Origin of the sequence: Acinetobacter sp. 742879 (assembly GCF_000588535.1) — a bacterium.
Classification (GTDB): Bacteria; Pseudomonadota; Gammaproteobacteria; order Pseudomonadales; family Moraxellaceae; genus Acinetobacter; species Acinetobacter pittii.
Genome location: NZ_JFYC01000004.1, coordinates 171,718 through 229,388, shown reverse-complemented (window position 1 = coordinate 229,388; position 57,671 = coordinate 171,718). Strand labels below are relative to the sequence as shown.

The following is a 57,671-nucleotide window of genomic DNA, read 5'->3' as shown; positions in this document are numbered from 1 at the left end:
TCCTACTGACGATTTTAAGTTAAAACGACAACCTAGACCTTTGCCCGGCATGATCGACATAGAAACGGTTAATCAAATTTTAGATCAACCTATGCCTGAAAAACCAATTGATCAGCAGCTTTGGTTAAGAGATAAAGCGATGCTCGAGTTACTTTACTCAAGTGGTTTACGTCTGGCTGAATTGCAGGGATTAACTGTTAAAGATGTAGATTTTAATCGCCAACTTGTTCGTATTACAGGTAAAGGAAATAAAACACGTATAGTACCATTTGGGAAAAAAGCAAAAGAAAGCCTATTGAACTGGTTGAAAGTTTATAAAATTTGGAAAGGACATTTTGATCAAAATGATTCTGTCTTTATTTCCTTACGAGGAGGGGCGCTCACTCCAAGGCAAATTGAAAAACGTGTGAAGCTTCAAGCACAAAGGGCAGGTGTAAATGTCGATTTACATCCGCATTTACTCAGACATTGTTTTGCTAGCCATATGCTATCGAGTAGCGGTGATTTGCGTTCAGTACAAGAAATGCTAGGCCATAGTAATTTATCTACGACACAAATTTATACGCATATTGATTTTGATCATTTAGCACAAGTATATGATCAAGCTCATCCAAGGGCACATAAAAACTAAAATTTAAAAATAGACTCAATAAATAGATAATTAAATTGATAAGTTTTAGCTGAATGTTGAGATCATTTGTATTTTTTTACAAATTTGTTTAAGAGAAATAAGGGAAACTACCCAATTGACAATTTTGATCTTTGAGTATTTTGTGGACGACAGGGTCTAAAAAACGTCGGATTTATGGTTTTTAAAAGTAATCTTATGTTTCTAGCTAATATGCTAAATAAGATAAAAAGATAATAAAAATCAATGTATAAAATAGAGTTTAAAAAGAATAAAATAGGCCCTCATAGCAGTCTAAAATTTTTTTATGAACTGATGATTTCATTTTTTTTGTGCTGTTCCAGAAAATTGTGACTTGACCGAAATGCCAAACACATTGCAAGATAGGGTACCTAAAAAATTTTAATTGAAGAGTTAATATACTTTTCTCAACATTTACTTTTGCTAGAACAGCCGAGGATTACATGAAGGCTCTTGTTGCTGTAAAACGCGTGGTTGATGCCAACGTTAAAGTTCGTGTTAAGCCGGACAATAGTGGGGTTGACCTTACCAACGTAAAAATGTCAATTAACCCATTTTGTGAAATCGCAGTGGAAGAAGCGGTTCGCTTAAAAGAAAAAGGAACAGTATCAGAAATCGTTGTTGTTTCTGTAGGTCCTAAAGAAGCTCAAGAACAAATCCGTTCTGCAATGGCTCTAGGCGCAGACCGTGGTATTTTGGTTGAAACTACTGATGAAATTGGCGCTTTAGAAGTTGCTAAAATTTTAAAAGGTGTTGTTGAAGCTGAAAAACCAGAACTTATCCTTCTTGGTAAACAAGCAATTGATGATGACTCTAACCAAGTAGGTCAAATGCTTGGTGCATTATTAGGTGCTGGTCAAGGTACATTCGCTTCTGAAGTGAAAGTTGATGGCGGTAAAGTACAAGTGACTCGTGAAGTTGACGGTGGTTTACAAACTGTTGAACTTACACTTCCTGCAATCATCACGACTGACTTGCGTTTGAACGAGCCACGTTATGCAGCATTGCCTAACATCATGAAAGCTCGTAAGAAGCCACTTGATACAAAATCTCCTGCGGATTATGGCGTTACAGCTGGTACTAAGCTTAAAACTGTTAAAGTTGAAGCTCCAGCAGAACGTAAAGCTGGCGTACAAGTGAAATCTGTAGATGAGCTTGTTGAAAAATTGAAAAATGAAGCGAAAGTGATCTAATACGGAAGGATAAAATCATGAGTATTTTAGTTATCGCTGACCACAACAACCAAGTACTTAACGGTGCTACTTTAAACGTTGTTGCTGCAGCACAAAAAATCGGTGGTGATATTACTGTATTAGTTGCTGGTTCTGGTGCTCAAGCAGTTGCTGATGCTGCTGCTAAAGTTGCTGGTGTAAGCAAAGTTTTACTTGCTGACAACGCTGCTTATGCAAACCAATTAGCTGAAAACGTAGCTGGCTTAGTTGCTGACTTGGCTAAAGGTTACAAATACGTTTTAGCTGCTTCTACAACGACTGGTAAGAACATTCTTCCACGTGTTGCTGCTCTTCTTGATGTAAGCATGATCACAGATATTATTTCTGTTGAATCTGCGAACACATTCAAGCGTCCTATCTACGCTGGTAACGCGATTGCAACTGTTCAATCTGACGAAGCAATCATTGTGGGTACCGTTCGTGGTACAGCATTTGATCCAGTTGCTGCGGAAGGTGGTTCAGCTGCTGTTGAAACAGTTGGCGAAGTAAAAGATGCGGGTATTTCTCACTTCGTATCTGAAGAAATCGTTAAGCTTGATCGTCCAGAATTAACTGCGGCTCGTATTGTAGTTTCTGGTGGTCGTGGTGTAGGTTCTGGTGAGAACTACCATAGAGTACTTGATCCATTAGCTGACAAGCTTGGTGCAGCACAAGGTGCTTCACGTGCAGCAGTTGATGCGGGCTTTGTACCTAACGATTTCCAAGTTGGTCAAACTGGTAAAATCGTTGCGCCTGAGCTTTATGTTGCTGTAGGTATTTCTGGTGCGATCCAGCATTTAGCTGGTATGAAAGATTCTAAAGTTATTGTTGCAATCAACAAAGACGAAGAAGCACCAATCAACAGTGTTGCTGACTACTGGTTAGTTGGTGATTTGAACACTGTAGTACCAGAATTGGTATCTAAACTTTAATCTTTACCGATTAAAGTTAAAAAACCCTTAGTTTTTACTAGGGGTTTTTTATTGTGGATAGTGACATGGAATGTATAACTGAGAATTTTATCTCATTTGAGGTTTGATTTTTATAGAATAAAAATCACATAGTTTTATTAAGAATAGAACGTGCTCGTTATAGCGATATGATAAGAATAATATGCAATTAAATTATACAAATATCACCAGATTAGCGGTGTAGATTCCGCACATTACAAAGTGCTTTTATGCTATAGTATACAGCTATATTTTTTTCGATTTTAGTTCAGTTTCCGGAACTAAATTTTTTGCAAGATCAAGACATATAAGCAGATGGAAATTTCTATCTGTAAGAAGGAGTATGCATGAGCGTATCGGAAATCCGACCGATTGCCATTGAGGACGAACTCAAGCATTCATATTTAGATTACGCGATGAGTGTAATCGTATCTCGTGCATTGCCGGATGTGAGAGACGGTCTGAAACCTGTTCACCGTCGTGTGCTTTATGCCATGCACGAATTGGGCAATGACTATAACAAAGCCTACAAGAAATCTGCGCGTGTTGTTGGGGACGTAATCGGTAAATATCACCCTCATGGTGACTCAGCTGTTTATGAGACCATTGTACGTATGGCTCAGGACTTTAGCTTACGTTATTTATTGGTAGATGGTCAGGGTAACTTCGGTTCGATTGATGGTGATAGCGCAGCTGCGATGCGTTATACCGAAGTCCGTATGACCAAGCTTGCACACGAGCTTCTTGCAGATCTAGAAAAAGACACGGTTGACTGGGAAGATAACTACGACGGATCTGAGCGTATTCCTGAAGTACTTCCGACACGTGTTCCTAACTTGTTAATTAATGGCGCTGCTGGTATTGCCGTAGGTATGGCAACCAACATGGCACCGCATAACATGACAGAAGTTGTGAATGCGTGCTTAGCCTATGCTGACAATCCGAACATCTCGATTGAAGGATTGATGGAATACATTACGGGTCCTGACTTCCCTACAGGCGGTATTATTTACGGTAAATCAGGTATTGTTGATGCCTACCGTACAGGTAAAGGCCGCTTACATATTCGTGGTAAGTACCATTTCGAAGAAGATGAAAAGACAGGCCGTACAACCATCGTCTTTACTGAAATTCCATATCAAGTAAACAAAGCAAGAGTTATTGAACGTATTGCCGAGTTAGTGAAAGAGAAAAAACTTGAAGGTATTTCAGAACTTCGTGATGAGTCTGACAAAGAAGGTATGCGTATTGCAATTGACTTAAAACGCGGTGAAAACGCTGAAGTCGTTGTAAATAACTTATTCTTAAATACCCAACTTGAAAACTCATTCAGCATCAACATGGTTTGTCTTGATAACGGACAACCAAAATTGATGAATCTGAAAGATATTATTGCGGCATTTATCCGTCACCGCCAAGAAGTTGTGACACGCCGTACCATGTTCGAACTGCGTAAAGCACGTGAACGTGGTCATATCTTAGAAGGCTTAACAGTTGCTTTAGCCAATATCGATGAAATTATCGAGACTATTAAAACTTCTGCTAACCCTGCTGAAGCGCGTGAGCGTTTACTTGCAGGTGAGTGGGCAGGTGGTGGTGTGGTTTCATTGCTTGAAAAAGCTGGTGCAATTTCTGTTCGTCCAGATGAAATCGAAGGTGAAAACCCAGATCGTCCATTTGGTTTAACCGATTCAATTTACCGTTTATCACCAACACAAGTAGGCGCGATTTTAGAATTACGTTTACACCGTTTAACAGGTCTTGAACAAGACAAATTACATGCAGAATATACTGAAATTTTAGGTCAAATCGCTGAACTTACTGCGATTTTGAATGATTTCAATTTATTGATGGCTGTAATTCGCGAAGAGTTAGCACTGGTACTACAACAGTATGGTGATGGACGTCGCACTGAAATTATTGAATCACGTATTGATTTTAGCCGTGAAGATTTAATTCCTGAAGAGCAAGTGGTATTAACGGTTTCACAAACAGGTTATGCAAAAACTCAACCACTTTCAGACTATCAGGCTCAGCGCCGTGGTGGTCGTGGTAAGTCGGCAACTTCAATGAAAGATGATGACTTTATTCAACATCTCATTGTAGCTTCAAACCATGCGACTGTGCTGTGCTTTACCAACGTAGGTAAAGTATATCGTCTTCGTGTGTTTGAAGTGCCTCAAGCATCACGTGGTGCGAAAGGCCGTCCGATTGTGAACTTGTTACCTTTAGATGCGAATGAAACAGTAACAGCTATCTTGCCGTTAACTGAGTTCCCAGAAAACCATTACGTATTTATGGCAACAGCGTCAGGTACGGTTAAACGTGTTGATTTAGAGCAATTTGCAAACATTCGTTCAAATGGTTTACGTGCAATTGAGCTCAATGAAGAAGATACCTTAATTGGTGTTGCGATTACTGATGGTAATCAGCAAATCATGTTGTTCTCGAACGAAGGTAAGGCAATCCGTTTTGCTGAAACTGACGTACGTGCAATGGGTCGTACTGCGAAAGGTGTTCGTGGTATGCGCGTGAGCTTTGCAAGCAGTACTTTAAGTGAAGAAGATGCAGATGTTGAAAATGATGAATCAGATGACAATGACGATTCAGCAGATTCAAATTTAGTAAGTCGTATCGTATCGCTTGTAGTTGTACCTGAAACAGGTGAAGTACTGTGTGCAAGTGCCAATGGTTACGGTAAGCGTACTCCAGTAAATGACTTCCCGACCAAGAAACGTGGCGGTAAGGGTGTAATTGCGATTAAGACAAGCGAACGTAACGGTGAGCTTGTTGGTGCAGTGTCTATTGACGAAACCAAAGAATTGTTACTTATTTCTGATGGCGGTACATTAGTTCGTACCCGTGCAGCAGAAGTTGCAATGACTGGTCGTAATGCACAAGGTGTACGTCTAATTCGCTTAAGCGAAGAAGAAACTCTAGTAGGCGTTGTGTCTATTGAAGCTGTCGAAGATGAAGAAGAGTTTCTCGAAGGCGAAGTAGATACTACTGAAACTGATAGCGAAGAAGCTGTATCAAATAATGAAGATGCTTCTGAAGACTAAGTAAAACTTTAATAAAAAAGGAAGCATAAGCTTCTTTTTTTATTTTATAAAGAATTTTTTTAAAAAAGCCGATAATAAGATAAACTCACCAATATTAATCCAAGGGTCCCAAGAAATATCAGCTTTGGTACAACCGTGGCTAATGGAACACCCATCTGATTAAGTTGCACAAACATTTGTACCGCATGTGTTGAGGGTAAACACCACGCAAACCATTGTAGCCATTCAGGCATTGCTTGATGAGGCCAAGCAGCTCCAGTTAGTAAGAATAAAGGTACAGAGCTAAACACAATAATATGTCCGGCACGTTCCGGCATATCTAAAAGTGAACCGATCAACATGCCTAGTCCAATAATACAACTAATAAAAATTGGAACGGCAATGAGGAGACCTATAAAATTTCCACCGTGTGGATAGTCATTGAACCACAGCGTAAAACCAAAAAGATAAAAACTACTTAAACAACCAATGGTAAATATACTTGCGAAAATTCCAGTGAAGCGAACAGCTGTAATTTTTTGGTGTTGCTCACGGTAGCTTGCAATCAGCATCGCTAAACCTAACACAATAGTTTGATGGATAATTAAAGAGGCAACAGCCGGAAAAATATAACTTCCATAGCCTGAAAGGGGGTTAAATAAAGGCACTTGATGAATAGAAAGCGCTGGCTGGAAATGCGTACGTTGTCCAAATTTCTCAATGTATTCTTTTAATGTGGTTTCAATTGAGGTTGCTAGACCTAAACCAATTTCTTTAGTTTTTAAAAAGTTGGTTGTGCTTAAGTATAAGCCGATTCCACCTGTTTCTCCGCGGCGTAGGCTTTGGGTTAAGTTATTTGGTAAAAGTAAAATACCATCGGCTTTTTGCTCACGGACCATTTGTTCAGCTTGTAAAAAATTGCTGGTAACTGTAACGATATGAACATGGGGGCTATTTGCACTTTGTCCAATCAATTGAGAAGTTAAGAGGCTTTGCTCTTCATCAACAATCACAATTGGAATAGATTCTGCACGCTCAGCTTTATAGGCGGTAGGATAAAAAAAACTATAAAGAATCACCGATAAAACTAGCGTTGTGAAAACTGAGCTATTACTTACAATGTCTTTAAATGTTTGCCCATAAGCCTTAAAGAATTCTTTCATTGTGTTGCCCCTTGAACTAATTTTTTAAGCAATAGACAACTTAAAAAGAAGTAAATCAGGCAATAACCGATGAGTATTAAAAAAGGAATCATTGAAATGAAAATTGGACTGCCGATCACCCATTGTTCGGTTTGAAGCTTAGCATAAGGGGTATAAGGAATAATGAGTGACCAAAATTTGGTAAAAATAGGGGCATTATTTAAAGGTAGCGTAACGCCTGCGAAACTTAAAGAAGCCCCGCCATATACCGCGATAAAACCAAAAGTTTTACTTAAATTTTTGGTTGCAAGAATGACGGTGCTGCTAATCAAAGCGTAGGCAAAATAAAGTAGAAACTGTGCGCATAGCAATAAACTAAGAGAACCTGCTACGAACCAGCCCCGGATTTCGACTAGCCAAAACATCCATACCCATGTCCATGCACAAAATATAAGGCTATAAAGCAGATTTTTGGCCAATAAGCCTTGAATAAAACTTTCTCGGTTTACCCATGCTGTTAATGTGCCACGTTTAAGTTCTTGTCCAATAGCAAAGGCAACACAGCAACACAGCAATAAGTGCAATACAGCAGGAACCATGAAGGGTTCTAAATAAAACTCATAGCTCATGCTTGGATTATAAAGCGTTGAGATTTTTACATGAGCTGTAGGAACATCTAAATAGGGAATACTATTTACAAGATAACTTTGACCAGCATAGTCTGCTAAAGCATTGAGGGTACTGATCAGCATTGCTGAAGAAATCGTATTTCCGACACTAAAAAAAGACTGGTTAAATGCAATGCTGATTTGAGCATCTTGTGCTTTCACAAAGCGTTTTTCAGCGCCGTCTGGAATGAAAACATAGCCCCATATTTTGGTTTCATTGAGTAGTTGTTCCGCTTCTGTAGAGCTTGCCGTAATTGTTTTAATCTCTACTGTATGATTCAACGAAAGATACTTTTCAATATTACGGCTGAGTTCACTTTGGTCCTGATCAATAATCGCAATTGGTAAGTGTTCAGCTTTACCTGCGTAAAACATGCTGCTAAACATGAAAATGATAAAAGCAGGGATAAGTGTCACCATACACAAATCCCATTTATTGCTTTTTAGATAGTTTAGTTCCCGTAATATACTGGCAAACATGCTTTATTTTTCTTCTTTAATTTTAAATAGAACACTCATACCAACCTTTAAATCTTTGACAGGACGTTCAGGCACCAGATGCAATTTAAAGCTACGAATATCATAGCCTCCAGTTTGGCGAGTCGTTTTAATGGTGGCAAATTCACCTTCAGCATCAATATTCTTAATTTTAAAATTCACCTTCTGATTAAGAGCAGGTATGAATCCTTCAAGGGTTTTACTTTTATAAACAGAAGCGTATTGGTTTTCACCGACGTTTAAACTTACCCATAAATCATCATCTTCTAAAATGCTGACAACAGGCACGCCCATAGCGACTAATTCAGAAGGTTTACCATAAGTTTTTGAAACCGTACCTGAAATAGGTGAGAGTAAACGTGTCTCTGCTTCCAGTGCTTTTGCTTCGCTTACCGCTGCTTTTGCAATTTCAACTTGTGCATCTGCTGTAGATTTTTGCTGGCTGGTACTTCCACGTTTTGCACGAGCATATTGTTGATAAGAGGCTTCACTTAATTCTTGAGCAGAGGTCTGTGCAGCAAGCATTTCATCTCGTCTTTGACGTGAAATGACACCTTGTCTATATAAATTCTCACCACGTTGGTAAGTAGTTTTGGCAAGGTTTGCTTGTGCTTTTGTGCTTTGCCAGTTGGCATAAAGAGTATCGATATTTTCTTGTTGCGAACCGCGGTCTACCGTAGATTGAAATGCTAAAGCCGATTGTAAGGTAGCCAAAGCTTGTTGCTTTTTAGCTTCTATTTCCGGGCTAACCAAACGAACAAGTGGCTGGCCTTTGGAAATTTTCTGGCCTTCTTGTACATAAATTTCTTCAATACGACTTGGAACTTTTGTACTTACGTGAATAGTCTCGGCTTCAACTCGGCCTTGTAATTCAATAGGTTTAGGATGATAGCTTTTCCACAAACCAAAAATAATTAAACCTAATAGGGCAATAATGATCAAACCAATAAACAGTTTAATTTTTGAATTTTTAGGTGGTTTGGAGTCACTTTTATTTGTGCTTGATTCTTGATGGTCACTAACTTGATCATCTTTTTTAATTTGGTTGGTTTCTGCCGTATCCGCAACAGGAGAATCTTGTTCTGAATGAGCTGAGTCTTGATTCATTTTATACTCCCCTTAACGAATATAGTCGGTATGTGGTTGATTAACGTAAGCTTTAAACTCATCAATTGAGCCGTGACTTTGAAGTAAAGTCGCGAGTGACATGACATATTTATAAGCATTTAAAGCCATTTCAGTTTTTAACGCACTTAATGCATTTTGCGCATCAATCACTTGGGTTGCTGTACCCATTCCTTCACGAAAAGAAAGTTCTTGAATACGTAGGTTTTCTTGAGCAGCATTTACGTTTCTTTGTAAAAGCTGATGACTTTGTTGAGCAGAGTTAAGCTCGTTATATGATTTATTCAAAAGTGCTTCAATCTCTTGTTTAGTTCGTTCAGTCATGAGTTCAGAAGCGTAGCGCTTTAATTCAGCGGCATGAATATTCTTATTTTTATCTACTCCAGAAAATAGGTTGTATTTTGCCATTACACCGACAATCCAGTTTTCATTTTCATCAAGCGCATATTCACCAAATGCAAATAGACTTGGTTTTTTTGCGGCTTGTTGAGCTTGAATATTGACATTAGCCAGTTGAGTATCCATCTGCATTTTTTGTACAAGGCTAGATTTTTGTGAATAACTGGTTAAAAGTGATTCTAGAGACTGGCTTGGAGCGTTATTTACAAATAAAGGGGTACTTAAATCTACATTATTTTGTTGATGTAAAAGGTTATTAAGGCTAAATCGGCTGGCGTTTAAGTTAGCTTGAGCATTTTGTAAAGTACGTTCCGCATTATTACGAGCGACTTCAAACTGCATGCGTTGCCCTTTACTAATAAATCCTTGTTGTTCCAGCTTTAGGGCATTGCTGTAATGTTTTTGCATCGCATTAAAGTTAAATAAGCTACTTGCGACCAGCTGCTGCTGTAATTGCACATTAAAGTAACTTTGTACTACTTCAAATCGCTGTATATCTTGCTGTTGTTGGCTTGAAAGCTCAGAGCGCTGTGCTTGTATATTAGCTATTTTTTTAGCGCTGCTGGTTAAGCCGCCTGTATAGAGTGGCATTACGACTGAAATCGAAGGGCGTACCACCTGATCTTCGATAGTCAGATTCGCATAATCAGGAAAGCGATTTATACCATCATGTATGGTTTGGTTTGCGCCTTCTTGAACTTGTCCCAGCACATCTGATGGAATGACATTGTTCCACTGTGAAAGTTTATCGTTTAGCCCTTGGCTTAAATCATTTTCAAGTTTTTGTTTAAAAGCCCCAAGAGGTACATCTGTTTCACTATGAAAAGCGTAGGCTCTGACATTCAAATCAACTCTAGGTAATCCGAGGCCCTTTACTGCTTCAGCTTCTAATTGAGATGCTTGCTGTAATGCTTGGTTGGCTTGAGTACTGTATGAACTTTTTAAAGCTTGTTGTTCTGCTTCGGCATAACTTAAGCTTCCGGCATATAAATGATTAGTGAAAAAAAAGCCTAAAGCCAAAGCAAGATGTTTTGGTTTAAATGAAAAGGGAAAAATAGACTGTCTATATCGATGTGTTGGCATTTTAAATAACAATTTTTGGCATCCCTTATAGTTTAAATTTCTTGTTATTAAATTCAATTAACATCTTGTTTATTATACATTTGTATAAAAACATGGTGGTTTTTAGCTCCTTTAATTATTGAATTTACTAAGCCAATATTTTTGTAATAGCTATCAAGGTATGTGAAATTATAATCACAAGTCAAGTTGATCTTTTTGCTTAAAAATTTTTTTTAATGAGGAAGCTGATTATTAAAATTAAAGAAATAACGACAACAATAATTGAAAAAATAAAGCTAAATACAGTCCAGCATTGAAATATTTACTTGATAAGCTGCTGCAAGCTTAAGCAATCTGTGGTTAAATGCCATTTTTATTGTGTTTGACTTTATACAAGGGAAAAATCATGCGCGCGTACAATTTCTGTGCTGGTCCTGCTGCATTACCTACTGCCGTTTTAGAAAAAGCTCAACAAGAATTGTTGGATTGGCAGGGTAAAGGTCTATCCATCATGGAAATGAGTCACCGTAGTGCTGACTATGTTGCTGTAGCTGAAAAAGCTGAAGCAGATTTACGCAAGTTAATGAACATTCCAGAAAACTATAAAGTACTGTTTTTACAAGGCGGTGCGTCATTACAATTTTCTGCTATTCCTTTAAACCTTTTAGGTAAGAACAGTAAAGCCGATTATATCCACACTGGCATCTGGTCTGAAAAAGCGTTAAAAGAAGCAAAACGTTATGGCGATATTAATGTTGTAGAAGCTGGCATTAAAGTAGATGGCAAGTTCGCAATTTCTGAACAAAGCGAATGGAATTTATCTGATGATGCAGCATATGTACATTATGCGGATAATGAAACGATTGGCGGCTTACAGTTCGCAGGAATTCCTGATGTAAAAGCGCCACTTGTTTGTGACTATTCATCAAGTATTTTATCTGCTCCATTAGATGTGACTAAGTTTGGTTTAATCTATGCTGGCGCGCAAAAAAATATTGGTCCTGCTGGTTTAACAATTGTCATTATTCGTGATGACTTACTTGATCAGGCTAAGCCAGAAATTCCAAGTATTTTAAAATATGGTGACCAAGCGAAAAATGGTTCTATGGTAAATACACCATCGACTTATGCATGGTACTTGTCTGGTTTGGTATTTGAGTGGTTGCTAGAGCAGGGTGGGGTAGAGGCTATTCATAAAGTGAACCTTGAAAAAGCTCAGTTGTTATATGGTTATATCGACTCAAGCGATTTCTACAATAACCCGATCGCAATTCCAAACCGCTCAATTATGAATGTACCGTTTACCTTGGCAGACGAAGCTTTAGAAAAGCAATTCTTAAAAGAAGCGGAAGCTAATCACTTGTTAAATTTAGCTGGCCACCGTTCTGTCGGCGGTATGCGTGCAAGTATTTATAATGCCGTACCATTAGAAGGCGTACAGGCTTTAATTAACTTTATGGATGATTTTGCAAAGCGTAATGGTTAAGCAAATCAAATAAATAAAGCCCTCAAATGAGGGCTTTATTTATTGAATAAGTTATAAATTAAAAAGGCACTAAACCAAACTGGTGCATGAATATAGCAGCTAAGAACATACCCAAGACAAAAAAGCAAAACGCACCAGTATCGACCTTTACGCGCAGGCTACTGGATTGAATGAGGCTGGTAGTTTGTTCGGGTATAATCTTCATTCAATAACCTAATTATTAAAATATTAGTGAAATTCAATTAGTTTCACCCTTTTTAGCACAAATAGTCGCCTGAATCCAGATATTACCGCGAATATATTCGCCAATATTAAAGTTTTTATACAAATCGTTTTTGGTCGCAATGCGCACTAATATGGCAGGAGGATCATCTTTTAAAACCAAAGTGACATCATAAAGGGTATATTCTGCCCCCATAAATGTCATAGAAGTTTTACCAACAATATTACCTTGGAACCATGCTTCATCTTCTTGACCAAGATTTTCGCCATATAAATACGCAACCATTTTAGAAAAATCAACGGTTACAGGTTCTTGATCTTCTGGAGTTTTTGGCTGCCATTCATTAATGAGTTCCTGTAAATTTTCAGGAGCAACACCATTATGTTCAGTTAAAATTGCATTTAATGCACGATGATGTTTAATAGAAGCTGGGTCATCAACAATAATTTTTTCACCTGCTGGAACAGGTTCTAATTCATAAGCCCATGCATTAAATTGGACTTGATAGTTTTGATTTTTATCATATTGACAGTAGTTAACACTAAATAAATTATCAAATGCATAAACAGTTGTATTTTTATTTAGTCTTAAACTTAACACGGCTTGTGTAGCAGAGTCGCAAGTAATGATGCGTTCAATTTTCGCATTATATTGATACGGACTTTCAAAACTTGGGAAGGCTGTTTTAAGCGCACGAGGTTTTTGATTTTCAACAGCAATAATTTGATTGATCGTAACTTTTTGGTCTTGAGGACCTTGAATGAGCCAAAAAGATGGGTCCATGTCTTCTTCATGTTCACATAAACCCATTGGCATAACAGGTGCATCAAGTGCCAGTCCTAACCATTTTGGTACATCTGTTTCGGGATGGGACGTCAATAGATTCCAATGTTCTCCATGACTACCAAAATTTTGGTCATTTACTTTAATAACTTCTGGACTGTTTTGATTTTTCATAAGCATGATGCTGTTGGGTTCACATTACTTGTTATATTAAATCGAGGGTGTTTGCTATTTTTCAAGTCACCATATGTAAATTCTCTTGTAAAAGCGCATATTTAGTCATTTAAAGGGAAGCGGCGTTTCTATTTATAAGTTAAAAGTACGTTTAATTTATAAAAAATTTAAATGTTGAAATTAAAAATCAGTTTAATCGTTATTTTTACTCACCTTAGAAAAGCATCTGTTAGACTAATATTTTTAGTGGAAATAGAGAATAACGTGCTGCCATTTAAGCTATGGGTAGACGCAGACGCCTTACCGAAAATTTTACGTGAAGTGATTTTACGCGCATCAGATCGTTATCAATTAGAAGTCATTTTTGTAGCCAATCAAAATGTTGGGATTACGCCTTCAGTACGAATTAAGTCAATACAGGTTTTAAGTGGTGCCGACCAAGCAGATAAAGAAATAGTTGATCGTATGGTTGAAAATGACATTGTCATTACGCAGGATATTCCTCTGGCAGCTCAAGTGATTGAGAAAGGAGGCGTTGCTATCCATCCGCGTGGTGAAGTCTATACAACTGCGAATGTTAAAGCACGTTTACATCTACGTGATTTCATGGATACGCTTCGTGGTGCGGGTGTGCAAACTGGTGGACCGCCTCCTATTTCCGAACGAGATAAACGTGAATTTTCAAGTTCATTAGATCAAACGATTTTAAAGCAAAAACGTAAAACAGCTAAGTGAGCATCGCATGCCATCGCAAACCAATTTGGCTCTAACCTATGCCTTGTTAGTGTTTATCTGGGCAACAACTCCGTTGGCAATTGTCTGGAGTGTGTCTGATCTACATCTGATGTGGGCATTGTTATTACGCTTTTTTATTGCATTGCCTTTGGCTGTCATCATATTAATAATTTTGAGAACACCTTTTCCAACGCATCGACAAGCAGTTCATAGCTACATTGCCGGATCTTTTAGCTTAATTGGTTCTCAAATTTTCACCTATGCCGCGACCCAATATTTAAGTTCAGGCATGATTGCACTTATGTTTGGTTTAGCGCCGATAATGGCGGGGCTTATTGGTCGGTTTGCTTTTGGCCAACAACTTTATAAGCTGCAATGGTTGGGTATGGCAATTGCGGTCTGTGGGTTAGCTATTATTTGTCTGAGCGGTGCGAATCAGCATGTACACCCGTTTGGTATTGTTCTTATGCTGATCAGTGTGTTTGTTTATTCATTTTCAATTTTCTGGGTCAAGAAAGTTAATGCACAGATTCAGCCAATGGCTCAGGCAACAGGCTCTATTTTAGTGTCTTCTATTTTTGTTAGTTGTTTTATTCCATTTATTTGGCAATATGCACCGACACATTTGCCAGAAGCCAAATCACTATTTGCCCTAATTTATACGGTACTCATGGCTTCACTCGTTGCCATGTTCTGTTATTTCAAACTTATACAAAATATTCAGGCAACGACTTTATCTTTAACAACGGTTATTACCCCTATGTTAGCGATGATGATTGGGGCTGCTTTAAACCATGAACAACTTTCAATTATGGTTTTTGTAGGCGCTTTGATCATCTTGTCTGGACTCTTTCTATATTTCTATAAAGACATTCAGGCAAACCGGAACTTTGCTCAACATATGAAGTCTAAATAGGAGAAGATTTGGGTAATTTGTTGAGCTTATTCATTAAATTGTTCTAATTCGTAGCGAAATGCACGATCAAATTGATCTCCCAACTCAACTAGTAGAAAATAGCGCAGCAATATAATATTAGGATTATTAAGGATAAGTCAGAACTTACTGATTTTTAAACCTTAATACAGCATCTAACGGTATGGCCAAATAGTAGATGTGGGTGCAATTTGACATCAACATCTTATATTTTCCATCAATGACCTTGGATTTAGAAGGTATGTTTAAACCAATCTCACTGTATATAGGGTTGAGATATACTCGCGCAAGACGCAGTAATCATTTTATTTCTTTTATTGCATTGGTTTCGATGGTCGGTTTGACACTAGGTGTCGCTGTGCTGATTACAGTACTTTCTGTCATGAACGGTTTCGATCGCGAATTGAAAAACCGTGTGTTAGGAATGGTGCCGCAAGCAACAGTTTCATCTACACAAATCCTCACGGATTGGCCTGAACTCGTGAAGCGAGTTGAACATCATCCACATGTAACAGGGGTTGCACCTTTTACGCAATTGCAAGGTATGTTAACTGCGCAAGGGCAAGTCGCTGGTATTATGGTGACGGGTATTGACCCAAAATATGAAAAGAATGTCTCTATTATTCAAAATCATATTGTTGCCGGGAGTTTAGATTCACTTAAAAAGGGTGAATTTGGTATTGTGCTTGGTAAAGATATGGCTGATTCATTGGGCTTACGTCTAAATGACAGCGTGACATTGGTTTTACCTGAAGCAACGCCATCTCCAGCAGGTGTTGTACCTCGTTTCAAGCGTTTTAAAGTGGTTGGTATTTTTAGTGTAGGCGCTGAAGTCGACTCTATGGTGGGTTATATCGCCCTATACGATGCTTCAACCTTATTACGCTTACCAGATGGTGCCCAAGGTGTCCGTTTAAAACTAGATGATATTTTTGCAGCGCCGCAAGTTGCTGACGACTTAGTAAAAAGTTTACCAAGCAATTTCTACGCGACGAACTGGACCTATACGCATGGTAATTTATTTAATGCCATTCAAATGGAAAAAACTCTAGTCGGTTTATTGCTTGTCCTTATTATTGTGGTTGCAGCATTTAATATTGTTTCATCATTGGTCATGGTGGTGACTGATAAAAAATCTGATATCGCAATTTTGCGTACATTAGGCGCTTCGCCGTCGATGATCACTAAAATATTTATGGTTCAAGGTACCGTGATTGGGGTGATTGGTACAGTTGCAGGTACGGTTTTAGGTGTAATTTTAGCTTTAACCATTAGCGATATCATTTCATGGTTTAACAATGTGTTGGGCTTAAATCTATTTGATGCTTACTTTGTACATTACCTCCCATCTTATTTAAGATGGCAAGATGTGACGATTATCGTGATTGTTTCTTTACTTTTAAGCTTCTTGGCGACTATTTATCCGGCACTTCGTGCTGCCAAAGTTCAACCTGCCGAGGCACTGCGCTATGAGTAAAATTGTTTTAGAAGCGAAAGAAATATATAAACATTTTGATGACGGAAAATCTAAAGTTGAAGTCATTAAAGGTCTTTCTTTACAAGTTGAAGCAGGGCAGTTTGTTTCTATTGTCGGTGCGAGTGGTTCAGGTAAAAGTACTTTGCTTCATGTGCTAGGTGGTTTAGAGCAGCCAACTCAAGGGCAAGTATTTTTAAATGGTCAGCGTTTTGATAATTTAGGTGAAGCTGAACGTGGTTTTCAGCGTAACCAATACCTAGGTTTTGTTTATCAATTTCATCATCTATTACCTGAGTTTTCTGCGCTTGAAAATGTGGCGATGCCTTTAATGCTTCGTGCAGATAGCCAATTTAAATCTGTAAAAGCGCAAGCTGAATATTTACTTGATCGAGTTGGGTTATCTCATCGTATGGATCATAAGCCAGGGGAGCTTTCGGGTGGTGAGCGCCAACGTGTGGCTTTAGCGCGTGCTTTAGTCACTAAACCTGCGGTTGTTCTGGCTGATGAACCTACAGGTAATTTAGACCGTAAAACAGCTCTAGGTATTTTTGAATTACTGACCGATCTTAAGAAAGAACTCAACATGGCAATGTTAATTGTGACCCATGATGAGCATTTAGCTCAGGCTGCTGATTCTATTTTGCATATGCAAGATGGACTCTGGGTGAGTGGTTCTTAAAAAATTGTCATTAATTCACATTGTTAAAGCCCACTGAGTTGGGCTTTAATTTTGCCCCTAAAAAGATAATGATATGACCTTGAATGTTAAAACTTATTTTAATGGGGTGGATTGGGGGTATTGCATTTATGGGGATAGATATCCCTTTAGTAATGCAATATGGGCGGTTAGGTAAAGTCTTGCTTGTTATGGGCTTTATTTTTTATATTTTTAAGAGAAATATTTTCTTAAATAGCCCCATATTTAAAACCATTTACTGTCTAGTCTGTGCTATTAGTCTTTTTACTATAGGACATCAATATGCTCAGTATGCCTTAAATGAAAGATTAGAACTGAGACAAATGCAGCCTAAATCTTTAGATATTATTGTGTATGTCGACCGTATAAGTGAAGAAAAAGAAGATAAAATACAACAACCCGTTCAGGTATTAGGGCAGTCCTTACATCCCGTCAATTGGCTATTATATTTAAAAAATCAAAAAGTAAACTCAGCCATAGATGAGCCAAAATTAAAATTAGGTCATTATTATCGAATTTCTGGCCAAACCAAACCTGCTCATAGTTACGCAGTGGCTGGTGTTTTTGACCAAGAACAGTGGTTCATTCAACGAAATATAATGTCTGGTTTTAGTGTTCAGCATATTGAGCCTTTAAGCTCTGATGAAATTTATCAGTTGGGTTATCAACATCATTTAAAAGAGCAACAAAAATTCTTTAACAGACAAAAGTTAAATGTAGAAAAGTTGCGCCTAACATTTAGATTAATGTTAAAACAATCTCCTTTGCAAAATAAAGGTCTGTTATTAGCTTTGTTAACAGGGGACGAAAGTCTTTTAAATGATGAGATTAAAAATCAATTTAAGGAATTAGGAATCTCTCATTTGTTAGCCATTTCAGGGCCTCATGTACTCATTTTTGCCATCATGTTGTCTTGGGTATTACATCAGTTAATAAGACGTTATTATCCGCAGTTTTATTTGTTTCAACCTAAACAAATATGGGCCATGATTCCATTATGTTTCGGTGTTTTGATTTATACGGCATTTGTTGGTTTTGAAATTCCCGCCTTAAGAACTTTACTTTCAGTATTTTTATTTGCTTCTTTGGTACTGATTAAAGTGACTGTTAAACCATTTACACTCTTGGTTTATAGTGCAAGTCTACTTTTACTTTTCGATCCCTTCAGTGTTTTATCCGCAGGTTTTTGGCTATCTTATGGTTCTTGCTTTATTATATTACGGATTTATCAAACTATAGAGCAGGCTCCAAATGTTGTTTCAACTAGTCTGCTATCTAGAATCATTCTTTTCAGTAAAATTTTAATTGAATCTCAAGGCAAAATATTTATTGCCTTATGTCCCTTAATGCTGATTTTCTTTCAACAGATTTCATGGGTTGCTCCTTTTACAAATATTATTGCAGTTCCTTTACTCGGAGGAGTGATTGTTCCTTTAAATATTTTTGCAGCTTGTGTATGGCTTATTTTTAAATCATTCGGAAATTTACTTTTTCAAATTAATGACGTCCTGATTGGTATAGTACTGTCATGTTTTAATCTTTTAGAAAAGTTATCTCTACCATTACAAGGTTTTAGCCTCACACCACTTGATTTAGTGTGCCTTAGCTTCGTTATTATTATCTTATTTTTACCGCGTAGGGTTTTACCCAAATCTTGGGGGCTAATATGCTGTTTACCCTTGATCATTCCATATAAGTCGTCCCAGCAAATTCAATTAAATATTATAGATGTAGGACAGGGGCAATCTATATTCTTACAGCACCCGCAGCAGACATGGTTAATTGATACGGGTGGTTCTTATGAGGAGAAAGCTTTTAGTATTGGTCAAAATGTGGTGATTCCATATTTACACCAAAAGGGAATTAAACAACTGGATCACGTCGTACTATCTCATCTTGATCAAGATCATAGCGGAGCATTTCCTTCTATTGCTCAGACTTTTTCTATTAAACAAGTCATATCAAATGAATTATGGAAAGAGCAAATTACAGAACCATTTACTTATTGTCATCAAGGGCAAAAATGGCAATATCCACAATTAGATATTGAAATTCTTTGGCCTAAAGAAAAAGATTTAAACTTAGTTTCTTCAAATCAAAATCAATATTCTTGTGTGATTTATATTCATTTAAAACAGATAAATGGCTATCAAAATTATTTAATCATGGGCGATGCAGGGTTGGAAGCAGAATATCAACTCATGAAAGAATATCCTGATTTAAAGGTAGATGTTCTGGTATTAGGTCATCATGGGAGTAAGCATAGTTCAGCTTACGACTTTTTAGCGACGTTAAACCCCAAGCTTGTTGTTGCTTCTGCTGGCTTTAATAATCGTTATGGTCATCCAAGCAAAGAGGTTTTAGCGAGAGTACAAGAACTTAATCTTCCGTTTAAAAGCACAGTTGAGCAAGGAACATTAAGCTTTGTATCTCGCAATCATCAGATGGTTTTATACACTCGACGTTTCGAACGTACTTGGCTTCACAGGAATTTGTGAAGCTTCTGCTTTAAGTCTATCTACAATTTGAAGTGCTTCATTCGGATCTATATTGTAAATATTATCTAAAGCGGGATTTGCTTTAAAACGTTTATAACTCCAGTGATAGTGTTCTGGATAGTGCTGGATCAGTTGTTCAATGGCTTGATGAATAACAAAGGTTCCATCATCGGCACTACCTTCGTAAATCTTCTCATCCATAGGCTCAATATGCATCGTAAAACCGTCGTGTTCATTACGAATCGCATAAAGAAATAATGCTTTGGCTTTTGTTTTTTGGATGAGCTTGGCGCTTAAATTACTTGAGGCAAGTGGTACACCAAAATAATTGATCATATCCCCACCAATATTAGGTGTATGGTCGGGTAAAATTACAGTGGTTTCGCCTTGTTTGAGTGCTTTAAAAATTTGTCGAACACCAGTCTCATCGGTAGGTACCAAGTTGGCTTGTTCACGGCTACGTGCTTCTCGAACAAAACGGTCTGCATCTTCATTTTTTACAGGCTTGTATAAAATAGTCATAGAAGTGAACTGGGCACACCAAGCATTCATGATTTCCCATGTACCAAAATGTGGAACAATCAATACCACACCTTTTTTTGCTGCCAGTGCTTCATGAAAGTAATGTTCACCCTCAATATGGTGAATTCTTGAAATATTCTTACTATTTGATGAGCCCCAAATACTTAAAAACTCGAAGTATGAGGTTAACTCATTACGAATAGCTTGTTGTGTAATATCTATTCGTTGCTGTGGTGTTAAGTGGGGAAGTGCAATTTGTAAGTTAAGTTCTATACTTTTTGATGTTCTAGTAATTTTTAAAGTATTGACTAACCCTGCCAACATACGGGCAATAAAACGTCCAAATTGAATGGGTTGACGGCTAAAAGTTTTGAGTAAGTAATAGTTCATGCTTTTTACATCTAGTTTGGTCATCTATCGCGGTAAAAAGGAGGCAACAAGTAAAAAAAGATAAAAATATTATAAATGAAATCATATAATTTAGACAGTTTTTATCAAATCAACGTATATAATGACATCATTTTAGATTGATTTGGATTGGAATTTTATGTCCGATTGGCCACCAAAACCACAAAATGAACCTATAATCCCTAAACAAAATGGACCAGAATGGCAAATTCTTGAGAAGGCTGTACTCGCTTCAGTAGAAGAGCAACGCCGTAGTCGTCGTTGGGGTATCTTCTTTAAAACATTAACTTTTATTTATTTACTATTCATTATTGTACTCATGGGTAAAGGCTGTTCAACCAGCAAAGAAGGCTCTGCTGTAAGTAGCAGTAGTGCTCATTTGGCAGTGGTGGATATTATTGGAACAATTGATGCTTCGAGTAATCAAGCGGTAAATAGTGAAGATACGAATAAAGCGCTTAAACGTGCTTTTGAAGCCTCAAATAGTAAGGCTGTTGCACTTAACATTAACTCACCTGGCGGTTCTCCAGTTCAGTCTGATGAAATCTGGCAGGAAATTCGTTATTTGAAAAAACAGCACCCAGATAAGAAAGTTTATGCCGTTATTGGTGATATGGGGGCATCGGGTGCTTATTATATTGCTTCTGCTGCGGATGAGATTATTGTCAATCCATCAAGTTTAGTGGGCTCAATTGGTGTGATCATGCCTAACTATGGTATTACTGGTTTAGCTCAGAAGCTCGGCATTGAAGACCGCACTTTAACTGCCGGAACGAATAAAGACATTTTAAGTATGACAAAACCGATTGATCCTGCTCAAAAGCAACATATTCAATCTGTTCTTGATAATGTTCATACTCACTTTATTACCGCAGTGAAAGAAGGGCGTGGAAAGCGTTTGAAATCGAATGATCCAGCTATTTTTTCTGGTTTATTCTGGACGGGTGAACAAGCAATTCAATTAGGTGTTGCTGACCGTTCAGGTAATATTACGAGCTTGATGCGTGAACTAAACCTTGATAATAAAGTTGACTACACAATTGAGCGTAACCCACTACAATCCATTTTGGGTCGTATGGGGGCACAAATCGGGCAAGGAGTAAGTGAATCTATTGCTCAAGAGGTGCAGACTAGTCAAAGCGCAAAATTACAATGAATCTGTATTTTTAGGATAACGGTATGTCAGTAAAACCGGTTATACACTTTGCGCATGCTAATGGTGTGCCATCTATGGTGTATCAAAAATTGTTTGATCAATTAAAAGATGAGTATGACGTAATTTATGTTCCACTCATTGGTCCTGACAAACGTTATCCTGTGACTAACCATTGGCCTGCTTTGGTTGATCAAGTTATTGATAGTATTGTGCGTCAGGCGAAAGGACGTAAAGTCATCGGATTAGGCCATTCTCTTGGTTCGGTTTTAACATTGATGGCATCTTTTCGACGTCCTGAACTGTTTTCTCAAGTCATTATGTTAGATCCGCCTCTTATTTTAGGGCGATATTCGTTTGCTTTTCATATGGCAAAGTTATTTCGCCCTAAATTGGTTGATGCGATGACACCGGCGGGCTTATCTGCACGTCGCCGTGAACATTGGGAATCCAGAGAGCAGGCGGCTGAGTTACTTCGTCCTAAAGGATTTTATAAAGATTTTGATGAAGATTGTTTTCAGGCTTATATTGATTATGCTTTGAAAGAAGATTCGATTCGCGGTGGAGTAACTTTAACGATTTCTCGTGAAGATGAAGTTGCAATTTTCCGTAAAAATCCTTCTTGGTGGTGGCTGCCTATGCCAAAACCTAAGATGCCTGTGCATTTAGTTGTGGGTAAAGCAAGTGATTTCTTAAAAAGAGGCTTTCCTCAAATGGCAAAGCGAAAAATGGGAATCCCATTTACTGTGGTTGAAGGGGGTCATATGTTCCCTCTAGAGCATCCTATTGATACAGTAAATTCTATAAAGAAATTGATTCATCATTAATTAAATTAATTTAAAGCTTATAAAAAAGGACATGCCAGCATGTCCTTTTTTATTTTTGTTTGTTAGTAAAATACTTTACCAACTTGCAAAACGAATAGGGTCTTTTAGAACTTGATTACGGAAATAGGCTTGCCCATCTTTCCATGTAAGTTGACCGTTACACAACCACTCGGCAACTTGTGGGTAGATAAAGTGCTCAAGTGTGTGCACTCGATCTGCTAACGAAGCGACAGTATCATGTTCTTTAACTGATATAGCTGATTGGGCAATAGATTGACCAGAATCCAGTTCAGCAGTTACAAAGTGTACGGTACAACCATGTAAACGATCACCTGTGTTTAAAACACGTTGATGAGTATTCACACCTTTGTAAGCTGGAAGAAGCGAGGGATGTATATTCAGCATTTTCCCTTGCCATTTGTTGACAAAGGTTGGTGTTAAGATACGCATGAAGCCAGCTAAAATAACTACATCTACTTCCCAAGCTAAGAGTTGCTGATGCATTGCCTCATCAAAAACTTCGCGCGTTGGAAAGTCTTTATGGGAGATAACCGCCGTAGCAATATTGGCTTTTTGAGCACGCTCTAGGGCATAAGCATTTGCTTTATTAGACAGTACACCTACAATTTGCCCTGATAGATTTGCATCTATCAAGGCCTGTAAATTACTGCCATTCCCAGAGACTAGAACAGCAATTTTTATCATGCAAAGATCACACGAATTTTTTCGTCTGCACCTTCCACTGACTCAGAATTTTCTTGGATATGTCCAATTTTCCAAGCTTTTTCGCCTTGAGCATTAAGTACTTCAATTGTTTTTTCAGCATCATTTGCATCAACAGCAATAACCATACCTACACCACAGTTAAATGTACGGTACATTTCAAAGCGTTCTACATTGCCTTCGCGTTGTAGAAGTTGGAACAATTCAGGCCATTCCCAAGAAGATTCATCAATAACCGCTTGAGCACCATTTGGCAATACACGAGGTAAGTTACCTGGTAAACCACCACCAGTAATGTGCGCCATAGCATGAACATCAACTTGTTTGCAGAGTTCAAGAACTGGTTTTACATAAATACGAGTTGGTTCCATTGCTACATCAGCAAGCGGGCGACCATCAATCGTTTGAGTTAAATCAACGTTTTTAACGTCTAAAATTTTACGTAGTAATGAGTAACCATTCGAGTGAGCACCACTTGATGCAACACCGATAAGTACGTCACCAGACTTTACTTTAGAGCCATCAATAATTTTGCTTTGCTCAACAACACCAACGGCAAAACCAGCAAGGTCGTAATCTTCGCCTTCGTACATGCCTGGCATTTCCGCGGTTTCACCACCTACAAGTGCGCAACCTGCAAGCTCACAACCTTTACCAATACCAGTAACAACATTTGCAGCAACGTCAACATTTAAGTGACCAGTCGCGTAATAATCAAGGAAGAATAATGGTTCTGCGCCACAAACTAAAAGGTCGTTTACGCACATAGCCACAAGGTCTTGGCCGATTGTGTCATGACGATTGAGATTAAGGGCCAAACGTAATTTAGTTCCTACACCATCGGTTCCAGAAACTAAAACAGGCTCTTCATAACCTTTAGGAATTTTGCATAGTGCACCAAAGCCACCAAGCCCGCCCATTACTTCAGGACGACTTGTACGTTTAGCGACTGACTTGATACGATCGACCAGTGCGTCGCCCGCTTCAATGTCGACACCCGCATCTTTGTAGCTTAAACCGGTATTTGGGGTAGAAGTTGAGTTGCTCATAAATGAAGTCTCCGCATTGGCGGCAGATTATAACCTGAATATACGAAACTCTTATGTTATTTATGCTCGAAAATGCTATCTTTAATAAAAATATTTTTTCATTTATAACGATTAAATCAAAAAAGGCTAGATTTTATGCAAGATCGTATACTGCGCCGTATTTTTTTACTCGCAGGTATTGTATTGCTGGTATGGGTATTGTACTTACTCAAGCCTGTAGTCATTCCTTTTATCGGTGCTTTTTTCCTGGCTTATTTATTCAGTCCACTTGTTGATGTGCTGGTAAAAATGAAATTGCCTCGCTGGTTAGCAATTAGCGTGGTATTTGTTGGAATAGGTGTAACCTTAACTATTGCACTCTGGTATTTAGTTCCACTGATTTGGAAACAATTAGTTTATGCCCGAGATAGTATTCCAGCAGGTATTCACTGGATTAACGCTACCTTTTTACCTTGGGTGTCTTCGACATTTAATGTCCAGCAAATGGAAATTGACACAGAGCAGTTGTCTAAAGCTGTCATGGAATATGTCCAAACAAACTATAGCGCAGACAGCATTCAGGCAGTGTTATTAAAACTGGCTCAATCTGGTTTGAATTTTATTCAGATTGGTGGAACAGTGGTTTTAATTCCAATTATTGCTTTCTATTTCTTGCTTGACTGGGAACGTATGTTACAAAACTTACGTCGTCTCATTCCGCGTCCATATGAAGCAACTACTTTACAGATCGTTGGTGAATGCCATAGCGTTTTAGGGGCATTTGTTAAAGGTCAGTTTCTGGTCATGCTATTGCTTGGCGTAGTATATGCAGTTGGTTTACAACTCATCGGTTTGGAAGTTGGCCTGATTATTGGTATGGTGGCAGGGCTTTCTAGTATTATTCCTTATTTAGGATTTGCCGTAGGTATTATTGCCGCTGTTATTGCCAGTCTGTTCCAGTTTGGCTTGGATTGGATGCATCTATTACTGGTTGGTATCGTCTTTATGATTGGTCAAGCGGTAGAAGGCTATATCCTACAGCCATTCCTACTGGGTGATAAAATTGGCTTATCTCCTGTAGCAGTTGTTTTTGCAGTATTGGCAGGGGCACAACTTGCAGGCTTCTTGGGAATGTTAATTGCATTGCCTGTTGCTGCGGTTATTGTAGTGTTGTTGAAGCATTTAAGAGAGAATTACGAAAGAAGCTCACTTTATGCTCCACCATCTACATTAGTGATCCAACATGGCGATATTGAGCAAATTCATGTACAAACTGAAAGTACTAAGCTTGATCTTGAAGTTAAAACACAGCAAGATACAGATGAACTAAAATCTCCTAACCAGAAATAATTTCAAGGTTAATTCAATATATGCGTCAACTCCAACTGGATATAGAACCTCAACTTGATGCCCGAATCAGTGATTTTTCGGGACCGGGTTGGGGGCATGTAGTCGATGCTGTGCGTCAACTACATGCTGGTCTAGTGAGTAGGTTCTATATTTACGGTGGAGCGGGGACGGGGAAGAGTCATTTACTTTCTGCAATTTGTGATTCTTATTTAGAAATAGGCAAATCTGCTATTAAAGTATCTTTGCTCGAACTTCTTGATGCACCTATTGAGGCAATTACGTCTTTAGAACATTATGATCTTGTTGCTTTGGATGATATTGAATCGATTAGTGGTGTGCCTCACTGGCAAAAAGCTGTTTTTCATTTAATGAATAATCATGAAGGACAACTGGTATTTTCTTCGCGTGTAGCACCGATTGAATTAAAGCTTGAATTGCCAGACTTACAGTCACGACTTACACAGGCCGTTAGTGTAAAAGTGCCGAGTGGAAGTTTATATGCAGACCGCTATGCCTTGGTGACATCTGTAATGGCTAGACGTGGTATCCACTTTGATCAACAAATTGTTGATTACTTATTATTACATGGTCCTCACCAAGCATCTCTTTTACTGCAAACTGTTGCTCAGTTAGAAAAACTACTCAAAGGTGAAAAAACAAAACTTTCTAATGCGACTTTAAGACAAATTTATGCTTTGATTGATGAGTATCAACAGTAGAGTTTCTAGCTTAAATTTGCTGTTTTGCTTAAATTAAACTCATACAATTTAAAAAATGGCTTTCCCTACATAAGTTTTTTTTATTTCTGAAAAGCTATATTTATAACTTATAAATTCTCTTTTAATTTTTTAATACGCCAATTTTTTGTATTTAAAAAACTTTTTTAGGTCTACGAAGCTTTTTGTAATCTAGCTCAAAAATGACTCTACAGACCGACCAAAATGTCTTGAGAAATTCTACTTCCTGTGACAAAGTACGCACAAAGGATGCGATTGCAAAAGCGGAAATTTTGCAATATTGACAAAGAAAAATGAAAAAAGATGTAAGGAGATGGGTATGCTCAAACGGAGCATTGCTTTTGCTTTATTGGCTGCTGCTGGACACGCTTATTCTGCCGATATTCAAGTCACAACTACAACTGATGAAGACGTCGATAACACGGTCTGTTCATTACGTGAAGCAATACAATTTCTAAAATATCGTGCATCTTCTAATGCTGCTGAAGTTGAAAAATATGCAAACGGTTATAATGGTTGCGGAAATAAAGATGCTTCTTCAAATATTATTTTACAGCGTGATAAAGAATATACTCTAAGTAAAAGTATAGTAATTACCATTCCCGTAGCTATTAGCACAGCAAAAAATGATTCTACTCTGATTGAGGAAGGTGCACCCAATTCACATAATGCAACGATTAAAATGATAGGTACGGATCAATTATTTCGTATTGATGATGGTAGCGTTGAAAAAGCCTCTTTTACAGTTTCATTTATCGATGTCAATTTAAAGGGTGCTGGCCTAAAGAGTGTAATACCTCAAGGTAACGGTGGATTGATTTATAACCATGAACAATTGGTTATTCAAAATTCTCGTTTAATGGATGGATATGCAACAAATGGTGGAGCAATTTATAACGCTGGTAATTTATCAAATACTACAAAAACAGCGGGTTCGGTAACGATCACTAATAGCTTGATTCAGAATAATAAAGCGAGTCAGGGAGGCGTTTTATATAGTGATATGCCACTTTACTATATTACTCGCTCTGTAGTGCGTGATAATGAAGTAACTGCTGTAGATGGTGCATTATTTCATGCTGAAACTAAATTTGCAGATGAAAGTACGGGCGGATATTTAACCTCTCGTATTATTGGTTTAAGTAATAGTACGATTTTTCATAATAAGGGTAGTTTTATCGCCAATGTCCGTGATGGAATGGTGATCAATAATATTACTATGATTAAAAATGTGGGAGGCTTGTATTTTGATGCTCCACAAGGAAAAGCATCTGTCTCTAATAGTATTTTAGTAGGTAATACGACAAACTGTAAGGTATCTACAATAGATAAAACGATTGTGCAGAGTAATTTAGTAACAACGGAATGTAACCGTAATGCTTCTGCAGAGTTACCAAATATTCTATACCCTGCAAGTGAAAAACTAATTGCTGGAAATGCAGATGAAGGAACCTGTGATGTTCCACCAGCAGATGGTTTGTTATGTCCGTATTCAACACCGAGTGATAGTTTTTTAGGATTCTTTAAACCTCGAGTTTTGGATAAATATACTAGTCTTTCGCAATCATTGTTAATTAACAAAGGTCGTTTATATAGCGATGGAACTTCTGTCGGTTTGGCGAGTTGTGAAAAGCAAGATCAACGTGGAAAGAATCGAAGTGGTTATGACGAGTTATGTGATTTAGGTGCAATTGAATTAATTATCAACCGCGATGATATCAGTACACATGGTCAAGATATTAAGTATGGAGAAATTGCCAAATTTAATATCGCCGATGTTGTAGGTGATGGAGAGTTAGTTTCTCCACAAACATGTGAAAAAATGTTTGGAAAAAGAACAGATGGTCAAGCCTGGCAGTCTGGGTGTATGAAGATTGTTCAAACCAGTACACCATCTAAAGGGACTTTATCCATTGATGCTCAGGGAAATTTAACTTATGTTCCAAATGGGAACTGGCATGGAGCAGATGTATTTAATCTATTAGTCGTTACTACTACCACACGTTTTAATGATGCTGCGGATGTTTATCTAACTGTTCCAGTTCAAATCGTGCAAGATCCACCATCAGGTATTGAAGATAAATCTGTAAGCACGGGTGGCGGGGGAAGTGTAGGTGGTGGTTTAGTTTTAGGTCTATTTGGTTTAATTGCTTTAAGACGTTTAAAGTCATAATCAAGGATGATAAAGGCTATGAAAAATTATAAAAAGGCTTTATTAGCATTAGCTGTGATTGCTGCGATGCCATTATTTGCAGATACAACGACTGGAAGAATTGATGTTACAACTTTTGATGATGAAGATGGCGACAATACTAACGCCTGCTCATTACGTGAAGCGATAAAAACAGCTGAGTTGCGTAAATCGTATGGTGGATGTACTGTTATTGATACACGCGAAACTACTCAAAAATCGATTCAGCTTAAAGCAGGAATGTACACTCTAAATAAGGAATTAGTTCCAAATGCTAATATTGCTATTTTTGGTGCTGATCCCGTAGATTGGCAGAAAAAAAGCGTATTAACCAATGATTATCCTGCACAACTTGACTTACAAACACGTATTAATGCTCAAGGTAAATCACGCATTTTCAATACTACTACCTATAAACAGCCCTTGACCTTAAATAATGTAATTCTTGAAAATGGCGTTACAACTGGCCAGGGTGGCGCGATTTATGCTGGTGCTGATATCGCTTTGCAAAATAGTCAGATTTTATCATCTCAAGCAACAAACGGTGGAGCAATTTATTTAGCTTCACCTAATATTACTTTGTCAGTAAATCATTCATTACTTAAAGGTAATAACGCAACACAAGGTAGTGTTTTATCAATGGGGTGTTTTAGTGACACTGTCTATGCACCACGTACCATCACCCTTACATCAAATAGTATTGTGAATAATGGTAATACAGCTTCAACAAGTACATTTGAGTTCTGTGGTAAACCTACTGCGACATTATCGGTTAATACCATTGCAAAAAATATAGCGAATAGTACTAGCGGCAGTATTATTAAGTTTACTGGTGATACCAATAATCCAGCCAATACATCAAGTATTTTAAGTTCAAGCAGTAGTTTAGTACTTTTAAATAATACAATTGTTGAAAACAACGCGAATAGTACTTTCCTCTACGATAAATTGGGCGCAAAAAAGCTAAGTTTTAACGTATTGGCTTATAATACCGGAAGTTATGCCTGTAAATATCTTTTAGGTGCGGCAGCAGAGCAAAAGAGTGTAGGTCTAACGCTAGATTTCAATGCACTTGACTGGACATCAGCAACAGCAAAATGTGATATACCAAAAGAGTCTTTACCAGATGGCCATACGAATATTGATATAAGTACACAATCTTTTAGTAATCTGCTAAGTCCTTTAGTAGAACCAGCAACAGCTTATACAGGCTTTTTACCTATTTACTATCCAAAAAATATTTCTTCTAGCACAGATTTAATTGACGTTGATCAAGATAGTAAAGGAAGTTGTGCCACAATTGACCAACGTGGTTTAAATCGTTTGGCAGATATTACCTCATATTATCAGCCAGAAAGTCGTAATAGTTGTGATATTGGCTCTGTTGAGTTAATGAAGCTCACTGCAGGTGATTTAGAGGATGTTAGTAATATTTCATTAACGACTTTAATTGATACTTATCAACAAAATTATGATTTATTTGATAATTATATTAAAGACCCTAAGACACCTTCTAACTTTATTACTTACTATAAAGTACGTTTAGCGGAGTTTAAGAATCTAATTGATACAACTAAGGCAAATCTTAAATATCGCGCAATTTATCTTGATTTAAAGAATTATGATTTACCTTTACCGACTGAAGACGCTAATCATGTGCTGAAGTTCTTTAACCCAACTGACTATCGTATGACAACTGAGCCATTAGGTATTGGATCACTTGATGATAAATATGATGCTCAACAAGTTAAAGATCTATCTGACAAAGACAAGGTATTCTGTGAGTGGAATAACGCTTTACAGCAAATTGTTTTTTATCGCAAAGACGATACGGTGACTCAAGCTGGTACATATGCTTATTGCAAATATACAATTACAACAGCTGATAATAAATTAAGCTCAAGCGGTCTGATAAAAGCTCGTTTTAATAATATAGAACCAGTTTCTGGCGATGGGACAATTACCTTTAAATATCTTGCAAATGAAATTATTCCATTGAATTTACTTAAATATGCTAACGATGATGGTGATGGTCCTATAAATACGCTTTTAAAGCCTAAATCACAATTTTGGGTAAATGGAGACGGTGTAGAGTTACCTATTTATTTACCAAGCAAAACATCGAAAGATGGTATTTTTAAAGTAATTAAGGCTGATCGAGAAGGCCCATGTCCGAAAGATGATAAGGATAAAATTTGTTATGGCGGAAATATCTATATTCAGGCAAATAACGTATTTAATACTTTTAATGACTCATTAAGTTATAACGTTTATGATGCTGATGGGAAAATTTCACCTAAAGCTGGCACAATTAACCTTGTAAGTACCGCTACTACTACAGATGATACACGTGGTGGAGGCGGCGGTGGTAGCTTCGGAATTTTATCTTTAGCCTCTTTACTTGGTTTAGCAGCTTATAGACGCTACCGTAAATAAAATTAAAGAATAAAAAAGCCTCCAATTGGAGGCTTTTTATAAGAAATAAAATCAAAATAATTAAGTGATTAGATGCCTTATCTTTGATAGCCAAATAAGAACTTAGTGTTCTAAATACTTGTTCATGTATTCTTCACGAATTGCTGTTCTTTCTTCACCATTCGCTTTAAGCATCCGCTCACGTAAGTCTTTTCGCTCTTGCGTACTCATTTTTTGCCATGCTTCACGCATTTTTTGTTTTTCAGCTTCAGGAAGTTGAGTAAACCAGTCCATACGTTGCTGTAAGTTGGTGCTTTGATTCGCTGGTAGCTCTTTTAAACTCTGGTAACGTTTAATGACTGCACGTTGCTCTTCTTCAGAAAGAGCATCCCATGTGTCATCGACTTGTGCATTGGCATCTTTAGAAAAAATCCAAAAGCGTTCAAAACCTGCAAAACTTGTTTGCAAGAAACTTAATGAACACAGGATAAGCGCTAATTTTTTAGCTGCCATGTTGTACTTTATCCTCACCCAACACCATTAACATCTCTAAATCTTCCACCATTTGTGGAGATAATTTAGGATTTACGATCACTTGATTTTGTGGCTTATCCACAATTTCGACTGAGTTAGGCAGAATCACAAAACCTGTAATTGCTGCGGCAAGTGCGAAACCAGTCATTTTCCAGACACTATAATAAGAGGCTGGTTTTTGTTGAATATGGTCAAGCACATGATTCATGACCACTGTTTTATTTTTATGGTGATCTGCCAAACTATCAAGTTTGGATGTCACCTTTTTAGTGAAATCATCATGATTCATCAGAACCTCCCAAGGGATTTAAATGTGCCAAGTATTCTCTAAGTCCCTGAATTGCTCGGTGATAATGGGTTTTCACACTACCTTCGGTACAGTTCATGATCTGAGCTGTTGTATGGGTGTCAAACCCTTCCCACGCACGTAACATAAATGCCTGTTGTTGACGAACAGGTAGTTTTTCAATTGCTTCCCGAATTTCCTCTATGGTTACCGCTTGATCGAGAAAATCTGCAGGATTAATAGCTTTTTCATCAACTACATCGATAACTTCGTCGTCGTCATTATCCAGACTAACTTTTTTGAAGAATGAAAATGGGTTTGCTCTACGAGACTCTTTGCGGCGCCAATCCTGAAGTTTGTTATTCAAAATAGTGTAAAAGAGGGGATACCATTCTTCAGTACTTTTATCGGCGTAAGATTTGTGTAAAGCAATAAATGCTTCTTGAACCAAATCCATCGCAATACCTTGTTGACCTTGGGTAGCACTCTCCATCATCACCAAAGCACGACCAGTGACATCTTGCATGAAAACTTTCAGGCGTTGCTCAGCCGTGCTGACATGAACACTAGATGTTTCCGATCGAGACTTTTTCGGTGCTAAATCCATGGAGATGGAAAATCCTGTCATTGGACATGCCCACCTTATCTTCAATATATCTCTTATATAACGTTGAAAAGAGGTGGGAGGTTGACAACAATCGGTTATTTTTTACTAGTGTAATTGATTTTTTTCACAAATATGTGCGATGTAAAATAAATTAACGTTTTATTGGCGTTGGCGGACCATCTCAAAAAAACAAATAGATCCTGCAATTGCCACGTTTAATGACTCTTGTCCACCTGGTTGAGGAATAGTCACTGATTGTGCGTGATCTAACGCGTAATCGCTTGCACCTTGACCTTCATTTCCTAAAATCCATACACATGGTTTAGAAAGGTCTTTTGAGTAAAGACTGGTTGAGCGATGAGAGCTAGTAACAAAAACAGGGATTTGAAATTTTGGAAGGATATCTGTCAGCTGGAAGTTTTCAAAACAATGTAAGCTAAAATGAGCGCCCATACCTGCTCTTAAAACTCGTGGTGACCAAAGTGATGCAGAGCCTTGTGTGCAAATGATTTGTTTAATATTTGCTGCTGCTGCTGAACGTAGAAGTGTACCTACGTTACCCGGATCTTGAATATTTTCTAGAATTAAGGTGTCTACATTGTAGTCGATGGTTGATGCAGTTTTAGGTAAATCAATAATCGCTAAACAAGGTAAGCTTGTACCTAATGTGCTCAAATCTCTATATAAAACTTCACTAATAACAAAGATATGGCCTTGATGCAGTTCAATTATTTTCTTTAAATCTTCGTGTTCTAATGCTTGTTCTGTCGTAAATAAAGAAAAAAACTTTTTTTGCTGTTGTAACCACGCCAAACAAAGATGTGTGCCTTCAAGAACAGTTTGTTGGTGCTTTTTTCGGGCGTTACTGAGTTCGATTAATCCACGCAAATGTTTAATTTTTGCATTGTCTTTTGATTCTAAAAAAATAACCGCCATAAGAAAATATCCAACAAAAGGGCACCATCATACTATGATGCCCTAAGTAATTAAAATTATTAGTGGTAGCTTGTTACGCGTTCAACTTCATTTTTAGAACCAATGATTACAGGTACACGTTGGTGAAGTTCTGTAGGTTCAATCTCTAGAATGCGTACACGGCCAGTAGTTGATGCACCGCCTGCTTGTTCAATGAGCATACTCATTGGGTTCGCTTCATACATTAAACGTAAACGACCAGCTTTTTTCGGATCTTTTAAGTCGTATGGGTAAAGGAAAATACCACTACGACATAAAATACGGTGAATATCACCCACCATACATGCTACCCAGCGCATATTGAAATCTTTTTCACGAACAGATGTCTTGCCTGCGAGTAATTCATCAATATATTGTTTTACTGGTTGTTCCCAATGACGCTGGTTAGATGCATTAATAGCGAATTCTTGAGTGTCTGCTGGAACTTGGACATTCTCATTAGTAAGCAAGAAGGTTTGAGTTTCTGGATCTAAAGTAAAGAATGCTACGCCATTTCCTACAGTTAAAGCCATCATAGTTGATGGGCCATAAAGTACATAACCAGCAGCAACTTGCTGTGTGCCAGCTTGCATGAAATCGTTTGCTTGTGTTACTGCATTTTTTGCAGGCAAAATAGAGAAAATCGTACCTACACACATATTGATATCGATATTGCTTGAGCCATCTAATGGATCAAATAAAACGAGGTATTTACCATTTTCTTGTGCAGGTGTGAACTCATCAAGCTCTTCAGAAGCGAGACCGCCTACGTGCGGGTGTACTTTTAAAGCATCAATTAAATAGTCATTCGAAATCACATCAAGTTTTTTCTGTGTTTCACCCTGAACATTTTCATTGCCAGCACTACCTAAAATACCAGCCAGAGCACCTTTTTGTAATGCTTGATCGATTGTTTTACAGGTCGTGGCAATAGTATCGATGACTTGAGCCAACTCAGGTGTTAGATTCCCTTTTTGTTGTTGTAAAAATTGGGACAAAGTGAGGTTGGACATAAAAAAACGCTCCTGTGCTTCAAGCATCAAAATGAGTCAGATAAATACGTGGCATATTCTAGATGAGAATGTCACAAAATAAAAATTATCTTACTTTATTTGTGTTGGATTTATGCTTACAAGCCCCAATTAAAATGGTATGTTGATTGCATTACGTATGTTGATTGCATTACAAAGGATTGTATATTTTTAGGAGAATCGAAATGACAACAAAGAAGTTTGATGCGACCCCCACGGCAGGTGAACCAATCAATCTAGATGAAATTTCGAAAGAAAATGTTCAGGAAGCTTGGAAAGATTATGAGGCAAAACCTGAATATAAAGATTTTAATAAGCATGATTTGATTGAGTCCATGCAACATCCTGAAGAAGAAAAGAAATCTTCTTGAGTAATAAAAAACGCTCATATTATTATGAGCGTTTTTTTATGCATATCCCTTATTTTAATAAAGGAGGGACTGCTTCATAATTAATTTCAACGCGGCGATTTTCTTTCCACGCTGATTCATCATGTCCCGCATTAACAGGAGCTTCTTTACCATAACTTACAGCTTCAAGTTGCTGCGGGTTTACACCATTGGTAATTAAATAGCTTTGTACAGCTTTAGCACGACGTTCACCTAAAGCCATATTGTATTCACGTGTACCACGTTCATCTGTATGACCAGTTAATGCAACTTTTGAATTTGCATTTGCGATAAGGAACTGAGCATGAGCTTGAAGTGTTTGGTAGTCTTCAGTAGATAAATCGCTGCTGTCATAATCAAAGTGAACAACGCGTTTAGCCAAAGCCGCTTTATTTGCCTCAGTTACCCCTTTAGATGAAGCACCTGCCAAATTTTGAGCATTTAATGCAGCATCTTCACTTAAACCAGAAGTGTTTACCGTGCTTGGATTTGTACCAGTCGTGGTCGTCGCTGCAGGTTTACGGCTAGCACAGCCTGTCATTACGAGTGCTACGCTAAGAAAGGGTAGAGCTAAATATTTAATTGATTTCATGATCATCTCCGTCAATGGAATTAAAAGTTATTTTGGTGCCCAGGCTGGTTCACGTACTTCACCTTGTTCGCTTGGTAAATTCATACGGAAACGTCCATCAGTAGACATAATAGACAACAAGCCACGGTTGCCTTCACGAGTTGCGTAGACCACCATTTGCCCATTTGGTGAGAAACTTGGTGATTCATCTAAACTAGTTGGGGTAAGAATATTGGTGATGCCAGTATTAATGTCTTGAATTGCAACTTTATAACTGCTGCCACTTGGGCGATGAACAAGTGCAATCTTTTTGCCATCTGCACTCAGAGTTCCACGTGCATTAAATGACCCTTTAAATGTCAAACGCTTTACTGAGCCATCAGCAAAGGTGTAACGATAAATTTGGGCAGAGCCACCACGGTCAGAAGTGAAAATAAAGGATTTTCCATCTGGTGTATAACGTGCTTCGGTATCAATTGCCGAGTCATTTGTCATGCGTTTGACTTGGCGAGTTGATAAATCCATTTGATAGATTTCAGGGTTGCCATTCATAGATGCTGTAAACAGCATTGATTGGCCATCGGGTGAGAAACTTGGTGCGCCGTTTAAGCCTCTGAAACTAGTAAGAACTTCACGTGTTCCAGTTGATAAATCCTGTAAATAAATTGCTGGACGTTTAGTTTCAAAAGAAACATAAGCAATTTTTTTAGCATCCGGTGTCCATGCTGGAGACAAAATCGGGTCACGAGACGATAAAACAGTCTTTGGTTGTTCACCATCCGTATCTGCAATTTGTAGTGTATAACGCTCGGCAGGTGTTGCAGGGTTTCTTAGGACATATGCAATACGGCCGCTAAAGTCACCTGGAATACCAGTAAGCGCTTGATAAATAGCATCACTTACCATATGGCCAGCCTGACGTATGCGAGCAGCTGGTACATTTAAAAGTTCATTTAAAATGTATTGTTGCTTTTGTACATCATAAAGTTGGTAGTGAACTTCAAAACCTGTCGCTGTTTGTTTAATTTGACCCGTAACTACATATGGTATACCTGCGGCTTGCCAGTCAGAAGCTTGAATCTGATTAATTGCAGCATTGGCAGGTAAGTTTTTAGATGAGCTTGTAAAGCGCCCAGAACGGTTTAAGTCTGTTTCAACAATAGGATAGAGCCCATTGTCGTTGGTAAACGGGACAATAGCAATTTTGGGTGCCTGATCTGGTGCTTTGGCAATTTCCAGATATAACTGGGCAAAAGCAGTGGTAGAAGCAATAGGGCTTAAGGCTGTGATCAGTGCTAAAGATAGCAGGTGTTTGCGGCTCGTATTCATAAGTTTAAAGTCATAGCAGGTATTTTTGTGACTGTTGATTTTGTAGCATAGTTACATGCCTTAAACTATTTAAAGCATGTAACTCTTTCAAAATTATTGCGCTCTAAATGTAGAGCTAACACTTCTTGCTTCACGTCTTGCATCTGGATCTGATGGCATAGGATAGGGCGCTGCGGCTTGAATTGCAGCTTTAATACTTGCGTCTAAGGCATCATCACCACTTGAACGTGTGATCACAATAGAGTTAACGCTTCCCGAATCGGAGAGGGTAAAGCGAACACCAACTGTTTTACCGCTACTACCAGTTGGAACATCCCAAGAGCGTCGAATTTTTTGTTCAAAATCGCGTCTAGCTGAAGAAGCAACTTTTTTAGCTTCAGCTTTCTTTTGAGCTGCTTCTTCTTGTGCTTTTTGAGCAGATGCAGCTTTGGCTTCGGCCTCTGCTTCAGCTTTACGCTTAGCATCGTCAGCAGCTTTTTGCTTGGCTTTAGCATCAGCCTCAGCTTTGCGTTTAGCATCGTCAGCTTTTTGTTGCTTAGCTTTCGCATCGGCCTCTGCTTTACGTTTAGCATCGTCAGTAGCTTTTTGTTGTTTAGCTTTTGCATCTGCTTCAGCTTTGCGTTTAGCATCATCAGCTTTTTGCTGTTTAGCTTTCGCATCGGCTTCCGCTTTACGTTTAGCATCATCAGCAGACTTTTGCTGCTTAGCTTTAGCAGCAGCTTCAGCTTTGCGTTTAGCGTCATCGGCAGCTTTTTGCTGCTTGGCTTTTGCATCAGCTTCAGCTTTACGTTTAGCATCGTCATTAGCTTTTTGTTGCTTGGCTTTAGCATCTGCTTCAGCTTTTCGCTTAGCTTCTTGTTGTGCCTGAAGCTTAGCATTCTCGGCCTTTTGAGCTTCACGTTTTAATTTTGCATCAGCCTCAGCTTTACGTTTAGCGTCTTCAGCAGCTTTACGAGCTTCACTTTGCTCTTGCTTAGCTTTGGCATCTGCTTGAGCTTTTGCCGTTTGTTCGGCCTTACGCTTTTGTTCGGCTTCTGATTTTGCTTTAGCTTCAGCCTGCTGTTTTTGTATTTCCTCTTTACGTTGCTGTTCCGCTGCTTGTTTCATTTTTGCAGCTTCTTCAGCTTTACGTTTTTGCTCAGCTAACTTAGCTTGTTGTGCCTGTTCGGCCTTTTGCTGTTGGGCAGCAAGTTGTTGAGCTGTTGGAGGAGGAGGCGTAGTCGGAAGATTTTGAGGAAGCGTTTCATCCACAATAGGGGTTAATACCTCTTTTGCTTCATTGGTAGCTGTAGTCTCTTGTTCAACTTCTTTTGCTAAAGGAGGAGGCAAATCTTCTGGCTTAACTAAAATAGTTGTTAGCTTTTTTGGCTGTTCAGGTGGTTTACTCAAGCCTAAAAAAAGCAAGCCAACAATGGCAATTGCATGAACTCCGAGTGTAAAGCTCAATGCAATCGCATTTTGTTTAAAGGGCGGCTTTTGATTTTTGTTCATAGCTTATTTTAAAGGCTCTGTCAGAAGGCCAACTTGAGTTAAACCTGCTTCTTGTAAACTCGCCATCAATGATACGACTTCCCCATAAGGACGAGACTTATCACCATTGACTAAAACTGTGAGTTGTTTATTTTCTTGTTCAGCTTGTTTTTGAGCATCGCTTAAAACTTCTTCAAGCTTTTCACGAGATAATGGTTCATTATCTTTGTAATCTTCATACTGAAGATAAATATTGCCATCTTTGCCAATTGTTACCATGGCTGGCATATCTTTTGATTCGATTGGATGGTTATTTGCTTGAGGTAAATCGACCTTGATACCACTGGTAATCATAGGGGCGGTTACCATAAAAATAACCAAAAGCACGAGCATAACGTCAATATAAGGTACGACGTTCATATCACTTTTTAATGGTTTTTTTATGCGCTCAAAGCGCCCTGAACGCTGAATTGCCATTATGCATCTTCCTGTGATGAACCCACAGATTGACGTTGCAATAAAGCAATCATCTCTTCAGCAAATAAAGCGCGATCAGAATAAACACTTTCACTTTTAGCAGTGAAGTGGTTAAAAGCTAATACAGCAGGAATTGCGGCAAACAAACCAATTGCAGTTGCAATAAGTGCTTCGGCAATACCCGGTGCAACAGTTGCTAGAGTTACCTGATCAACCGCAGCTAAACCGATAAAGGCATTCATAATACCCCAAACAGTACCGAATAGACCGATGTACGGTGCTACAGAACCGATACTTGCTAAAGTACCTAAGCCGTATTCTAAATGGCTCTGATCACGACTCAAACCTACACGCAAAATACGTTCAGTGCCTTCAATTGTTTGTGAAACAGGAGCCTGACGCTTTTTGAGTTTAAAAAATTCGCTCAACCCTTGATAAAAAATATCTTCAAGCCCAGAGCGCTTTGAGTTGAGTTGGGCATTGTTATAAAGCGTATTGAGTTCAGCACCAGACCAGAACATTTTTTGGAAATGTTCATCGTCTTGATGTGCTTTTTTATAACTCATATGTAACTTGGCAATCAGATACCAACTAAAGATCGATGCTAACAATAAAATTAGCATGACCAACTGAACGACTGGACTTGCTTGTAAAATAAGGTCAGAAATATGCAGGGTTGATTCAATGTTTGTTGCCATAGGTTACATATGCCGGTTGTTTTTTTAGTCTTGTTCCAATTCTTTACGAATAAGATCACGTATTTCTTCTGGAAGACGACGAGCTACAAGTTCTTTACTTAAACATGCCAACTCAACCTCGCCAGAAGCAAGCAAGATTTCACCACGATAAATATTTTGTTGCAACACAAATGACGCAGCTTTACATGAAACTACACGTGCTGTAACAGTAATTAAATCATCCATTAAAATAGGACGCATGTATTTTACGTCAATTTTGTGTACGACAAAGTTGTAGTCTTTTTGATGCCAGTAATGATCAACACCAGAAGCACGGAGCCATTCAGTACGGGTACGTTCCATATAGCGAATATGGTTGGCATGGTAAACAATACCACCTGCGTCCGTATCTTCAATATAAACACGAATGTTGAATTCAAAATGATTCGCCATGAGAGTATTCCGTTTTTAGTTCACTATAGAGCTTTATATTTAAAATATGGATTTGAATAAAACATCAGCTCTATTCAACAGCCATACATCTGCTTTTAAATACGGGGCAGTTTAGCAGATTGCATACTAAGTCCTATGGCACAACCTTTCAATTGCGGTTGCTGTATTTCTAATCTAAAAACGCTACATCTTATGGCTAGCAAGCTTTTTAAGTTAAGAGGGCTTCCATGAAGTTTGAACTTGTTTTGATATATTCGGATAATCTAATACGAATCTTACATGTAGCTCGGTCCCAGTTTTTAAAGCCTTGTTATCTACAATAAAATAAGGGCTATGATTTGGTGCCGCCTGAGTTAAGTCTTGATTTTCTGGTGTTGCACCCAAGAAAACAAAGAATGACGGCATTAACTTGCCATAATAGGCAAAATCTTCACTTGCGCTTGCATTATGATCTAAAACATGGAGTTTTGAATCTCCAACAACTTTGGCTAGGGTTGGCTGAATAAACTGAGTGAGCGCTTTATCATTCATGGTCACTGGAGCGTAAGGAGCAATTTCAACTTTGGCGGTGACGTCATTGGCTTGAGCGTTATGCTCTATCATGGCAGGTAAACTTTTTAAGATATTTGCCCGTATCTGTTCGTTGTTAGAGCGAATAGTCCCAATCATATTGACTTGTTCTGGAATCACATTTCCTGCTGTACCACCTTGAATGTTACCGATACTGACGACGCCCATGCCTTGAGTGAGATCAGTTCTTCGGCTAATAAGACTCTGTAAATTATTAATCATTTGTGCCGATGCATAAATCGGATCTCTACCTAACCAAGGGGTTGAGCCGTGAACCTGCTTGCCGTTGACCTGAATACGTAAATGGTCTGCACTATTTAAAATGGCACCATCTTTATAATAAAGGTGTCCACTTTGCATACCAGATATGACATGCATTCCAAAAATAGCCTCGGGTTTATAATCTCTAAATGCGCCGTCTGCGATCATTTTTCTTGAACCTATTTGATCACCCTGCGTGAAGTTATCTATATCTGCACCACCTTCTTCAGCAGGTTGGAAAACAAAAATAACTGTGCCTGATATTTTATCTTTATTCCCAGCTAAAATTTTTGCTGCGCCTAATAACATTGCAGTGTGTGCATCATGTCCACATGCATGCATCACATAAGTTTCCTTACCTTGATAGATTGCTTTTTGTTTACTCGCAAAGGGAACACCACTTTTTTCTTCCATAGGTAGTGCATCCATATCGGCTCTAAGTGCAATAATAGGGCCGGGTTTATTCCCTTTTAAAATACCAATAACACCTGTTTTCGCATAACCTGTTTTGACTTGAATGCCATAGGACTTTAATTCTTTTTGAACTAGTGCAGATGTTTTAAATTCCATATTGCCTAGTTCAGGGTGTTCATGAATATGTTGTCTTAATTGAATCACCTGATTTTCATTTTGTTGTGCAGCATCTTTTACCCAATCTGCTAGGCTCAGCTGGCTCATTAGAGCGAGTGGAAAAATCAAAGCGGCTTTTTTGTACATGTCCTTATCCTAAAAATATTATTGTTCATAAGATTTGATATCTACATTTCTTATAATTTAGTTTTTAGAAATATTAAAAAATCAATAAGGTATAAAAAAAGACTTAAAAGGTATAGAGTGGCTAATTTATTGATAAGACAATTATTATTTTAATTGAATAAAGAGATTAAATTAAAAAAGGAAGAGAAAATTCTCTTCCTTTGATTAGTTTTTAGGCTCAGGTGGTGTCATTCCAAACTGTAAATAAGATTGGTTGGTTGCAATCCGACCTCGTGCAGTACGCATGACATAACCTTGTTGAATTAAATAAGGTTCAATCACATCTTCAAGCGTACCGCTGTCTTCAGCCATCGCTGCTGCAAGCGCTTCAACTCCAGCAGGACCGCCATCAAAACGCTCGAGTAGCATGCTCAAATAACGTCTGTCGAGGGTATCTAGGCCAGCTTTATCAACATTGAGCATATCTAGTGCGCGCTGCGCCATTTCATGGGTCACTTCACCTGTGCCTTTCACTTGAGCATAGTCACGAACACGTCGTAATAAACGGTTAGCGATACGAGGTGTTCCTCGTGATCGGCGTGCTACTTCTTCTGCGCCTTCAACTGTAATGGGTACATCCATTAAGTTTGCAGAGCGTGACACAATGTGAGTCAAGTCTTCTACAGAGTAAAACTCAAGACGTTGTACAATACCGAAGCGATCACGTAGTGGTGAGGTCAGTAAGCCCGCACGTGTAGTGGCAGCGACAAGTGTAAAAGGCGGTAAATCGAGTTTAATTGAACGAGCAGCAGGGCCTTCACCAATCATGATATCGAGTTGGTAATCTTCCATCGCTGGATACAGAATTTCTTCAATCACTGGTGAAAGACGATGAATCTCATCAATAAATAAAACATCGCCTTCTTCAAGGTTAGTCAGCATTGCTGCTAAATCACCTGCACGCTCTAATACCGGTCCTGAAGTAGATTTGAGGTTACCCCCCATTTCTCGGGCAATAATATTAGCAAGTGTGGTTTTACCTAAACCCGGCGGACCAAAAATCAGCGTATGGTCGAGTGCTTCACCACGGCCACGAGCAGCACCAATGAAAATTTCCATTTGCTCGCGTACGACTGGTTGCCCAATATAGTCGGCAAGAGAAGTTGGTCGAATAGCCCGGTCAAAATGATCTTCTGGTTTTTCTGTTCCACTGATTAGACGGTCTTGCATAAGTGTTTTACTTCATCATGGATTTAAGAGCAGCACGAATAATATCGGCTGATTCTGTGTAATCGGCTTTAACCGCAGCAACAGCTTTTTGTGCTTCAAGTGGTTTATAACCTAAAGATTGCAAAGCAGCTTCTGCCTCTGCAACAGGAGAGTTTGCAGCAAATTGAATTTGAGGCATGGTCGCCACAGTTGAAGTGCCTTGAGCCAATGTCTTGAAACGGTCACGGAGTTCAATCATTAAACGTTCAGCTGTTTTTTTGCCAACCCCTGGAACTTTGACCAGCGTATTTATATCATCATGTTCAATGGTGTGAACCAATAATTCAACGCTTAGTGTCGATAAAATACCCAATGCCATTTTCGGACCAACACCGTTTACTTTTAATAAGGTACGGAAAATTGTTTTTTCTTGAGCATCGCTAAAACCGTAGAGTTGTTGAGCATCTTCACGAACAACTAAATGCGTCCATAACGTAACTTTCTGGCCCTTTTGTAATTGGCAAAATGTTGAAAGTGGCGTATCAATTTCATAGCCCACACCATTTACATTCAGTAAGACAGTAGGGGCTTCTAAGGCAAACACTTCGCCAATTAAACATCCGATCATAGCGTAATTTCACTTATTCATAACTGTAAATCTGGTCGTTCTAAAATGAATTGAAAACGACACTGGTTTTATTTCTTTCTATATCAAGCCAGCTTAAAACAAGCCAATTTTATTACCTTGCAACTCTTGCGCCAAGCTATAAGCCTGATGATCTGAGAACTTACTGATAATATCGAGGACTTGCATGATATTGCTGTAGTGATTATTGCTAAAGCTAGCACCATATAGATTAAGGATAGACATTAAACGTTGTTCTTTAAAGCTTAAAGACTTATGTGGTGTTGTGAGTGGTACAAATGCATTCAGAATCGTTTGTAAGCTTTGATGTGCAATAATTTCTAAACCAGATTTTTGTGGGTGCTCAAAAATTTTGTCACGTGCCAGATTCTTGGCAGTTTCGATACCTTTTGCAATATCGGGTGAACAATATTGCAAAAGGTTGCCTTTAAGCTGACCTGTAATGATTTCATAATGATTCTTGGCAAAAGCCGTAGTGACTTCATCAACAAGACGTTTCATCACTCGACCACGTAATGCTGAGATCTTTTGTTGCCACGTACTGTTTGGATGAGACAACTCTTCAGGTTGACCATAGTCGGCAATAAGATTTAAGAATATCGGTTCAACTTCTTGGTAACTCAGCATATTTAAGACAATGCCATCTTCTAAATCAATGAGGGCATAGCAAATGTCATCAGCAGCTTCTAACAGGTAGGTGAGTGGATGACGGCAATAATGATATTCCCCGAGTTGAATCAGCCCGAGCTGTTCCGCAATCTGTTTTAAAATTTCTTTTTCAGACTGATAACAACCAAACTTTGCTCTTTGATGGGAAGGGCGGTCACCCTGAGAAGCAATTGTTTTTGAAAGCCATGGATATTTTAGATAAGCACCTAAAGTTGCATAAGTTAAGCGCATACCGCCATCATTTGGATGATAGTCAATGCGACTTAATAGACGTAATCCTTGAGCATTACCTTCAAACTGACGAACATCAGCTTCTTCTTCGGGGCTTAGTTTTTTCAAAAAATCATCATGCGAGGCATCATCGAACCATTCGCGAATTGCATATTCACCCGCATGCCCGAAAGGGGGATTACCAATATCGTGGGCCAGACATGCTGCTTGGATAATTGCTCCGACATCGGCAGGTGAAATCCAGACGGGTAATTCGTCTTTTATTTTTTCTGCGGCAAGCATACCCATTGATCGACCAATGCAGGAAACTTCAAGGGAGTGTGTTAAGCGGGTATGAATGCCATCATGCTGTGCTAGAGGATGAACTTGAGTCTTACGGTTTAACTGACGAAAACTTTGAGAAAATATAATGCGGTCATAATCTTTATGGAATGGGCTACGAGCCAGTTCTGTACTACTTTTTTTGCTACCTAAACGAACTGCAGACAGCAGCTCCAACCAACGCATTTGTTCCATTTATCATTATTCAAAACTATAAAACCTGATCATGCCAAAAAAAACTTAAAAGCACTAGCTTGGTGCGACATAGTTTGTCTTAGTTCGGGTTTTATTATGTTATTGAATAAACATGCAACAATTTATTTTTAGCAAGAATGACTAAAAAAATGATTTTGAACAAAAAACAAATCACTTCTTGCAGAATTAGGTTACAGAATACTGATTCTACATCTAGCTGATTTTAGCAAGAAGCAGTAGAATATGCGCTCTCTCTAAAGTCACATTGCGGTAAGGTTCACAAGACCTGCCCGTGGAGCCAAAATCAACATGTTTATCGTGGCCGGTGCAGCAGCACATTCTTCTTTTAAGAAAGCTCAACTATTAACACGTTTATCGTCAATTAGTTCTGTTCAATCTTTTGACAGCCAATGGGTCTATTTGTTTGATCAAGCGCTCAACGAGCAGCAACATCAATCTGCTTTGCAATTATTGAATGACGGTGAGTCTTTTGAACTTCGTCAATCTGCAAGTGATGAGATTCAGATTTTAGTTACACCACGTGTGGGTACTATTTCACCTTGGTCTTCTAAAGCAACTGATATTTTCAAAAACTGTAATACGCCAGTACACCGTTTAGAACGTGGTCTTTTATTCACGTTAAAAGGCGTTACTGAAATTACGAATGAAGTTAAACAAGTACTTCACGACCGTATGACAGAAACAGTTTTTGCTCAAATTGAAGATGCAAAAGCATTATTTTCAGAAACAGCTCCAAAACCATTAAATTCAATTGATATCTTGGGCCAAGGCAAAGAAGCTTTGGTTAAAGCGAACAATGAATTCGGTTTTGCGCTTTCTGAACAAGAAATTGATTATTTAACAGAAGCATTCGGTAAGCTTGGTCGTAATCCAAATGATATCGAATTGATGATGTTTGCACAGGCGAACTCTGAACACTGTCGTCATAAAATCTTCGGTTCTGAATGGACAATTGATGGTGAAAAACAACCATTATCATTGTTCCAGATGATTAAAAACACTTACAAAGAATCACCAACTGACGTTTTATCTGCATACAAAGATAATGCTTCTGTAATTGTGGGTTATGACACGATGCGTTTTTATCCAAAAGCGGATGAAAATGGTCACTTTGTTTATAAATATAAGAGCCAAGCAGCTCATATTTTAATGAAGGTTGAAACTCATAACCACCCAACAGCAATTTCTCCATTTGCTGGTGCTGCAACTGGTTCAGGCGGTGAAATCCGTGATGAAGGTGCAACTGGTCGTGGTGGTAAACCAAAAGCTGGTTTAACGGGCTTTACAGTTTCTAACTTAAATATTCCTAGTTTTGAACAACCGTGGGAAGAAAACTACGGTAAACCTTCACGTATGGCATCGCCATTACAAATCATGATTGAAGGTCCATTAGGTGGCGCGGCATTTAACAACGAATTCGGTCGTCCTGCATTAAATGGTTATTTCCGTACTTTCGAACAAAATGTAAATGGTGAAGTGAAGGGCTTCCATAAGCCAATCATGATCGCTGGTGGTTACGGTAACATTCGTCCTGACCATGTAGAAAAAGATGCGATTCAACCAGGTGACTTGCTCATTGTATTGGGTGGCCCTGCAATGTTAATCGGTCTTGGCGGCGGTGCAGCATCTTCTGTAGACAGCGGTACAATGGGTGAAAGCCTTGATTTCGCTTCTGTACAACGTGAAAACCCAGAAATGGAACGCCGTTGTCAAGAAGTGATCGATACATGCTGGCGCTTAGAAGACTTCAACCCAATCGTTTCTGTACACGACGTTGGTGCGGGTGGTCTATCAAATGCTATGCCTGAACTTGTGAATGACCATGAGTTAGGTGCAGTTCTTAACCTTCGTAAGATTCCTTCATTAGAACCGGGCATGAGCCCAATGGAAATCTGGTCAAACGAAGCACAAGAGCGTTATGTTCTTGCAATTCGTCCAGAGTCTTTAGAACAGTTCGAATCAATCTGTGCTCGTGAACGTTGTCCATTTGCCGTGTTAGGTGAAGCAACTGAAGCTCGTCATTTAACTGTTGAAGATCCATTGTTCCAGAACAATGCAGTTGATATCCCAATGCAAGTAATGCTTGGTGGTACACCGCGTATGCAACGTTCATATGAAACAATTGAGCGTAAAGGTAACGAGTTTGATGCTTCAAAAGTTGATTTGAAAGATGCGATTTTCCGTGTATTGAAAAATCCTACAGTTGCTTCTAAATCATTCTTGATCACCATTGGTGACCGCTCAATTACAGGTATGGTTGCGCGTGACCAAATGGTTGGTCGTTGGCAGATTCCTGTTGCGGATGCAGCAGTAACGACGACAAGTTTACAAGGCTTCACTGGTGAAGCAATGGCGATGGGTGAACGTCCACCAGTTGCATTGTTAAATCCAGCAGCGTCTGCTCGTTTGGCAGTTGCTGAAGCAATTACTAATATTGCATGTGCAAACATTGAACAAATTAGCGATATCAAACTTTCTGCAAACTGGATGGCTGCTGCTGGTCAAAAAGGTGAAGACCAAGCATTGTTTGAAGGCGTGAAAGCGATTGGTATGGAAATGTGTCCTGCTTTAGGAATTGCGATTCCTGTAGGTAAAGACTCACTTTCAATGCGTACTACTTGGAACGAAAACGGCGAAGACAAAGCTGTAACATCTCCAATGACTGGTGTAATTACTGCATTTGCTCCAGTAACTGATGTTCGTAAAACTTTAACACCTGAACTTAAGAATTTAGAAGATTCAGTACTTGTACGTATTGATTTATCTAAAGGTCAGTTCCGTTTAGGTGGTTCGATTCTTGCGCAAGTATATAAAGCAATCGGTTCAATCACTCCAGACGTTGATAGTTTTGATGATTTCAAAGCGTTCTTTGCTTTAATTCAAGATTGGAACAACCGTGGCTTGATTCAAGCTTACCATGACATCGGTGATGGTGGTTTACTCGCAACTGTTGCTGAAATGATGTTCGCTGCACGTTTAGGTGTTGCATTAGAAGACCAAACTCCAGCAAGTTTATTTGCTGAAGAAATTGGTGCAGTTCTTCAAATTAAGGCAACTGATTGGGACGCTTTACAAGCAGAAGTTGCTGCATCTAGCTTGAAAGATGCAATTGCTGTAGTTGGTCGTATAAACAACACAGATCAATTATCTGTAAACGGTTTGACTCTAGAGCGTGCAGAATTGCAACAAGCTTGGTCTGAGGTATCTCATCAGATCCAACGTTTACGTGATAACGTAGAAACTGCTGACCAAGAATTTGCTTTAATTGCAGATAAATCACATCAAGGTTTAATTGCTAAACCAACATTTGACTTGAATGAACCTATTGAAGCACCGTTCATTAACACACGTCGTCCTAATATGGCGATCTTGCGTGAGCAAGGTGTAAACGGTCATATTGAGATGGCAGCAGCCTTTGATAAGGTTGGTTTCAATACCGTTGACGTGCACATGAGTGATTTACTTGCTGGTCGCGTTAGCCTAAGTGATTTTGAAGGTTTAGTGACTTGTGGCGGTTTCTCTTACGGTGACGTAATGGGTGCTGGCGGAGGCTGGGCAAAATCTGTATTGTTCAATGCGAAATTACGTGACCAATTTGAACAGTTCTTCCATCGTGAAGACACGTTTAGCTTAGGTATCTGTAATGGCTGCCAAATGTTGTCACAATTATCGCCACTTATTCCAGGTGCTGAACACTGGCCACGTTTCCACCGCAATATGTCAGAAGTTTTTGAAGCTCGTAGTGTAAACGTTCGTGTTGAAAAATCTGTTTCTGTATTGCTTAATGGAATGGAAGGTTCGATTTTACCGATTGCTGTAGCACACGGTGAAGGTCGTGCAGTTGCGAGTGAAGCTGATATTGCAGGCTTGAATGCAGCTAACCAAGTTGCTTTGCGTTATGTTGACAGCCATGGTAACCCGACTCAACATTATCCATTGAACCCGAATGGTTCGCCGGAAGCGATTACTGGTGTAACATCTAAAGATGGTCGTGCAACGATCATGATGCCGCACCCAGAGCGTACATTCCGTGCAATTCAACACTCTTGGAGTCCAGAAGAGTGGACTGAAGACGGTGCATGGTTACGTATGTTCCGTAACGCACGTAAGTTTATTGGTTAATATAAAAGTTGAAATAAGCCACCGTAAGGTGGCTTATTTGTATGTAGTACGATATTAATAAATAGCAGAGAAGAAAAATGAAATCAAAAATCCATTTCCATGAATTTGCATTACTAATGGCATTGCTCATGTCTATTGTTTCTTTTTCAATAGATGCAGTCCTACCTGCTTTGGGCGAAATCGGACGAGTTTTTGACTTAAAAAATAATAATCAGACACAGTGGGTCATTATTGGTATTTTTTCTGGTATGACGATTGGGCAATTGATTGCTGGCCCTCTATCCGATGCGATTGGTCGTAAACGCATTTTATTCACAGGAATTGTTATTTACTTTCTGGGAAGTTTATTGTGCTTTACCACACAAAGTTTTGAATGGTTTTTAGTTGGACGTTTCATTCAAGGGATTGGCGTATCAGGTCCTTACGTGGCTTCTATTTCAATTGTTAGAGATAAATACAGTGGGGCTCAAATGGCCCGCATCATGTCTTTAATTATGATGGTGTTTATGGTTGCCCCAGCAATTGCACCAAGTTTGGGACAGCTTATTATTCATTTCTTTGGTTGGCGTGAGATCTTTGTTTTATATATGGTCTATGCCACTGTTGTGGGGGCATGGGTTGCTTTACGTTTGGAAGAGACGTTGCTTCCCGAAAATCGTTTACCTATGCGCCTACAAGCATTTCAGGAAGGTTTTAAAGAAGTAGTGAGTAATAAAACCACCATGAGCTATTTGCTATGTGCAGGTTTTTGCTTTGGTGGATTCATTGGTTACTTAGGTACTTCTCAGCAAATTTTTATGCAGCAGTTTGGGAAAACAGGGCAAGAGTTTAGTGCTTATTTTGCTGTGCTTGCAGGTGTAATGGGAGTCGCTTCATTTACAAACTCTAAAATTGTTATGAAGTTTGGTATGCGTCCAATCTGTATTTATGGCTTTCTAGGTTTGTGCTTAATTTCTTTAGTTTTCTTAGGAATTCAACTTTTAGGTGTGGCTGTTTCATTTTGGATGTTTATGCTTTATGCCTGCATTTTATTTTTATTATTTGGAACTTTATTTGGAAATTTAAACGCAATTGCAATGGAACCGATGGGACATGTTGCTGGTATGGCATCGGCCATTATTGGTGCAGCATCCTCCGTTTTGTCACTTATTCTAGCCTCTATTATTGGGCAATTATATGACGGTACATTAATACCAATGACTGGCGGCTTCGTCATTTTATGTGGTTTAGCATTCATGATGACAATATATGAGAACAGATATCTAAAGAAATCGAATGCTTAAAATTATAAAGATGCAGCTAGCACACTGAAATTTAAAATTTTGTTCAGAATAAGAGCTACATAAAAATGAGTGTAGCTCTTTTAAGCATTTTAGAAAAATTATAAGCCCATAGACATTCGGCTATTTAACACTTTATAGTTTGTTCAAAATTGGATCAATTTTTGCTTTCTCTGTAACAACGATAAAAATCGGAGATCAAAATGATGAAAAATAAGTATCACATAAGAACACTGTATACCAAAGATAAGGGCTGGCGCTTGTTTGGCTTGGCGCTTGCCATTCAAATCCTCTTTATTGGAGTAAATTATTTGGTAATGATGAGCTGACTTTGATTTAGAAGCTTTTTTAACGGTATGATTTAAAGCAAGTTCACTAGTTTTGAGTCATTCTACTTATGTTAAAGCTGATTTATTACGTGCCAGATTCACATCTTGAGTCGACTAAACAAGCTATTTTTTCTGCTGGTGCGGGTGGTATCGGTAATTACGAACACTGCGCATGGCAAGTGAAAGGAATAGGGCAATTTAAACCCGTCAAAGGTGCAGATCCTTATATCGGAGAGCTGGGTGAACTTGAACAAGTTGATGAGTGGCGCGTTGAAACAATTGTAATTGAAGCAAATGCAAAGGCTGTAGCAAAAGCATTAAAGGCAAGCCATCCTTATGAAGAGCCCGCCTTTGAGTTTATTCAAATCATAGAAATTGATTTTTAATTAAACTGCGAGAAATCTGGTTTACGTTTCTGCATAAATGCTTGTACAGCTTCTAGCATTTCTGGAGATTGAACGCGTTGCATAAAGATTTCAGCTTCATGGTCAATACATTCAATAATTTGATTTAAATCATGTTTCATCAATGCTTTGGTTTGTTTTAATGAAGCAAGTGGTAAAGCTGCTAAATGTTGAGCGGTTGCCTGAGCAGATGCATAAGCATCTTCAACAACTTCATTCACTAAGCTTGCTTGTACTGCGGTTTCTGCATTAAATTTTTTCGCAGTAAATAGAAGTTCAGCTGCTTTGTGATAACCCGCTTGTTTAACCAATAGTTGGCTTGCACCGCCTTCTGGAGAAAGGCCAAGGCTTACAAATGGAATTTGGAAAAGGGCGGTATTGTCAGCAAAAACTAAATCTGCATGTAATAAAATCGTAACACCAATACCAATAGCCACACCTTTTACTGCAATAATAAGTGGCTTCGATAATCTAGCAGCAGATTTAAGGAGTACAAACGGAGGAACTTGACCTGCTGGGCCTAGATTAGGATTTTGTACAAAACCCATAAAATCTTTCATGTCATTACCAGCGGTAAAATCTTGCTCTACACCACGTAGAACGATTACTCGTACATCTTTGTCTTGGTCAGCTTCATCAAGTGCTTTGGCAATCCATAAGTAAAGCTCGTCATACAGTGCATTTTTTGCTTCTGGGCGATTTATGGCTAAGGTGAGTACGCCACCTTCTAAATTTGCGTGTAAATGTTGATGAGGTTGTTGAATACAGCTAAGTGTCATCGTACTATCCTTGCTTTAAACCACGTTGTTAATTTTTAGGTTCTCATTATGGCGCATATTTTTTGTAATGCGGTTAACTGGTGAGTTCATAAAAAGTGAAAATCTAATTATGTATAAATTTGACTATCTCGTTTTTATAGGGCGTTTTCAACCATTTCATTTAGCTCATATGCAGACAATTGAAATTGCCTTACAACAAAGCCACTATGTCGTTTTGGCATTAGGTTCTGCTCAAATGGAACGTAATATTAAAAATCCGTTCTTAGCAGTAGAGCGCGAGCAAATGATCTTGTCAAATTTTTCTCTAGAAGAACAAAAACGTATCCGTTTTGTACATGTGGTAGATGTTTATAATGACGAAAAGTGGGTAAAACAAGTCAAATCTTTAGTAAATGGTGTAATTGAACCGAACTCAAAAGTTGGTCTAATTGGACACTTTAAGGATGAATCTTCATATTATTTACGACTATTTCCTGAGTGGATTATGGTTGAACTAGATAGTTTAAAAGATTCAATTTCGGCAACGCCAATGCGTGAAGCTTATTATCGTGGTGAAATCCAAACGGAATTTTTCCCTGTAGGAACTATTCAATTTTTAGATGAATTTAAAAAAACACGTACTTATCAACAACTGCAACAACGTTTTGAAGAAGATGACCGTTCTAATCTCGATGATTTTGAGTAAATGTATATCGATTAAGCATCTGCCCAAAAGATAATTCGGTTAGAAAAAGGATCGGTGATACTGAGTTCAAGTGTCTCCCAATCTGTTTTTTCAACTTGAGGCTTAGAAAATTTATAATTTTTTTGGCTTAGTTCACTGTGCAACTCATAGATATGTTCCCAATAGATACGGATCGCACTATGTGGACTTGCATCTCTAAAATGCTCGGATAAATGAATAACGCAATCATCTTTAGAAATTTGTAAATATAACGGAAAGTTGTCTTCAAATTGGTGTTGCCAATCAAGCTGAAAACCTAAGAACTCAAAATAAAATGATTGAGCTAACTCGACATCAAAAATTCTTAAAATAGGGGTGATCGAACCTGATTGCATCTTTTTTCCTTTTAACGTGTACCAAATTGTTGAGTCCAATAGCTCTTTTGTTTTACAGATTGATCAGAAGCACAAGCAATTGCATAGGTTGTAAATTTAGGGTTCATTAGGTTACTACAATGTAGGGGACTCGACAGCCATCTAGACATCACTTCATCTAATGTTTTCTGTCCACTCGCGACATTTTCACCATTGGCTTTACCGAGTGTATTATAAATTTTCAAACGTGATTTTAAATCTAGTCCCGTGGAGCCAACATGTCCAAGAAAGTTGTGTGTTGCCATATCTTCACTATGAGAAAGTGCACCTTTATATAAATTATTACTCCAACTTAATGGTCTGGTTGCAGCGAAATGTTGTTGTCCACATTGGCGTGATTGCTGGCGAATCTGATTAATTATTTTAAGTACGGTTTGTTGATAGGCAGGGGTTTGTAAATCTTGGCAACTTATTTTTATAGGTGGAGTTTCAACTTGTGTGGTAGATGGTGTAATTGAGGGCGGCATACTGGATGAACTAACGGAGCAAGCAGAGATAACAAGACCACTAGACAGTAAATTACAAACTTTGAGCAGACTCATGTAAATACCTTAGCGTGAATTATTCTAATGTCTTTATCATACGCCAAAGTAAAGGAGTAAGTAATTTGTTCATATACAAAAAACGAGCATCATGCCCGCTTTTTGTTTCTTAAGTTTATTAAGCTGTTTGTAGAGCTTTTAAGTTTTCTAGAACTTGCTCTGCATGCCCAGCTGCTTTAACTTTGCGATAGCTTTTAACTAAAGTTTTGTTATGGAAAATAAAAGTAGAACGTTCAATACCCATGACTTTTTTACCATACATATTCTTTTCTTTAATCACATCAAAGTGATTACAAAGAATTTCTTCTTTATCACTGATCAGATCAATAGTAAGTGCTTGCTTCTCTGTAAAATTTTGATGGGCTTTTACCGAGTCACGTGAAATACCGAAAATACGGGCACCTAAAGCATCAAACTGATCTTTCAAACAAGAAAAACCCACTGCTTGTGTTGTACACCCTGGTGTTGAATCTTTAGGATAGAAGTAAATAATTAGCCATTCATTTTCGACTTCGGTCAAGTTCACTTCGCCGTGTGTAGTAGGGAACACCTGATTTGGCAGTTGAATATTCTCAGACATTTCTTATCCTTTAAAAGTTAAATTTGATCTAATTCAAGTGGTAAAAAAGCGTATTCCTCATGATAAACAATATTGAGTTTTCTTACAGGGATTGCTTTGTTAAAAATTGGCCCATCAATCACGGTCGTATGAAATTCACCGCCCTCACCACATGGATCAATGCCACGGTTCTCAAGCTCTTGGATGTATTCTAAAGTTAAGGTTTTACCTAAATCTTCTACCTTCATTCCGAGTGTAAGGTTTACGGTCACCACTATGCTCTGGAATCCAAGTTGAATAAATTCTTCAACAACTTCACGATGCGGACGTAGCCAAAGAGGCATTCCTAATCGAAGACCTGCTTGTTGCGTTACTCGATCATGCCAACAGCCGTGTTCAGGCATATCAAGGTCACCTGTAACCAGTACCTCGGCACCTTGTTGTTTTGCCTGAATGAGTAATTCAATAAATTTAGCTTCATAGTCATTCCAGCTTGATGAAGCCATAAATACTGGTAAGCCGATTGCTTTAGCTTGTGCTTGAATAATATCAAGAGGCATGGCATGTGAGCGAGAACGTTGGCCTTGTTCTTCTAGCATTACGATCAATCCAATCACTTCGCCTGTCTGCATTGCATGGTAGAGTGCTAGAGAGCTGTCTTTGCCTCCACTAAATGAGACAATAGACCTTTTATGGTTAGCATTAGTTTTCCATTGTTCTTGCATGGCTTACATCAAATGAATTGGTCAAAAGTGCTGTTATTTTAACAGAGCTATAAAAAAGCCTGCATAAATGCAGGCTTAATTTAGAACATTAAAATCTTATTTTTTAGGAGCTTGTTGTTGAGCTGCCTTCATTGCATCTTCAGTTAACTTTTCAAGCTTAGTTGTTAACTGAGGACCAAAACATGCTTTAAGATCACGGTTTTGTTGTTGTACAAATCCTAGAGAACTTGGGCTTTTCTTCGCATTGATTGCGCTTTGGATTTCCCATTTTTGTGCTTCAGTCACTTTACCTTGTGCTTCAACTTGGCAGCTACAGAATTTGCTAACTTCAGATGAACTTAACTTGCCGCCTTTAGCAGTTTGTTCTTTACAAACGTTAACTAATGCACCTTTAACGTTAGTGCTTTTATATGCCGCTTGAACTGGGTTTTCAGCTGCTTGAGCTGAACCAGCCATAAGTGCAGCTGCTGAGAATAAAGATGAAAGAATAAGATTTGATTTTAACAACTTCATAAATTTTACCTACTTATTACGGTATATAGCGTGTTGGATCGGTAACACCAGCATCGATAAAGCCTTCTTTACGCAAACGGCAACTGTCACATTTACCACACGCACGTCCTTGAGCATCTGCTTGGTAGCAAGATACCGTTTGACTATAGTCTACGCCATGTTCAATCCCTAAACGTATGATATTCGCTTTGGATAAATGTAACAGGGGTGTTTCAAATTTAAGTGGTTTTCCTTCTACGCCAGCTTTAGTTGCTAAACGGGCCATATTCGCAAAAGCATCAATAAATTCAGGGCGACAATCAGGATATCCTGAATAATCAACAGCATTGATACCAATAACAATAGCTTCAGCATTAAATACTTCAGCTGCTGCTAGAGCATATGAGAGGAAAATAGTGTTACGCGCTGGTACATAAGTTACAGGAATACCTTCTTGTAACTGTTCTGGTACTGCAATGTTGTGATCTGTAAGTGCTGATCCACCTAAATTTGCTAGATCAATATTAATTACACGATGTTCAACACCTGAACGCTGAGCTAATGCTTTTGCAGCATCAAGTTCAGTGGTTGAGCGTTGACCATACATAAAACTAATAGCAATACATTCATAGCGCGCTTGTGCCCAAGCTAGGCAAGTGGTTGAGTCTAAGCCGCCTGAAAGTAAAACAATGGCACGAGAGCGCATATTTTTCTCCATATTCGGAATGATTTATTTTATTGAGTGATTAACGACCTGATTCATCATTCCAAAGCAGTTTATGTAACTGAAGTTGAAAACGAACAGGTAATTTATCATCAAGTATCCACTGTGCCAGATCACGTGCTAGACGTGGCAGGCCTACAGCACCTTTTTCAACCGCAAAGGCAGGGGAGAACCAAACGGTACTGACTTTGGTTTGCAGTTGATATTTTTCAACTTGTTGCTTTGACCATTCATAGTCTTCACGATTACAAATCACAAATTTGATTTGGTCACGTGGTGTTAAATGGTCAAGATTACTGATGAGATTGCGATGTTCTTCACCAGAAGTTGGAGTTTTTAAATCGAGGACTTTTGAAACACGGGGATCCACTCTTGATACATCAAGGGCTCCACTGGTTTCTAAAGAGACGTCAAAACCTGCTTCACATAAACGTTGTAATAAAATCAAACAGTTTGGCTGAGCAAGAGGTTCACCACCTGTCACACAAATATAAGGTGTTTGAAATTGTTTAGCTGTTTCAATGATATGTTCAAGTGAAAAACGCTCGCCACCTTCAAAGGAATAGGTGGTATCGCAATAGCTACAACGTAATGGACAGCCTGTTAGACGAATAAATACAGTCGGTAGGCCAGAGGCATTTGCTTCACCCTGCAACGAGTAAAAAATCTCGGTAATGCGTAAACCGGACGCAGGGTCTGAGACAGGAATTGCAGAGGAACGTAAGGAAGCCATTCTAGAAATACCACACTATATAAAAAATAAAATCTCTACGATCAGTTTGATCGTAGAGATGAGGAGCGATTAAAGCTCCGCAACAGAGTTATAACAAATTAGTCAGCGCGTAACAAATCGTTCAAGCTTGTTTTTGAACGTGTTTGCGCATCAACTTTTTTCACGATAATTGCAGCATATAAGCTGTAAGTACCACATTTAGATGGCAAGCTGCCTGAAACTACAACTGAACCTGCTGGTACACGACCATAATGGATTTCGCCAGTTTCACGGTCATAAATTTTAGTTGATTGACCGATGAAAACGCCCATTGAAATGACTGAGCCTTCTTCAACGATAACGCCTTCAACGATTTCTGAACGCGCACCGATAAAGCAGTTGTCTTCAATAATAGTTGGGTTAGCTTGTAATGGTTCTAAAACACCACCAATACCTACACCACCAGATAAGTGAACATTTTTACCGATTTGAGCACATGAACCTACAGTTGCCCATGTATCAACCATTGTGCCTTCATCTACATAAGCGCCAATGTTGACATAAGATGGCATTAACACCACGTTTTTAGCTTGGAAGCTACCACGACGTGCTACAGCAGGAGGAACAACACGAACACCTGCAGCTTTAAATTGCTCTTCAGTCCAACCAGAGAATTTAGTTTCAACTTTGTCATAGAAACGAAGATCACATGACTCGATTGGTTTATTGTCATTCAGTTTAAATGATAATAAAACAGCTTTTTTTAACCATTGATGAACAACCCATTCACCATTGATTTTTTCAGCAACTCGAAGTGTACCGTTATCTAAACCAGCAATTGCTTCTTCAACAGCTTGGCGAATTTCGCTTGAACAATCTGCTGCAGTAAAATTTGCGCGGTCTTCAAATGCTTGCTCAATGATTGTAGAAAGCTGAGACATGATCTTCCTTCCATAAAAAATTTTAAAGATTTTACACTAATTTGTGACAAGAATCTTTCAAAAAACGTGTTACGTTTAATTGATGATATAAATGAGGTAAATCGAAATAAGCTTATTAGATAATCAAGTGTTTTTTACACAAAAATGATTTGAAAATAAAAATTTAACTCAATTTGTATCAAAAAATAACAGAAATCTAGCATTTTTTGTATAAAAAAGAATCTAAGCTGTCATTATTATGATTTCAGTCACAAGATGAAT

The 57,671-nt window shown here is 38.4% G+C and carries 54 protein-coding genes and 1 pseudogene (1 of these 55 running past the window's edge); 22 read left to right on the top strand and 33 right to left on the bottom strand.

Annotated features, from left to right (window positions below; genetic code table 11):
- The 4 genes from xerA to gyrA all read left to right on the top strand — a co-directional run.
- Positions 1 to 631, top strand: partial view of a site-specific tyrosine recombinase/integron integrase gene (gene xerA / locus J690_RS11920; protein ID WP_080973505.1) — the 3' portion only. It extends 257 nt beyond the left edge of the window; only the last 631 of its 888 coding nucleotides appear in the window; its start codon lies off the left edge, out of view; its stop codon occupies positions 629 to 631.
- Positions 632 to 1,092: 461 nt separating this feature from the next.
- Entirely contained in the window at positions 1,093 to 1,842 is a 750-nt protein-coding gene (locus tag J690_RS11915) for an electron transfer flavoprotein subunit beta/FixA family protein (protein WP_002118903.1), read from the top strand.
- Positions 1,843 to 1,859: 17 nt separating this feature from the next.
- Entirely contained in the window at positions 1,860 to 2,792 is a 933-nt protein-coding gene (locus tag J690_RS11910; RefSeq protein ID WP_032036015.1) for an electron transfer flavoprotein subunit alpha/FixB family protein, read from the top strand.
- 365 nt (positions 2,793 to 3,157) lie between these two features.
- Complete coding sequence (gyrA, locus tag J690_RS11905) at positions 3,158 to 5,872, top strand: DNA gyrase subunit A (protein ID WP_032036013.1); 2,715 nt, start codon at positions 3,158 to 3,160, stop codon at positions 5,870 to 5,872.
- Between the two features lie 59 nt (positions 5,873 to 5,931).
- Here gyrA and J690_RS11900 read toward each other — a convergent pair whose 3' ends face one another.
- Genes J690_RS11900 through J690_RS11885 form a run of 4 tightly spaced genes read right to left on the bottom strand, consistent with a single transcriptional unit; the run spans position 5,932 to position 10,766 of the window.
- Entirely contained in the window at positions 5,932 to 7,014 is a 1,083-nt protein-coding gene (locus J690_RS11900; protein WP_032036012.1) for an A1S_2622 family ABC transporter permease subunit, read from the bottom strand.
- The gene (locus J690_RS11895) at positions 7,011 to 8,141 is read right to left on the bottom strand and encodes an ABC transporter permease (protein ID WP_212771361.1); all 1,131 of its coding nucleotides are present in this window, start codon (positions 8,139 to 8,141) and stop codon (positions 7,011 to 7,013) included. The genes J690_RS11900 and J690_RS11895 overlap by 4 nt, the downstream gene beginning before the upstream one ends.
- Positions 8,142 to 8,144: 3 nt before the next feature.
- Positions 8,145 to 9,266, bottom strand: coding sequence for an HlyD family secretion protein (locus J690_RS11890; protein ID WP_032036009.1), 1,122 nt, complete (start codon positions 9,264 to 9,266; stop codon positions 8,145 to 8,147).
- Positions 9,267 to 9,278: 12 nt separating this feature from the next.
- Positions 9,279 to 10,766, bottom strand: coding sequence for a TolC family protein (locus J690_RS11885; protein WP_032036007.1), 1,488 nt, complete (start codon positions 10,764 to 10,766; stop codon positions 9,279 to 9,281).
- A 385-nt stretch (positions 10,767 to 11,151) separates the two neighbouring features.
- On the opposite strand from J690_RS11885, the gene serC reads away from it, so the two are divergent.
- The gene (gene serC / locus J690_RS11880; protein WP_005067728.1) at positions 11,152 to 12,231 is read left to right on the top strand and encodes a 3-phosphoserine/phosphohydroxythreonine transaminase; all 1,080 of its coding nucleotides are present in this window, start codon (positions 11,152 to 11,154) and stop codon (positions 12,229 to 12,231) included.
- Between the two features lie 238 nt (positions 12,232 to 12,469).
- On the opposite strand, the gene J690_RS11875 is transcribed toward serC, so the two are convergent.
- Positions 12,470 to 13,411, bottom strand: coding sequence for a hypothetical protein (locus J690_RS11875; RefSeq protein ID WP_032036005.1), 942 nt, complete (start codon positions 13,409 to 13,411; stop codon positions 12,470 to 12,472).
- Between the two features lie 246 nt (positions 13,412 to 13,657).
- On the opposite strand from J690_RS11875, the gene J690_RS11870 reads away from it, so the two are divergent.
- Positions 13,658 to 14,146: a YaiI/YqxD family protein gene (locus tag J690_RS11870; RefSeq protein ID WP_078210287.1), complete on the top strand. Its 489-nt coding sequence runs from the start codon at positions 13,658 to 13,660 to the stop codon at positions 14,144 to 14,146.
- Positions 14,147 to 14,153: 7 nt separating this feature from the next.
- A complete protein-coding gene (locus J690_RS11865; protein WP_032036004.1) occupies positions 14,154 to 15,062 on the top strand; it encodes a DMT family transporter in 909 nt (302 codons plus the stop codon).
- Positions 15,063 to 15,091: 29 nt separating this feature from the next.
- Here J690_RS11865 and J690_RS24740 read toward each other — a convergent pair.
- A pseudogene (locus tag J690_RS24740) lies at positions 15,092 to 15,193 on the bottom strand (PilZ domain-containing protein); the annotation flags it as partial.
- A 128-nt stretch (positions 15,194 to 15,321) separates the two neighbouring features.
- Between J690_RS24740 and J690_RS11860 the strand changes: the two are divergent.
- From J690_RS11860 to J690_RS11850, 3 genes are all read left to right on the top strand, one after another.
- Positions 15,322 to 16,557: a lipoprotein-releasing ABC transporter permease subunit gene (locus J690_RS11860; protein ID WP_004790618.1), complete on the top strand. Its 1,236-nt coding sequence runs from the start codon at positions 15,322 to 15,324 to the stop codon at positions 16,555 to 16,557.
- Complete coding sequence (gene lolD, locus J690_RS11855; RefSeq protein WP_002118798.1) at positions 16,550 to 17,236, top strand: lipoprotein-releasing ABC transporter ATP-binding protein LolD; 687 nt, start codon at positions 16,550 to 16,552, stop codon at positions 17,234 to 17,236. Before J690_RS11860 ends, lolD begins: the two co-directional genes overlap by 8 nt.
- Before the next feature lie 83 nt (positions 17,237 to 17,319).
- On the top strand, positions 17,320 to 19,752 hold the full coding sequence (locus J690_RS11850) for a DNA internalization-related competence protein ComEC/Rec2 (protein ID WP_032036001.1): 2,433 nt from the start codon (positions 17,320 to 17,322) through the stop codon (positions 19,750 to 19,752).
- Here the strand turns inward: J690_RS11850 and J690_RS11845 are convergent.
- Entirely contained in the window at positions 19,705 to 20,688 is a 984-nt protein-coding gene (locus tag J690_RS11845) for a lysophospholipid acyltransferase family protein (protein WP_081310178.1), read from the bottom strand. The genes J690_RS11850 and J690_RS11845 overlap by 48 nt on opposite strands.
- A gap of 133 nt (positions 20,689 to 20,821) precedes the next feature.
- Here J690_RS11845 and sppA point away from each other — a divergent pair, with 133 nt between their 5' ends.
- Both sppA and J690_RS11835 read left to right on the top strand, forming a co-directional pair.
- Positions 20,822 to 21,838 (top strand): signal peptide peptidase SppA, encoded by a 1,017-nt coding sequence (gene sppA, locus J690_RS11840; protein ID WP_005067744.1) that lies wholly within the window; start codon positions 20,822 to 20,824, stop codon positions 21,836 to 21,838.
- A 23-nt stretch (positions 21,839 to 21,861) separates the two neighbouring features.
- A complete protein-coding gene (locus J690_RS11835) occupies positions 21,862 to 22,662 on the top strand; it encodes an alpha/beta fold hydrolase (protein ID WP_032035994.1) in 801 nt (266 codons plus the stop codon).
- Between the two features lie 75 nt (positions 22,663 to 22,737).
- On the opposite strand, the gene purN is transcribed toward J690_RS11835, so the two are convergent.
- Positions 22,738 to 23,367: a phosphoribosylglycinamide formyltransferase gene (gene purN, locus J690_RS11830; protein WP_032035993.1), complete on the bottom strand. Its 630-nt coding sequence runs from the start codon at positions 23,365 to 23,367 to the stop codon at positions 22,738 to 22,740.
- Positions 23,364 to 24,434 carry a phosphoribosylformylglycinamidine cyclo-ligase gene (purM, locus tag J690_RS11825; protein WP_032035990.1) on the bottom strand — a complete coding sequence of 357 codons (1,071 nt, stop codon included), beginning with the start codon at positions 24,432 to 24,434 and terminating at the stop codon, positions 23,364 to 23,366. The genes purN and purM overlap by 4 nt, the downstream gene beginning before the upstream one ends.
- 135 nt (positions 24,435 to 24,569) lie before the next feature.
- Here purM and cxpE point away from each other — a divergent pair, with 135 nt between their 5' ends.
- The 4 genes from cxpE (at position 24,570) to J690_RS11805 (ending at position 31,127) form a co-directional block, all read left to right on the top strand.
- A complete protein-coding gene (cxpE, locus tag J690_RS11820) occupies positions 24,570 to 25,763 on the top strand; it encodes a chloramphenicol efflux transporter CxpE (protein ID WP_032035987.1) in 1,194 nt (397 codons plus the stop codon).
- 20 nt (positions 25,764 to 25,783) lie between these two features.
- Positions 25,784 to 26,482 (top strand): DnaA regulatory inactivator Hda, encoded by a 699-nt coding sequence (hda, locus tag J690_RS11815; RefSeq protein WP_002118656.1) that lies wholly within the window; start codon positions 25,784 to 25,786, stop codon positions 26,480 to 26,482.
- Positions 26,483 to 26,813: 331 nt separating this feature from the next.
- Positions 26,814 to 28,673, top strand: a complete 1,860-nt coding sequence (gene rbtA / locus J690_RS11810) for a rhombotarget A (protein ID WP_081405140.1) — start codon at positions 26,814 to 26,816, stop codon at positions 28,671 to 28,673.
- A gap of 18 nt (positions 28,674 to 28,691) precedes the next feature.
- Entirely contained in the window at positions 28,692 to 31,127 is a 2,436-nt protein-coding gene (locus tag J690_RS11805) for a CSLREA domain-containing protein (RefSeq protein ID WP_032035983.1), read from the top strand.
- Positions 31,128 to 31,229: 102 nt separating this feature from the next.
- On the opposite strand, the gene J690_RS11800 is transcribed toward J690_RS11805, so the two are convergent.
- From J690_RS11800 to J690_RS11780, 5 genes are all read right to left on the bottom strand, one after another.
- A complete protein-coding gene (locus J690_RS11800) occupies positions 31,230 to 31,619 on the bottom strand; it encodes a DUF3106 domain-containing protein (RefSeq protein ID WP_002118619.1) in 390 nt (129 codons plus the stop codon).
- Entirely contained in the window at positions 31,609 to 31,929 is a 321-nt protein-coding gene (locus J690_RS11795) for a hypothetical protein (protein WP_002118556.1), read from the bottom strand. The genes J690_RS11800 and J690_RS11795 overlap by 11 nt, the downstream gene beginning before the upstream one ends.
- Positions 31,919 to 32,533, bottom strand: coding sequence for an RNA polymerase sigma factor (locus tag J690_RS11790; protein ID WP_032035980.1), 615 nt, complete (start codon positions 32,531 to 32,533; stop codon positions 31,919 to 31,921). The genes J690_RS11795 and J690_RS11790 overlap by 11 nt, the downstream gene beginning before the upstream one ends.
- A 159-nt stretch (positions 32,534 to 32,692) precedes the next feature.
- Entirely contained in the window at positions 32,693 to 33,469 is a 777-nt protein-coding gene (locus J690_RS11785) for a TrmH family RNA methyltransferase (protein WP_032035977.1), read from the bottom strand.
- 59 nt (positions 33,470 to 33,528) lie between these two features.
- The gene (locus J690_RS11780; RefSeq protein WP_002118934.1) at positions 33,529 to 34,500 is read right to left on the bottom strand and encodes a class 1 fructose-bisphosphatase; all 972 of its coding nucleotides are present in this window, start codon (positions 34,498 to 34,500) and stop codon (positions 33,529 to 33,531) included.
- A 203-nt stretch (positions 34,501 to 34,703) separates the two neighbouring features.
- Here J690_RS11780 and J690_RS11775 point away from each other — a divergent pair, with 203 nt between their 5' ends.
- Entirely contained in the window at positions 34,704 to 34,889 is a 186-nt protein-coding gene (locus J690_RS11775) for an NF038105 family protein (RefSeq protein WP_002118730.1), read from the top strand.
- A 49-nt stretch (positions 34,890 to 34,938) separates the two neighbouring features.
- On the opposite strand, the gene pal is transcribed toward J690_RS11775, so the two are convergent.
- The 10 genes from pal to J690_RS11725 all read right to left on the bottom strand — a co-directional run bounded on the left by pal (position 34,939) and on the right by J690_RS11725 (position 44,682).
- Positions 34,939 to 35,499: a peptidoglycan-associated lipoprotein Pal gene (pal, locus tag J690_RS11770; protein ID WP_002118513.1), complete on the bottom strand. Its 561-nt coding sequence runs from the start codon at positions 35,497 to 35,499 to the stop codon at positions 34,939 to 34,941.
- Between the two features lie 27 nt (positions 35,500 to 35,526).
- Entirely contained in the window at positions 35,527 to 36,807 is a 1,281-nt protein-coding gene (gene tolB, locus J690_RS11765; RefSeq protein ID WP_002118491.1) for a Tol-Pal system beta propeller repeat protein TolB, read from the bottom strand.
- A 93-nt stretch (positions 36,808 to 36,900) separates the two neighbouring features.
- Positions 36,901 to 38,298 (bottom strand): cell envelope integrity protein TolA, encoded by a 1,398-nt coding sequence (gene tolA, locus J690_RS11760; RefSeq protein WP_032035975.1) that lies wholly within the window; start codon positions 38,296 to 38,298, stop codon positions 36,901 to 36,903.
- 3 nt (positions 38,299 to 38,301) lie between these two features.
- Complete coding sequence (gene tolR, locus J690_RS11755; RefSeq protein ID WP_005067772.1) at positions 38,302 to 38,754, bottom strand: protein TolR; 453 nt, start codon at positions 38,752 to 38,754, stop codon at positions 38,302 to 38,304.
- Positions 38,754 to 39,452 carry a protein TolQ gene (tolQ, locus tag J690_RS11750; protein WP_016140259.1) on the bottom strand — a complete coding sequence of 233 codons (699 nt, stop codon included), beginning with the start codon at positions 39,450 to 39,452 and terminating at the stop codon, positions 38,754 to 38,756. The genes tolR and tolQ overlap by 1 nt, the downstream gene beginning before the upstream one ends.
- Positions 39,453 to 39,476: 24 nt before the next feature.
- The gene (gene ybgC, locus J690_RS11745; protein WP_004699892.1) at positions 39,477 to 39,884 is read right to left on the bottom strand and encodes a tol-pal system-associated acyl-CoA thioesterase; all 408 of its coding nucleotides are present in this window, start codon (positions 39,882 to 39,884) and stop codon (positions 39,477 to 39,479) included.
- A 213-nt stretch (positions 39,885 to 40,097) separates the two neighbouring features.
- A complete protein-coding gene (locus J690_RS11740) occupies positions 40,098 to 41,432 on the bottom strand; it encodes a M20 family metallopeptidase (RefSeq protein ID WP_032035973.1) in 1,335 nt (444 codons plus the stop codon).
- 204 nt (positions 41,433 to 41,636) lie between these two features.
- Positions 41,637 to 42,641, bottom strand: a complete 1,005-nt coding sequence (gene ruvB / locus J690_RS11735) for a Holliday junction branch migration DNA helicase RuvB (RefSeq protein ID WP_002052424.1) — start codon at positions 42,639 to 42,641, stop codon at positions 41,637 to 41,639.
- A gap of 7 nt (positions 42,642 to 42,648) precedes the next feature.
- Entirely contained in the window at positions 42,649 to 43,248 is a 600-nt protein-coding gene (gene ruvA, locus J690_RS11730; protein ID WP_002118762.1) for a Holliday junction branch migration protein RuvA, read from the bottom strand.
- 93 nt (positions 43,249 to 43,341) lie between these two features.
- Positions 43,342 to 44,682 carry a deoxyguanosinetriphosphate triphosphohydrolase gene (locus J690_RS11725; RefSeq protein ID WP_032035971.1) on the bottom strand — a complete coding sequence of 447 codons (1,341 nt, stop codon included), beginning with the start codon at positions 44,680 to 44,682 and terminating at the stop codon, positions 43,342 to 43,344.
- A 309-nt stretch (positions 44,683 to 44,991) separates the two neighbouring features.
- Here J690_RS11725 and purL point away from each other — a divergent pair, with 309 nt between their 5' ends.
- From purL to J690_RS11705, 4 genes are all read left to right on the top strand, one after another.
- Complete coding sequence (gene purL / locus J690_RS11720) at positions 44,992 to 48,825, top strand: phosphoribosylformylglycinamidine synthase (protein WP_032035970.1); 3,834 nt, start codon at positions 44,992 to 44,994, stop codon at positions 48,823 to 48,825.
- Positions 48,826 to 48,902: 77 nt separating this feature from the next.
- Positions 48,903 to 50,108 carry a multidrug effflux MFS transporter gene (locus tag J690_RS11715; RefSeq protein ID WP_032035969.1) on the top strand — a complete coding sequence of 402 codons (1,206 nt, stop codon included), beginning with the start codon at positions 48,903 to 48,905 and terminating at the stop codon, positions 50,106 to 50,108.
- 200 nt (positions 50,109 to 50,308) lie between these two features.
- On the top strand, positions 50,309 to 50,434 hold the full coding sequence (locus J690_RS24670) for a KGW motif small protein (RefSeq protein WP_032035967.1): 126 nt from the start codon (positions 50,309 to 50,311) through the stop codon (positions 50,432 to 50,434).
- A 68-nt stretch (positions 50,435 to 50,502) separates the two neighbouring features.
- Positions 50,503 to 50,820: a YqfO family protein gene (locus J690_RS11705; RefSeq protein ID WP_002118807.1), complete on the top strand. Its 318-nt coding sequence runs from the start codon at positions 50,503 to 50,505 to the stop codon at positions 50,818 to 50,820.
- Here the strand turns inward: J690_RS11705 and J690_RS11700 are convergent.
- Complete coding sequence (locus J690_RS11700; protein WP_032035965.1) at positions 50,817 to 51,617, bottom strand: enoyl-CoA hydratase-related protein; 801 nt, start codon at positions 51,615 to 51,617, stop codon at positions 50,817 to 50,819. The two genes, J690_RS11705 and J690_RS11700, sit on opposite strands and share 4 nt — an antisense overlap.
- Positions 51,618 to 51,726: 109 nt before the next feature.
- Between J690_RS11700 and J690_RS11695 the strand changes: the two genes are divergently transcribed.
- Positions 51,727 to 52,302, top strand: a complete 576-nt coding sequence (locus tag J690_RS11695; RefSeq protein ID WP_002119001.1) for a nicotinate-nicotinamide nucleotide adenylyltransferase — start codon at positions 51,727 to 51,729, stop codon at positions 52,300 to 52,302.
- A gap of 11 nt (positions 52,303 to 52,313) precedes the next feature.
- On the opposite strand, the gene J690_RS11690 is transcribed toward J690_RS11695, so the two are convergent.
- From J690_RS11690 to dapD, 8 genes are all read right to left on the bottom strand, one after another.
- Positions 52,314 to 52,676, bottom strand: a complete 363-nt coding sequence (locus J690_RS11690) for a glyoxalase superfamily protein (protein WP_032035963.1) — start codon at positions 52,674 to 52,676, stop codon at positions 52,314 to 52,316.
- Positions 52,677 to 52,687: 11 nt separating this feature from the next.
- Positions 52,688 to 53,257: a CAP domain-containing protein gene (locus tag J690_RS11685; protein WP_032035961.1), complete on the bottom strand. Its 570-nt coding sequence runs from the start codon at positions 53,255 to 53,257 to the stop codon at positions 52,688 to 52,690.
- 118 nt (positions 53,258 to 53,375) lie between these two features.
- Entirely contained in the window at positions 53,376 to 53,837 is a 462-nt protein-coding gene (locus J690_RS11680) for a peroxiredoxin (protein WP_032035958.1), read from the bottom strand.
- Positions 53,838 to 53,854: 17 nt separating this feature from the next.
- Entirely contained in the window at positions 53,855 to 54,541 is a 687-nt protein-coding gene (locus J690_RS11675) for a Dph6-related ATP pyrophosphatase (RefSeq protein WP_032035956.1), read from the bottom strand.
- Positions 54,542 to 54,637: 96 nt separating this feature from the next.
- Positions 54,638 to 55,054, bottom strand: a complete 417-nt coding sequence (locus tag J690_RS11670; protein ID WP_005073124.1) for a hypothetical protein — start codon at positions 55,052 to 55,054, stop codon at positions 54,638 to 54,640.
- A 16-nt stretch (positions 55,055 to 55,070) separates the two neighbouring features.
- Positions 55,071 to 55,739 carry a 7-cyano-7-deazaguanine synthase QueC gene (queC, locus tag J690_RS11665; RefSeq protein ID WP_002118843.1) on the bottom strand — a complete coding sequence of 223 codons (669 nt, stop codon included), beginning with the start codon at positions 55,737 to 55,739 and terminating at the stop codon, positions 55,071 to 55,073.
- A gap of 40 nt (positions 55,740 to 55,779) precedes the next feature.
- Positions 55,780 to 56,490 (bottom strand): 7-carboxy-7-deazaguanine synthase QueE, encoded by a 711-nt coding sequence (queE, locus tag J690_RS11660; protein ID WP_032035954.1) that lies wholly within the window; start codon positions 56,488 to 56,490, stop codon positions 55,780 to 55,782.
- A gap of 98 nt (positions 56,491 to 56,588) precedes the next feature.
- On the bottom strand, positions 56,589 to 57,410 hold the full coding sequence (dapD, locus tag J690_RS11655) for a 2,3,4,5-tetrahydropyridine-2,6-dicarboxylate N-succinyltransferase (protein WP_002118664.1): 822 nt from the start codon (positions 57,408 to 57,410) through the stop codon (positions 56,589 to 56,591).
- Positions 57,411 to 57,671: the final 261 nt, after the last annotated feature.

What these genes read in the sequence shown, in the direction of transcription:
- J690_RS11695 (WP_002119001.1), top strand. Translation starts at nt 51,727, where the DNA reads ATGTATAAATTTGACTATCTCGTTTTTATAGGGCGTTTTCAACCATTT.
- J690_RS11835 (WP_032035994.1), top strand. Translation starts at nt 21,862, where the DNA reads ATGTCAGTAAAACCGGTTATACACTTTGCGCATGCTAATGGTGTGCCA.
- J690_RS11675 (WP_032035956.1), bottom strand. Translation starts at nt 54,541, where the DNA reads ATGCAAGAACAATGGAAAACTAATGCTAACCATAAAAGGTCTATTGTC.
- J690_RS11900 (WP_032036012.1), bottom strand. Translation starts at nt 7,014, where the DNA reads ATGAAAGAATTCTTTAAGGCTTATGGGCAAACATTTAAAGACATTGTA.
- J690_RS11685 (WP_032035961.1), bottom strand. Translation starts at nt 53,257, where the DNA reads ATGAGTCTGCTCAAAGTTTGTAATTTACTGTCTAGTGGTCTTGTTATC.
- J690_RS11850 (WP_032036001.1), top strand. Translation starts at nt 17,320, where the DNA reads ATGTTAAAACTTATTTTAATGGGGTGGATTGGGGGTATTGCATTTATG.
- J690_RS11895 (WP_212771361.1), bottom strand. Translation starts at nt 8,141, where the DNA reads ATGTTTGCCAGTATATTACGGGAACTAAACTATCTAAAAAGCAATAAA.
- J690_RS11860 (WP_004790618.1), top strand. Translation starts at nt 15,322, where the DNA reads ATGTTTAAACCAATCTCACTGTATATAGGGTTGAGATATACTCGCGCA.
- J690_RS11780 (WP_002118934.1), bottom strand. Translation starts at nt 34,500, where the DNA reads ATGTCCAACCTCACTTTGTCCCAATTTTTACAACAACAAAAAGGGAAT.
- sppA (WP_005067744.1), top strand. Translation starts at nt 20,822, where the DNA reads ATGTCCGATTGGCCACCAAAACCACAAAATGAACCTATAATCCCTAAA.
- J690_RS11845 (WP_081310178.1), bottom strand. Translation starts at nt 20,688, where the DNA reads ATGACCAAACTAGATGTAAAAAGCATGAACTATTACTTACTCAAAACT.
- ruvB (WP_002052424.1), bottom strand. Translation starts at nt 42,641, where the DNA reads ATGCAAGACCGTCTAATCAGTGGAACAGAAAAACCAGAAGATCATTTT.
- J690_RS11775 (WP_002118730.1), top strand. Translation starts at nt 34,704, where the DNA reads ATGACAACAAAGAAGTTTGATGCGACCCCCACGGCAGGTGAACCAATC.
- J690_RS11910 (WP_032036015.1), top strand. Translation starts at nt 1,860, where the DNA reads ATGAGTATTTTAGTTATCGCTGACCACAACAACCAAGTACTTAACGGT.
- queE (WP_032035954.1), bottom strand. Translation starts at nt 56,490, where the DNA reads ATGGCTTCCTTACGTTCCTCTGCAATTCCTGTCTCAGACCCTGCGTCC.
- J690_RS11795 (WP_002118556.1), bottom strand. Translation starts at nt 31,929, where the DNA reads ATGAATCATGATGATTTCACTAAAAAGGTGACATCCAAACTTGATAGT.
- J690_RS11700 (WP_032035965.1), bottom strand. Translation starts at nt 51,617, where the DNA reads ATGACACTTAGCTGTATTCAACAACCTCATCAACATTTACACGCAAAT.
- J690_RS11865 (WP_032036004.1), top strand. Translation starts at nt 14,154, where the DNA reads ATGCCATCGCAAACCAATTTGGCTCTAACCTATGCCTTGTTAGTGTTT.
- J690_RS11915 (WP_002118903.1), top strand. Translation starts at nt 1,093, where the DNA reads ATGAAGGCTCTTGTTGCTGTAAAACGCGTGGTTGATGCCAACGTTAAA.
- rbtA (WP_081405140.1), top strand. Translation starts at nt 26,814, where the DNA reads ATGGGTATGCTCAAACGGAGCATTGCTTTTGCTTTATTGGCTGCTGCT.
- J690_RS11740 (WP_032035973.1), bottom strand. Translation starts at nt 41,432, where the DNA reads ATGTACAAAAAAGCCGCTTTGATTTTTCCACTCGCTCTAATGAGCCAG.
- purL (WP_032035970.1), top strand. Translation starts at nt 44,992, where the DNA reads ATGTTTATCGTGGCCGGTGCAGCAGCACATTCTTCTTTTAAGAAAGCT.
- tolB (WP_002118491.1), bottom strand. Translation starts at nt 36,807, where the DNA reads ATGAATACGAGCCGCAAACACCTGCTATCTTTAGCACTGATCACAGCC.
- ruvA (WP_002118762.1), bottom strand. Translation starts at nt 43,248, where the DNA reads ATGATCGGATGTTTAATTGGCGAAGTGTTTGCCTTAGAAGCCCCTACT.
- tolQ (WP_016140259.1), bottom strand. Translation starts at nt 39,452, where the DNA reads ATGGCAACAAACATTGAATCAACCCTGCATATTTCTGACCTTATTTTA.
- queC (WP_002118843.1), bottom strand. Translation starts at nt 55,739, where the DNA reads ATGCGCTCTCGTGCCATTGTTTTACTTTCAGGCGGCTTAGACTCAACC.
- lolD (WP_002118798.1), top strand. Translation starts at nt 16,550, where the DNA reads ATGAGTAAAATTGTTTTAGAAGCGAAAGAAATATATAAACATTTTGAT.
- J690_RS11785 (WP_032035977.1), bottom strand. Translation starts at nt 33,469, where the DNA reads ATGGCGGTTATTTTTTTAGAATCAAAAGACAATGCAAAAATTAAACAT.
- J690_RS11705 (WP_002118807.1), top strand. Translation starts at nt 50,503, where the DNA reads ATGTTAAAGCTGATTTATTACGTGCCAGATTCACATCTTGAGTCGACT.
- J690_RS11690 (WP_032035963.1), bottom strand. Translation starts at nt 52,676, where the DNA reads ATGCAATCAGGTTCGATCACCCCTATTTTAAGAATTTTTGATGTCGAG.
- J690_RS11885 (WP_032036007.1), bottom strand. Translation starts at nt 10,766, where the DNA reads ATGCCAACACATCGATATAGACAGTCTATTTTTCCCTTTTCATTTAAA.
- ybgC (WP_004699892.1), bottom strand. Translation starts at nt 39,884, where the DNA reads ATGGCGAATCATTTTGAATTCAACATTCGTGTTTATATTGAAGATACG.
- serC (WP_005067728.1), top strand. Translation starts at nt 11,152, where the DNA reads ATGCGCGCGTACAATTTCTGTGCTGGTCCTGCTGCATTACCTACTGCC.
- J690_RS11875 (WP_032036005.1), bottom strand. Translation starts at nt 13,411, where the DNA reads ATGAAAAATCAAAACAGTCCAGAAGTTATTAAAGTAAATGACCAAAAT.
- J690_RS11715 (WP_032035969.1), top strand. Translation starts at nt 48,903, where the DNA reads ATGAAATCAAAAATCCATTTCCATGAATTTGCATTACTAATGGCATTG.
- J690_RS11805 (WP_032035983.1), top strand. Translation starts at nt 28,692, where the DNA reads ATGAAAAATTATAAAAAGGCTTTATTAGCATTAGCTGTGATTGCTGCG.
- dapD (WP_002118664.1), bottom strand. Translation starts at nt 57,410, where the DNA reads ATGTCTCAGCTTTCTACAATCATTGAGCAAGCATTTGAAGACCGCGCA.
- J690_RS24670 (WP_032035967.1), top strand. Translation starts at nt 50,309, where the DNA reads ATGATGAAAAATAAGTATCACATAAGAACACTGTATACCAAAGATAAG.
- tolR (WP_005067772.1), bottom strand. Translation starts at nt 38,754, where the DNA reads ATGGCAATTCAGCGTTCAGGGCGCTTTGAGCGCATAAAAAAACCATTA.
- J690_RS11725 (WP_032035971.1), bottom strand. Translation starts at nt 44,682, where the DNA reads ATGGAACAAATGCGTTGGTTGGAGCTGCTGTCTGCAGTTCGTTTAGGT.
- cxpE (WP_032035987.1), top strand. Translation starts at nt 24,570, where the DNA reads ATGCAAGATCGTATACTGCGCCGTATTTTTTTACTCGCAGGTATTGTA.
- J690_RS11670 (WP_005073124.1), bottom strand. Translation starts at nt 55,054, where the DNA reads ATGAAGTTGTTAAAATCAAATCTTATTCTTTCATCTTTATTCTCAGCA.
- J690_RS11890 (WP_032036009.1), bottom strand. Translation starts at nt 9,266, where the DNA reads ATGAATCAAGACTCAGCTCATTCAGAACAAGATTCTCCTGTTGCGGAT.
- hda (WP_002118656.1), top strand. Translation starts at nt 25,784, where the DNA reads ATGCGTCAACTCCAACTGGATATAGAACCTCAACTTGATGCCCGAATC.
- gyrA (WP_032036013.1), top strand. Translation starts at nt 3,158, where the DNA reads ATGAGCGTATCGGAAATCCGACCGATTGCCATTGAGGACGAACTCAAG.
- purN (WP_032035993.1), bottom strand. Translation starts at nt 23,367, where the DNA reads ATGATAAAAATTGCTGTTCTAGTCTCTGGGAATGGCAGTAATTTACAG.
- tolA (WP_032035975.1), bottom strand. Translation starts at nt 38,298, where the DNA reads ATGAACAAAAATCAAAAGCCGCCCTTTAAACAAAATGCGATTGCATTG.
- pal (WP_002118513.1), bottom strand. Translation starts at nt 35,499, where the DNA reads ATGAAATCAATTAAATATTTAGCTCTACCCTTTCTTAGCGTAGCACTC.
- purM (WP_032035990.1), bottom strand. Translation starts at nt 24,434, where the DNA reads ATGAGCAACTCAACTTCTACCCCAAATACCGGTTTAAGCTACAAAGAT.
- J690_RS11790 (WP_032035980.1), bottom strand. Translation starts at nt 32,533, where the DNA reads ATGGATTTAGCACCGAAAAAGTCTCGATCGGAAACATCTAGTGTTCAT.
- J690_RS11800 (WP_002118619.1), bottom strand. Translation starts at nt 31,619, where the DNA reads ATGGCAGCTAAAAAATTAGCGCTTATCCTGTGTTCATTAAGTTTCTTG.
- J690_RS11680 (WP_032035958.1), bottom strand. Translation starts at nt 53,837, where the DNA reads ATGTCTGAGAATATTCAACTGCCAAATCAGGTGTTCCCTACTACACAC.